44 protein-coding genes and 1 other RNA gene (1 of these 45 running past the window's edge) are annotated in these 57,671 nt (G+C 59.0%); 18 read left to right on the forward strand and 27 right to left on the reverse strand.

Going from position 1 to position 57,671, the window contains the following annotated elements:
* From V5E99_RS23120 to V5E99_RS23135, 4 genes are all read left to right on the forward strand, one after another.
* The coding region (locus V5E99_RS23120) for an abortive infection family protein (protein ID WP_499804564.1) at positions 1-858 on the forward strand (858 nt) is incomplete at its 5' end.
* 78 nt (positions 859-936) lie between these two features.
* Complete coding sequence (locus V5E99_RS23125; RefSeq protein ID WP_499804565.1) at positions 937-1,314, forward strand: hypothetical protein; 378 nt, start codon at positions 937-939, stop codon at positions 1,312-1,314.
* Between the two features lie 53 nt (positions 1,315-1,367).
* Positions 1,368-1,727 carry a hypothetical protein gene (locus tag V5E99_RS23130; protein ID WP_499804566.1) on the forward strand — a complete coding sequence of 120 codons (360 nt, stop codon included), beginning with the start codon at positions 1,368-1,370 and terminating at the stop codon, positions 1,725-1,727.
* Between the two features lie 145 nt (positions 1,728-1,872).
* Positions 1,873-2,799: an FRG domain-containing protein gene (locus V5E99_RS23135; RefSeq protein ID WP_499804567.1), complete on the forward strand. Its 927-nt coding sequence runs from the start codon at positions 1,873-1,875 to the stop codon at positions 2,797-2,799.
* Positions 2,800-2,876: 77 nt separating this feature from the next.
* Here the strand turns inward: V5E99_RS23135 and V5E99_RS23140 are convergent, their stop codons facing one another.
* The 7 genes from V5E99_RS23140 to V5E99_RS23170 form a co-directional block, all read right to left on the reverse strand.
* A complete protein-coding gene (locus V5E99_RS23140; RefSeq protein WP_499804568.1) occupies positions 2,877-3,110 on the reverse strand; it encodes a carbon storage regulator in 234 nt (77 codons plus the stop codon).
* 989 nt (positions 3,111-4,099) lie between these two features.
* Positions 4,100-4,196: signal recognition particle sRNA small type (ffs, locus tag V5E99_RS23145), an RNA gene on the reverse strand.
* Positions 4,197-4,397: 201 nt separating this feature from the next.
* Positions 4,398-5,561: a zinc-binding metallopeptidase family protein gene (locus V5E99_RS23150; protein WP_499804569.1), complete on the reverse strand. Its 1,164-nt coding sequence runs from the start codon at positions 5,559-5,561 to the stop codon at positions 4,398-4,400.
* A 150-nt stretch (positions 5,562-5,711) separates the two neighbouring features.
* The gene (gene ligA, locus V5E99_RS23155; RefSeq protein ID WP_499804570.1) at positions 5,712-8,069 is read right to left on the reverse strand and encodes an NAD-dependent DNA ligase LigA; all 2,358 of its coding nucleotides are present in this window, start codon (positions 8,067-8,069) and stop codon (positions 5,712-5,714) included.
* 151 nt (positions 8,070-8,220) lie between these two features.
* Positions 8,221-9,075, reverse strand: coding sequence for a cell division protein ZipA (zipA, locus tag V5E99_RS23160; protein WP_499804571.1), 855 nt, complete (start codon positions 9,073-9,075; stop codon positions 8,221-8,223).
* A gap of 258 nt (positions 9,076-9,333) precedes the next feature.
* Positions 9,334-12,822 (reverse strand): chromosome segregation protein SMC, encoded by a 3,489-nt coding sequence (gene smc / locus V5E99_RS23165; RefSeq protein WP_499804572.1) that lies wholly within the window; start codon positions 12,820-12,822, stop codon positions 9,334-9,336.
* A 2-nt stretch (positions 12,823-12,824) separates the two neighbouring features.
* Entirely contained in the window at positions 12,825-13,484 is a 660-nt protein-coding gene (locus tag V5E99_RS23170; RefSeq protein WP_499804573.1) for a GntR family transcriptional regulator, read from the reverse strand.
* Positions 13,485-13,750: 266 nt separating this feature from the next.
* Between V5E99_RS23170 and xdhA the strand changes: the two genes are divergently transcribed.
* The 4 genes from xdhA (at position 13,751) to guaD (ending at position 19,889) form a co-directional block, all read left to right on the forward strand.
* Complete coding sequence (gene xdhA / locus V5E99_RS23175; RefSeq protein ID WP_499804574.1) at positions 13,751-15,205, forward strand: xanthine dehydrogenase small subunit; 1,455 nt, start codon at positions 13,751-13,753, stop codon at positions 15,203-15,205.
* On the forward strand, positions 15,198-17,597 hold the full coding sequence (gene xdhB / locus V5E99_RS23180; RefSeq protein WP_499804575.1) for a xanthine dehydrogenase molybdopterin binding subunit: 2,400 nt from the start codon (positions 15,198-15,200) through the stop codon (positions 17,595-17,597). Before xdhA ends, xdhB begins: the two co-directional genes overlap by 8 nt.
* 136 nt (positions 17,598-17,733) lie before the next feature.
* The gene (xdhC, locus tag V5E99_RS23185) at positions 17,734-18,576 is read left to right on the forward strand and encodes a xanthine dehydrogenase accessory protein XdhC (protein WP_499804576.1); all 843 of its coding nucleotides are present in this window, start codon (positions 17,734-17,736) and stop codon (positions 18,574-18,576) included.
* 8 nt (positions 18,577-18,584) lie between these two features.
* On the forward strand, positions 18,585-19,889 hold the full coding sequence (guaD, locus tag V5E99_RS23190) for a guanine deaminase (protein ID WP_499804577.1): 1,305 nt from the start codon (positions 18,585-18,587) through the stop codon (positions 19,887-19,889).
* A 197-nt stretch (positions 19,890-20,086) separates the two neighbouring features.
* Here the strand turns inward: guaD and V5E99_RS23195 are convergent, their stop codons facing one another.
* Complete coding sequence (locus V5E99_RS23195; RefSeq protein WP_054054029.1) at positions 20,087-20,851, reverse strand: GntR family transcriptional regulator; 765 nt, start codon at positions 20,849-20,851, stop codon at positions 20,087-20,089.
* Positions 20,852-21,197: 346 nt separating this feature from the next.
* Between V5E99_RS23195 and V5E99_RS23200 the strand changes: the two genes are divergently transcribed.
* Positions 21,198-22,388: a benzoate/H(+) symporter BenE family transporter gene (locus V5E99_RS23200; RefSeq protein ID WP_499804578.1), complete on the forward strand. Its 1,191-nt coding sequence runs from the start codon at positions 21,198-21,200 to the stop codon at positions 22,386-22,388.
* Positions 22,389-22,544: 156 nt separating this feature from the next.
* Here V5E99_RS23200 and V5E99_RS23205 read toward each other — a convergent pair whose 3' ends face one another.
* Positions 22,545-22,889, reverse strand: coding sequence for a YggL family protein (locus V5E99_RS23205; RefSeq protein WP_007896965.1), 345 nt, complete (start codon positions 22,887-22,889; stop codon positions 22,545-22,547).
* 234 nt (positions 22,890-23,123) lie between these two features.
* Here V5E99_RS23205 and dacB point away from each other — a divergent pair, with 234 nt between their 5' ends.
* Positions 23,124-24,584, forward strand: a complete 1,461-nt coding sequence (gene dacB / locus V5E99_RS23210; RefSeq protein WP_499804579.1) for a D-alanyl-D-alanine carboxypeptidase/D-alanyl-D-alanine endopeptidase — start codon at positions 23,124-23,126, stop codon at positions 24,582-24,584.
* 123 nt (positions 24,585-24,707) lie between these two features.
* Here the strand turns inward: dacB and V5E99_RS23215 are convergent, their stop codons facing one another.
* Positions 24,708-27,119: a sensor domain-containing diguanylate cyclase gene (locus tag V5E99_RS23215; RefSeq protein ID WP_499804580.1), complete on the reverse strand. Its 2,412-nt coding sequence runs from the start codon at positions 27,117-27,119 to the stop codon at positions 24,708-24,710.
* Positions 27,120-27,261: 142 nt separating this feature from the next.
* Positions 27,262-29,532, reverse strand: a complete 2,271-nt coding sequence (gene rlmKL, locus V5E99_RS23220) for a bifunctional 23S rRNA (guanine(2069)-N(7))-methyltransferase RlmK/23S rRNA (guanine(2445)-N(2))-methyltransferase RlmL (RefSeq protein WP_499804581.1) — start codon at positions 29,530-29,532, stop codon at positions 27,262-27,264.
* 532 nt (positions 29,533-30,064) lie between these two features.
* Between rlmKL and rmf the strand changes: the two genes are divergently transcribed.
* A complete protein-coding gene (gene rmf / locus V5E99_RS23225) occupies positions 30,065-30,280 on the forward strand; it encodes a ribosome modulation factor (RefSeq protein ID WP_003223300.1) in 216 nt (71 codons plus the stop codon).
* 266 nt (positions 30,281-30,546) lie between these two features.
* Here rmf and V5E99_RS23230 read toward each other — a convergent pair whose 3' ends face one another.
* On the reverse strand, positions 30,547-31,566 hold the full coding sequence (locus tag V5E99_RS23230; RefSeq protein WP_499804582.1) for a quinone-dependent dihydroorotate dehydrogenase: 1,020 nt from the start codon (positions 31,564-31,566) through the stop codon (positions 30,547-30,549).
* A gap of 230 nt (positions 31,567-31,796) precedes the next feature.
* Between V5E99_RS23230 and V5E99_RS23235 the strand changes: the two genes are divergently transcribed.
* The 5 genes from V5E99_RS23235 (at position 31,797) to cobA (ending at position 37,644) form a co-directional block, all read left to right on the forward strand.
* Positions 31,797-33,008 (forward strand): CmpA/NrtA family ABC transporter substrate-binding protein, encoded by a 1,212-nt coding sequence (locus V5E99_RS23235; RefSeq protein WP_499804583.1) that lies wholly within the window; start codon positions 31,797-31,799, stop codon positions 33,006-33,008.
* A gap of 15 nt (positions 33,009-33,023) precedes the next feature.
* A complete protein-coding gene (locus tag V5E99_RS23240) occupies positions 33,024-33,599 on the forward strand; it encodes an ANTAR domain-containing response regulator (RefSeq protein WP_042558507.1) in 576 nt (191 codons plus the stop codon).
* Between the two features lie 338 nt (positions 33,600-33,937).
* Positions 33,938-35,149, forward strand: a complete 1,212-nt coding sequence (locus V5E99_RS23245) for a nitrate/nitrite transporter (protein WP_499804584.1) — start codon at positions 33,938-33,940, stop codon at positions 35,147-35,149.
* A gap of 7 nt (positions 35,150-35,156) precedes the next feature.
* Positions 35,157-36,827 carry a bifunctional protein-serine/threonine kinase/phosphatase gene (locus tag V5E99_RS23250; RefSeq protein WP_499804585.1) on the forward strand — a complete coding sequence of 557 codons (1,671 nt, stop codon included), beginning with the start codon at positions 35,157-35,159 and terminating at the stop codon, positions 36,825-36,827.
* Positions 36,828-36,870: 43 nt separating this feature from the next.
* Positions 36,871-37,644: a uroporphyrinogen-III C-methyltransferase gene (gene cobA / locus V5E99_RS23255; protein ID WP_499804586.1), complete on the forward strand. Its 774-nt coding sequence runs from the start codon at positions 36,871-36,873 to the stop codon at positions 37,642-37,644.
* Positions 37,645-37,739: 95 nt separating this feature from the next.
* Here the strand turns inward: cobA and V5E99_RS23260 are convergent, their stop codons facing one another.
* The 8 genes from V5E99_RS23260 to ppsA form a co-directional block, all read right to left on the reverse strand.
* On the reverse strand, positions 37,740-38,789 hold the full coding sequence (locus V5E99_RS23260; protein ID WP_499804587.1) for an OmpA family protein: 1,050 nt from the start codon (positions 38,787-38,789) through the stop codon (positions 37,740-37,742).
* A gap of 107 nt (positions 38,790-38,896) precedes the next feature.
* Positions 38,897-39,487, reverse strand: a complete 591-nt coding sequence (sigX, locus tag V5E99_RS23265) for an RNA polymerase sigma factor SigX (RefSeq protein WP_163909195.1) — start codon at positions 39,485-39,487, stop codon at positions 38,897-38,899.
* An 87-nt stretch (positions 39,488-39,574) separates the two neighbouring features.
* Complete coding sequence (locus V5E99_RS23270; protein WP_054054005.1) at positions 39,575-40,399, reverse strand: mechanosensitive ion channel family protein; 825 nt, start codon at positions 40,397-40,399, stop codon at positions 39,575-39,577.
* A gap of 2 nt (positions 40,400-40,401) precedes the next feature.
* A complete protein-coding gene (locus tag V5E99_RS23275; RefSeq protein ID WP_008146303.1) occupies positions 40,402-40,650 on the reverse strand; it encodes a hypothetical protein in 249 nt (82 codons plus the stop codon).
* Between the two features lie 64 nt (positions 40,651-40,714).
* On the reverse strand, positions 40,715-41,710 hold the full coding sequence (gene cmaX / locus V5E99_RS23280; RefSeq protein WP_499804588.1) for a divalent cation transporter CmaX: 996 nt from the start codon (positions 41,708-41,710) through the stop codon (positions 40,715-40,717).
* Between the two features lie 23 nt (positions 41,711-41,733).
* Positions 41,734-42,225: a ribonuclease E activity regulator RraA gene (gene rraA / locus V5E99_RS23285; RefSeq protein ID WP_499804589.1), complete on the reverse strand. Its 492-nt coding sequence runs from the start codon at positions 42,223-42,225 to the stop codon at positions 41,734-41,736.
* A 121-nt stretch (positions 42,226-42,346) separates the two neighbouring features.
* Positions 42,347-43,336, reverse strand: a complete 990-nt coding sequence (locus V5E99_RS23290) for an alpha/beta fold hydrolase (RefSeq protein WP_499804590.1) — start codon at positions 43,334-43,336, stop codon at positions 42,347-42,349.
* Between the two features lie 164 nt (positions 43,337-43,500).
* On the reverse strand, positions 43,501-45,876 hold the full coding sequence (ppsA, locus tag V5E99_RS23295; RefSeq protein ID WP_499804591.1) for a phosphoenolpyruvate synthase: 2,376 nt from the start codon (positions 45,874-45,876) through the stop codon (positions 43,501-43,503).
* 174 nt (positions 45,877-46,050) lie between these two features.
* Between ppsA and ppsR the strand changes: the two genes are divergently transcribed.
* Positions 46,051-46,869: a posphoenolpyruvate synthetase regulatory kinase/phosphorylase PpsR gene (ppsR, locus tag V5E99_RS23300; RefSeq protein ID WP_290025270.1), complete on the forward strand. Its 819-nt coding sequence runs from the start codon at positions 46,051-46,053 to the stop codon at positions 46,867-46,869.
* Between the two features lie 119 nt (positions 46,870-46,988).
* Here the strand turns inward: ppsR and V5E99_RS23305 are convergent, their stop codons facing one another.
* Positions 46,989-48,398, reverse strand: a complete 1,410-nt coding sequence (locus V5E99_RS23305; protein ID WP_499804592.1) for an aminotransferase-like domain-containing protein — start codon at positions 48,396-48,398, stop codon at positions 46,989-46,991.
* 94 nt (positions 48,399-48,492) lie between these two features.
* Between V5E99_RS23305 and V5E99_RS23310 the strand changes: the two genes are divergently transcribed.
* Positions 48,493-49,425: a DMT family transporter gene (locus V5E99_RS23310; RefSeq protein WP_499804593.1), complete on the forward strand. Its 933-nt coding sequence runs from the start codon at positions 48,493-48,495 to the stop codon at positions 49,423-49,425.
* Positions 49,426-49,525: 100 nt separating this feature from the next.
* Here the strand turns inward: V5E99_RS23310 and prpD are convergent, their stop codons facing one another.
* The 6 genes from prpD to V5E99_RS23340 all read right to left on the reverse strand — a co-directional run.
* On the reverse strand, positions 49,526-51,010 hold the full coding sequence (gene prpD / locus V5E99_RS23315) for a 2-methylcitrate dehydratase (RefSeq protein WP_499804594.1): 1,485 nt from the start codon (positions 51,008-51,010) through the stop codon (positions 49,526-49,528).
* A gap of 175 nt (positions 51,011-51,185) precedes the next feature.
* Entirely contained in the window at positions 51,186-52,376 is a 1,191-nt protein-coding gene (gene prpF, locus V5E99_RS23320) for a 2-methylaconitate cis-trans isomerase PrpF (RefSeq protein WP_499804595.1), read from the reverse strand.
* Positions 52,377-52,429: 53 nt separating this feature from the next.
* Positions 52,430-55,021 carry a Fe/S-dependent 2-methylisocitrate dehydratase AcnD gene (gene acnD / locus V5E99_RS23325; RefSeq protein WP_499804596.1) on the reverse strand — a complete coding sequence of 864 codons (2,592 nt, stop codon included), beginning with the start codon at positions 55,019-55,021 and terminating at the stop codon, positions 52,430-52,432.
* Between the two features lie 192 nt (positions 55,022-55,213).
* Positions 55,214-56,341 (reverse strand): bifunctional 2-methylcitrate synthase/citrate synthase, encoded by a 1,128-nt coding sequence (gene prpC / locus V5E99_RS23330; RefSeq protein ID WP_499804597.1) that lies wholly within the window; start codon positions 56,339-56,341, stop codon positions 55,214-55,216.
* Between the two features lie 174 nt (positions 56,342-56,515).
* Positions 56,516-57,406 (reverse strand): methylisocitrate lyase, encoded by an 891-nt coding sequence (gene prpB, locus V5E99_RS23335; protein ID WP_499804598.1) that lies wholly within the window; start codon positions 57,404-57,406, stop codon positions 56,516-56,518.
* Positions 57,403-57,671, reverse strand: the final stretch of a protein-coding gene (locus V5E99_RS23340; protein ID WP_499804599.1) for a GntR family transcriptional regulator. 454 nt of this gene lie beyond the right edge of the window; the window shows 269 of its 723 coding nt (coding positions 455-723); the start codon falls outside the window, past its right edge; it ends in the stop codon at positions 57,403-57,405. The genes prpB and V5E99_RS23340 overlap by 4 nt, the downstream gene beginning before the upstream one ends.

Genomic DNA, 57,671 nt, shown 5'->3' on the forward strand with positions numbered 1-57,671 from the left:
TTAGCCGCAATACATCAGAGAATTAACAAGAATATGGAATTGCCAATATCTGACTTGATCATAGTTTCAATATCCAAGCTCATTGATGATGCTCAAGTTGAATCAAGAGAACCAACCCACTATGACCTTGAAGTACAAATCGGCAAGGCTGGGCTAACATCGGCTGACCCGAAAGCCCAAGGCCAGACTGTAGGCAAAGCTAAAAGAATTCGTGCAGTGCTTAATTGGGCAATAGAAAATAATCCACAAGGTGGGAGTAAGCTAATTGCCTTAATTCTGTCGCAGGTCAAGGCTGTTGGTGGTTTTCGAGAAACATCCCCAAATTTTGTTGGCAAAGAGCAGATATTAAATGCAATAAGCGCCTTTGATTCTGAGAGTTACTCCTTATCTGAGCACGGTGATATTCGCCCAAAAATACTAGACAACCTTAATGGTCGCCACCTAACAGAAGCCCTTCAAACTTATGCTCAGAGAGCCAAGCGAGGCTCTGAAGATGCAGCCCTACTTTCTGGCACAGGCAAAGACCTACTTGAAGCGACAGCAAAGCATATAATTCATACAAAATTTGGATATCATCCAACAAATGCAAACTTTCCAGTGCTTATGGGGCAGGCATATGCAGCATTGCAAATGGCGACTCCTGAAACCCCTAGAGAGGCGAATGAGGCTGCCATAAAAGAATACGAGCGAGCAGCATTTAATATGGCCACCTCAATAAACAAAGTAAGAAACAAAGAAGGCACAGGGCACGGCAGATTATGTATCTCAGCATTGAGCCAAGAAGAATCTCACAGCATCATTGAATCCGTTGGTGTTATCGCTGAATTCCTCTTGAACCGCCTCAAGGTCAGCAGCTAACAAATTATTCAAGAGGCGACGCTGCACAGCGGCGCACCCTTAATTTCAACACTAGATTAAAAGAGGAGCGGAGCAGCATTGACCAGTTACTTGCCACAATGGATCACAGATTTAGCCTCAATTCTTACAATATTTGGCTTTATAATTACTTTACTTCTTCTTCAAGAGGCAAAGGAAATCCGTAAGTCTTTTATTAGAAAAGCAAGAATTCCTGAAATCGTTACCGACCTAGAAAGAATTTCTAAAGAGCTAATAAGGAACTTGCAAAGCAGCCAAGATGGCGTTAGGGCAGCTCATGAAAATATTCATAGAGCTATTGGATTACTTGAAAGCATAGAATCTAAGCTATCCGAAACTGACAAAATAAAAATTAAGACTTTTATCACAAATACAAGACAGGCAATTAGCGAAAGCATTGATGAAGATGGTTATTGGGATATATATTCAATATCTTAGCGCAATAACTACTTACCTACAGCAATTAGCCAAAGATGTGCGGTGGAACTAACATGAATATTACAAATGAAAAAGAGCAGCTGATCACCCAACTTATACGAGAAACTTTAGCAAGGTCTGTTACCTGGAGCGCTCAGCAGCCTCCATACTCGCTAAGAACGGCAACTGAAAACTTCATACCCCTTTATCTTCAATGCCAATATAAAAATCGCACTATCGGCATCTATGAACTTAGGCAAAAGTATTTTACCGATGAAGAATCATATTTTTGGACAGACTCATTAGGTATTTGTATTGTTCAAGATGATAATTATGTTATCTGGCAAATAGAAGAATATTCACCTTCACTAAAAGAATTATTCCAACTAGCAAGGCATCAAGCTGCTGGAATACGTGACCTTCTTGGTCTGTAATCTAACGAGGTATTGCAATTCGCGCCTGTTGCGCTGGACAGCTGGTAAGTCGTGAATTTACGGACTGCTTTTGCACAGCAAAATCTCCAAGGTGCGAATTACATACTATCGTCAAGCTTAGCGTTAAATTCTTCAAGGAATGTCGATGAACACACATGAAATTGTAGACATCCAATCTCTACTTGATCTTATAAATGAAATTAAAACACATGCACAGGACAAGGAGTTATTCTTTAGAGGCCAACAAAAACATTTTGAAAAAATTACACCGTCTATTGATCGCGACAATTACATCCAAAACGAAGACACACTTTTTAGAGAATACATAACAAAAAATCCAAATGAATTTAGCTCTGAAAAGTCAACCTTTGACAAACTAGTAAAGATGCAACACTACAACTTACCAACTAGATTGCTAGACATAACATCCAACCCACTCATAGCTTTATTTTTTGCAACTGAAGAGAATGCCGAATATGAAGGCGATGACGGCGAACTTATTATTTTCGAAATCCCCAATAGCAAAATAAAGCATTATGACTCTGACACCGTTAGTGTAATTTCAAATATAGCAAAACGACCATGTAACGGACTGGATTTATCTAAACTTGATTATGATGCAGAGATAGCGAGCGGCATTAAACAGTTTAACAACGAAACAGACATAAAATATCTGCTTCATGAAATAAAGCATGAAAAACCCCATTTCCAAAATTTAATAAAGAGGAAGCACTTAGAGTCTATCATCTGCGTCAGGCCACTACTAAATAACAGGAGACTAATAAATCAAGATGGTGCCTTTTTACTTTTTGGAATTTGCAAATCCAAGGAGACCCTTGCAACTTACGACGATACAGGATTCAAACCAATTCGTATCAAAGTAAAAAATAAACCATCCATCCGCGAATCATTAACGTTGCTTGGCATAACTTACGACAAGGTTTATCCAGAGCTTGATACGACAGCCAAATATCTAAAATTTAAATATAAAAACAAACCGCAAATATCCACCAAGCCCGAGATCAACAAGGTCAGCACTCCGCCTGATGTTGATGTACGATTTGCATTCTAACGGCGGCTAAAGTCGTTCGCTGCGCTCACTCGACCGACCACGGCTTAACTACACTTCGCCGCCTCTAACGCATAGCGCTAGTCAGCACGCACCGCATGGAACGCATCAGCATCTTCCCACTCTGCCCTGTCGACCCTAATGCAGCTCGGAGCATCAACAGCTAAGCGCACCTGCCCATGCTCAATCTCAGCCAAGGTTACGGTGATACCTTTAGTGAGAGCAGCAACAAGCGCGTCAACATCAACGGTATTTGGATTAATGGATATTTTGAGGCTTTCGTCAGGACGACGTGAAAGAACTAATTTGCCCATGTTCGACTACTCCCTGTCTTGGTTGAGAGCTTGAGTGTAGACGCCAACGCGCGATCACCAATCGAACTCAACATGAGAGCAAAAGAGTTTTCAAACATGCCATATAGGGCTCTAAAAGCGCGCTGTAGAGCTTTTATTCAAAAAGCCTTGCTGGTGGCGACGAGTGGTTGAAAAGCAGCACGCGGCGCATCTACGGGGCTTAGCGGGAGTTACCCACGATTAACCCACAGCTTTATCCACAGGCAGCCACAAACCGTTGCCTTGCAATCAGCAAAACCACGCCTTATCTTGTGTGCACAGATTGCAAACACTACTAGATGTAGTGGTGTAGCAGAAGGGATGTTCTACGGATCATGACGCTCAGTCGCCAAACGTAACGCCATGACCCGCACTATTCCGAAGCACGCATTCTGATACGCATGAATCTGGAGAAGGCATGCATTTAGCCTAAGTTGTGACGGTCACGTCAACGACTTGCTGCTGAGTGGTGTCGCTTCCTGACGATTGCACCACTTGCAACACGTATAGGAATTTCACCATGCAGCGTCGTAATAATCGCCGTTCACCAGCACCCCGCACCAAGAGCGTTTATGTCCATCGTTACAGCCGTTTCAGGTTCGGACACTGGGAAAACGTGTGCCAGCACTATCGCAGCCTCCCACGACAACTGCTTTTAGACTTCTGATTCATCGCTGACAGAGCGGCCAGCCCTCAATAGCTGGCCGCTCCAGATGAACGACACCCCGACTCCACCCCAACTCTATGCACCGGCAGCCCCTCAAAGAGATTGCTAGTGTCACGCATAGAGCCTCACAGACCGCATGGACAAACAGCCACGCACAGCCTAGCTCGCATCTTGGACAGGAATTATCGGGCACGATGATGTACGCTCACGAATGGAACACATAGGTGTTCTACACAGGTGTCACACATTGAGTTTTTTGGTGAAGAAAAGTCTTTTAGAACAAAGACTTAGGAGATGGAGGCAACCCCACCAGCCACACCCCGGCACACAATGTTCCCGCTGTGGCTGCTGCCTTCCGGCTCTGACCAGGTTCACGGGTAATCGTTGCGGGGGGACCGATGGAGTCACCATAACGACATTCACCTGACGGCGAACGGCGCCATTGTACCTATCTGAGACGAAGTTACAACCGTTCGCGCGGATTAAAAAATATGAGCGGCGTCAAGGACATGCGGCGACCCAAAAAGATCGCAGCCTTCGGCAGCTCCTACGTGAATAGGCGTACACCTGTAGGAGCTGCCGAAGGCTGCGATCTTTTGACCCTATTGCGCCAACACCTCATCCGCCCTGCCGCCCTCCTGCTGGATCACCAGATGGATAAAGTGCAGCTTGGCAATCACCGCCGACGGCAGCACGAACGGATAGAAATCCGGCTGCCCCATGCTCCGCGACAACTCATTGAGCATGCCCGCCAGCTCGATCCACGCATTGACGAACGACAGGAACGCCGCGCCGCCAGGATGCTGGGGGTCGTAGAGCGTGCTGAGCGGGAATGGCTGGTAATCGAAGTCCATTTCCCGGGCGCTCATGCCAAAGCCCAGGGCGGTGTCCACGGCGTCCATCATGTGCAGGTAGTGAGCCCAGGTTTCGGCCCAGTCTTCCCACGGATGCATCGTCGCGTAGGCACTGACGAACTGTTGTTGCCAGTCCAGCGGCGCACCGTCCTGGTAGTGCCGCTCCAGGGACTCGGCATAGCTCGCACGCTCGTCGCCGAACAGGCCACGAACCGGCTCAAGCCACTGACTGTTGGCGATCAGTCGATCCCAGTAGTAGTGGCCAACTTCGTGACGAAAGTGCCCGAGCAATGTGCGATAAGGCTCGTGCATCTGCACCCGGACCTGTTCGCGATGGGCGTCGTCCGCTTCCTTGATATCGAGGGTAATCAGACCGTTGGCGTGACCGGTGGTGGGCGGCTTGCCTTCGAGGTCGACACCGACAAAATCGAAAGCCAGGCCGGTTTCTTCGTCCACTGTCTTAGGGATGACCTGCAAACCGAGGCTGACCAGTTGCGCGATCAGACGCCGCTTGGCCGTCTCGACCTTGCGCCAGCGCTCAGGGTTTTCCGGTATCGATAGATCCGGGATGGTGTGATTCAGGCTGCAGGCGATGCACAGCGCATCGTGGTCGTTGGCGGGAAGCAGCCAGTTGCACGCGGCCGGGGAATCGAGATTGGCACAACGGCGGAACACACCAGCCTCGGGATCGGCGTCGAGCAGCCAGGTGTCCGCTTGCGCGCCGGGTTGCAGCGAAGACAAACGGCTCTGTTCCGGCTGATAGCCCAACGCCGCCGAGCAGGCCAGGCACTGGCTGTTGCGAAAGAACAACGATTGCCCGCAGCGACACTGCCAGACCTTGCTGTTGCGCGAGCTCTCGCCGATGAAAGGCGCGGCGATGCGGGAACTGAGCTGTTCGAAGAAGCGGTACATGGCGGACTCTCCCTGAGGGGTGCCAAGACTAGATCATTTGCGCCTCAGGATCGTTCCCGCATTTTTATAAAATCAAAAGATCGCAGCCTCGTTTCACTCGGCAGCTCCTACGGGGTTGTACGGCTGCCGAAGGCTGCGATCTTGGCGATCTTAAACGTCGATGCCGTACTTCTTCAGGAACACCACAAACGCCTCTTCATCCAGCACCTTCAAACCCAGCTCGCTGGCCTTGGCCAGTTTCGAGCCTGCCCCCGGCCCCGCGACCACGCAATGGGTCTTGGCCGACACCGAACCCGCCACCTTGGCGCCAAGGCTCTCAAGTTTATCCTTGGCCACATCGCGGCTCATCAGCTCCAGCGAACCGGTCAGCACCCAGGTCTGCCCGGCCAGCGGCAAGCCTTCGACGACTTTCTTCTCGCTCTGCCAGTGCATGCCGAAATCACGCAACTGCTTTTCCGCCGCTTCAGCAATCCGGCGATTTTCTTCGACGGCGAAAAACTCGCGAACCGAATTCGCCTGCTTCTCCGGCAATGCCTGACGCATGTCCAGCCAGTCGGCGTCGAACACGCCTTGCAGCGAGCCGAACTTGTCCGCGAGTTTCTGCGCCCCGCCCGGCCCTACCGACGGGATGTGCAACTTGTCGAGGAAGCCGCCGAGGGTGGTGCTGGCGGAAAACTCCGCGCCCAATTCGCCCTGATCCTGGATCTGTAAACCGTGCTTGAGCAACTGGGCAATCACTTGCTGGCTGTGCCCATCGCCAAAGAAGCTGTGGATCTCGTAAGCCACTTCCAGGCCGACATCCGGCAAGTACGTCAACACTTGCGGCAGCGCCTGCTGAACCCGCTCCAGCGAACCCAGGGAGCGCGCCAGCACCTTGGCCGTCTCTTCGCCGACGTCGGGAATCCCGAGGGCGTAGATAAAGCGAGCCAGGCTCGGTTTTTTGCTGTCGTCGATGGCGCTGAGCAGTTTTTTGCTCGACAGCTCGGCAAAACCTTCCAGGTCGACAATGTCTTCGAACTTCAGGGCGTAGAGATCGGCCGGCGAACTCACCAAGCCTTCATCCACCAATTGCTCGACGCTCTTGTCGCCCAGGCCTTCGATGTCCATGGCGCGGCGGGAGACGAAGTGAATGATCGCCTGCTTCAACTGCGCGCCACAGGCCAGGCGACCGACGCAGCGATACACCGCGCCCTCGCTGACGGTCTCGCGACCTTTGCTGCGCTTGACCAGTTGCGTGCGCTCCACGTGGGAACCGCACACCGGGCACTGCTCGGGAATCTGCACCGGCCGCGCATTTTCCGGACGACGCTCAAGGACCACTTGCACCACTTGCGGGATCACATCACCGGCGCGGCGAATGATCACCGTGTCGCCAATCATCAAGCCCAGGCGCGCGACTTCATCCATGTTGTGCAACGTGGCGTTGGCCACGGTCACGCCGGCCACCTTGACCGGCTTCAAGCGCGCCACCGGCGTCACCGCGCCGGTGCGGCCGACCTGGAACTCCACGTCGAGCAACTCGGTGAGTTCTTCCATCGCCGGGAATTTATGGGCAATCGCCCAACGCGGTTCACGGGCGCGAAAACCCAGTTCACGCTGCGAGGCAATGCTATTGACCTTGAACACCACACCGTCGATTTCATAGGCCAGCGCGTTGCGGCGCTCGCCGATGTCGCGGTAGTAATCCAGGCATTCATCGATGCCGTGAGCCAGTTTCAATTCATGACTGATCGGCATGCCCCAGGCCTGCAACTGCTTGAGATTGCCGATGTGCGTGTCGGCGATGTCCGCCGAAATCTGGCCGATGCCGTAGCAGCAGAATTCCAGTGGGCGGTTGGCGGTGATCTTCGAATCCAGTTGGCGCAAGCTGCCGGCCGCCGCGTTACGCGGGTTGGCGAAGGTCTTGCCGCCGACTTCCAGTTGCGTGGCGTTGAGCCGCTCGAAACCGGCCTTGGACATAAACACTTCGCCGCGTACTTCCAGGGTCGCCGGCCAGCCAGTGCCGTGCAGCTTGAGCGGGATGTTGCGCACGGTGCGCACGTTGACGCTGATGTCTTCGCCGGTGGTGCCATCGCCGCGCGTGGCGCCGCGCACCAGCACGCCGTCCTGATACAACAGGCTGACCGCCAGGCCATCGAGTTTCGGTTCACAGCTGTATTCCACCGCCGCGCCGCCACCGAACAGATCACCGGCCGGCAAGTCGAGGCCTTCGGTCACCCGGCGATCGAACTCACGCATGTCGGTTTCTTCGAAGGCGTTGCCGAGGCTGAGCATCGGCACTTCGTGACGCACTTGGGTGAACGCCGACAGCGCCGCACTGCCGACACGCTGGGTCGGCGAGTCGCTGGTGATCAGTTCGGGATTGGCGGCTTCGAGAGCCTTGAGCTCGTGGAACAACCGATCGTATTCGGCGTCAGGAATACTCGGCTCATCCATCACGTGATAGCGATAGTTGTGCTGATCCAGCTCAGCGCGCAGCTCTAGAATGCGGGTTTTGGCGGCGGTCATGGGTGTTCTCTCATAAAGCAAAAGAGCAGCCGAGGCTGCTCAATCTCATCAAGATCAAGAGATCGCAGCCTCGTTTCACTCGACAGCTCCTACCGTCATTCGTGATGCCTGTAGGAGCTGTCGAGTGAAACGAGGCTGCGATCTTTTGACTTTAGCGTTTCTGGGTCAAGGCGCGACGCTCAAACTCAACGATGCGCTGACGGTAGTGCTCAATCGTCTGGGCGGTCAGCACGCTGCGCTGGTCGTCTTTCAGTTCGCCATTCAGTTCTTGAGACAGCTTGCGTGCCGCAGCCACCATCACATCGAAGGCTTGCTTTGGATGACGCGGACCTGGCAGGCCGAGGAAGAAGCTCACCGCCGGGGTGCTGAAGTGGTCGATATCGTCCAGATCAAAGATGCCCGGCTTGACCGCATTGGCCATGGAGAACAGCACTTCACCGTTACCCGCCATGCTTTCGTGACGGTGGAAAATATCCATTTCGCCAAAACGCAGACCGCTTTCCAGGATGTTTTGCAACAGCGCCGGGCCCTTGAAGCCGGCAGCGTCGCGGCAGATCACACTGATCACCAGCACTTCTTCGGCTTGCGGCTGCTCTTTGTCGCTGACCGCAGGCGAGGCCTTGGTGTCATCCGGGAAATCGTCGTCACGGCTACTGAAGCTCGGGCCGCCGTCCAGGTCCAGGCTGAGGTTCATGTCGCCCTGGGATGGCTCGCCATGGCTACGCTTGCCGCGTTTGGAACCCGACTCACGGGGCTCCCGGGCCGGCATGCTCACCGACGGCAGATCGTGCTCGTCCAGTTGCGGCTCTTTATGGGTATCCAGCACCCGTGGCGGGCCCAACAGCTCGGCGCTGGTGTCCTCGTCCGGCAGGTTGGACAAACTTCGATCAAGACGGAATTTCAGTTTTCCCTTGCCGCCGCGCATGCGGCGCCAGCCATCGAAAAGAATACCGGCAATGACAATAATGCCGATGACGATCAGCCACTCGCGCAGACCGATTTCCATGTAATCCCGTGCCTCTATAAAAAATGCTGAAAAATAAGGGGTTTACAACGTGCAAACCGCTTTAAAACGTGGCGCCAACTCTATGTTCTGACAGGCGTTTTGCCCACGTATACGAAAAATTGACATTAAACTAGCACGACCAAAGGTAACTTTACACCGTCTGTCACAATGGCTTGAGCGAATATGTCGATTGGCCAGCAAGTAAAGGCAAAGTAAATAAGCCTACAACACTCAAATACTTACCCTACAAACGCCGATTCAGGCCTCCACCATCGCCATCGCCTCCTCGACATCCACGGCCACCAAGCGTGAGCAACCCGGTTCGTGCATCGTCACCCCCATCAGTTGATCGGCCATTTCCATGGCGATCTTGTTGTGGGTGATGTAGATGAACTGCACCGTCTGCGACATCTCTTTAACCAATCGTGCGTAGCGTCCAACGTTAGCGTCATCCAGTGGCGCGTCAACTTCATCGAGCATGCAGAACGGCGCCGGGTTCAACTTGAAGATGGCAAATACCAGGGCCAATGCGGTCAGGGCTTTTTCGCCACCGGAGAGCAAATGGATGGTGCTGTTCTTCTTCCCTGGCGGCTGCGCCATGATCGTTACCCCTGTATCGAGTAGATCTTCGCCCGTCAGTTCCAAATACGCGCGCCCGCCACCGAAAACTTTTGGGAAAAGTGCCTGAATACCGGCATTGATCTGATCAAAGGTATCTTTGAAGCGGTTTCTTGTTTCTTTGTCGATCTTGCGAATCACGTTTTCCAGGGTATCCAGCGCTTCGACCAAATCGTCGTTCTGCGCATCCAGATAACGTTTACGCTCGGATTGTTGCGTGTATTCGTCGATGGCCGCCAAGTTGATCGCACCGAGCCGCGCAATACGCGCGGCAATGCGCTCAAGTTCTTCCTCGGCCTCTTTCTCGTTGGCCTCGGCCACCAGGGTTGCGATCACGCCGTGGAGGTCGTAGCCGTCTTCCAGCAACTGATCTTCGAGGGTCTTGCGGTGCACGGTCAGGGCTTGCCATTCCATGCGTTGATGTTCAAGTTGACCACGGATCAATTGCGATTGCTGCTCGGCCTGGTTGCGGCGCTTCTCGGCGTCACGCAGTTCGCGGTCGGCATCTTCCATGGCCATTTGCGCAGTCTTGAGTTCTTCGTCGACGGTCATGCGCTTGTCGAGCAACTCTTCGAGTTTGAGGCGCAGTTCTTCCAGCGGCGCCTCGCCCTCCTCCAGATTCAAACTCAACTGCTCGCGCTTTTCGGTCAGGCGCTCGGACTGCATTTCCAGCCGTTCCAGCGCCTGACGGGTCGAGTCGTGCTGCGCCTTGAGCGAACCCAGACGTACCGCCAGTTGATGCGCATGATCCTTATGCTGCCGCGCCTCCTGACGCACCCGATCGAGGCGTTCGCGCAAGCTGTCGCGCTGGGCCAGCAGCAACTCACGCTGCTCGGTGTCCAGCGCCATGGCGTCGAGGGCTTCCTGCAATTGCAGGCGCGCTTCGCCGATGTTTTCGTGTTCCAGTGCGCGCTGTTCGCCGAGCTCGATGAGTTCTTCGTCGAGACGGGTGCGACGCAACGTCAGTTGTTCAGCCTTGGCTTTCCCGGCCGACAACTGCGCTTTCAATTCGCCTTGCTGACGGGCTTCGTCCTGCAGTAAACGACGCAGATGTTCGCGACCGTTTTCCTGTTGACGCTGTTGCGCCCGGAGGGTTTGAAGCTGGGTTTCAAGGGTTTCGACCAACGCTTCGCGCTCTTCGCGCTCAAGGCCCAGTTGCTGGATTTCCTGGCCACGGGCGAGCACGCCGCTTTCCGCTTCACTGGCCCGGCGCACGCGCAAAAAGTGCCGACCCACCCAGTAACCGTCGCGGCTGATCAGGCTTTCACCGGCTGCCAATTGGCCGCGCGACGCCAACGCCTGCTCAAGACTCTCCACCGGTTTGACCTGGCCCAGCCACGGCGACAGATCGATCTGCGCCTCAACCTTGTCGAGCAAACTTCCCGCCACCCGCACGCCGTCGCTGGCCGGGCTGAGCAAGCGCAAATCGCCCTGGGTAAACCCGGCCAGATCGAAATCGCCGAAGTCATCCACCAGCACCGCTTGCAGGTCGGCGCCGAGCACGGTTTCCACCGCCAGCTCCCAACCGGCCTCAACCTTCAGGCCTTCGGCCAGGCGCGGACGCTGCGCGAGGTTTTGTTCACGCAACCATTCGGCGGTGCCGGTGCCCGGATCGAGCGCGGCTTGCTGCAAGGCTTCAAGGGAGGCGAGACGCCCGTTGAGGCGCTGCAAATCACCCTGGGCCTGTTGCTGCGCCGTCAGCGCGTGCTGCAATTCCTGACGCAATTGTTCAAGCTTTTCGACCTGAGCTTGTTCACTGGTCTGCAAATCCTCAAGCGTCGCTTCGGATTCAGCGAGCTGCTCGCTGAGGTCCATGATCGCCGCGTCTTCCGGGTCCGCCGAAAGCAACGCACGCTCTTCGCCCAAACGCTTTTGCCGATCAGCCAAGCGCTCCATGCTGGTTTCCAGCTGCTGGATTCGCGACTGCTGCACTTCCGATTGACGACGGGGCTCGGCGGCCGTGAGGTTGAAGGTGTCCCACTGCTCCTGCCAGCCGTGCATGGTGGTTTCGGATTCTTCCAGCGCGGCGGCGGCCTCTTCGGCGGCGGCGCTGGTGACTTCCTGTTCCGGGGTAAGCATGTCCAGCTCTTCGCCAAGGGTCAGCAGCAACGTGCGGTCATGGCCCAAATGCGATTCGGTTTCCAGACGCGCGCGTTCGGCTTCTTTCAGATCGTCCTGCAACTGACGCAAACGCTGCTGGCCGTGCTGGATGCTTTGCTCGACCCGGGCGATGTCGCCGCCGACCGAATAGAAGCGCCCCTGCACCAGATTGAAGCGCTCGGACAGGTCGTGATGACCGTCACGCAGGCGTTCGATGGCGGCATCGGCGTTGCGCTGCTCGGCGACCAGGGCTTCGAACGTGATTTCCTGGGTGCCGATGATTGCTTCACGCTGACCGACCTGCTCGTTCAACGCCTGCCAGCGCAGGGCCGACAATTGGGCCTTGAGCTGACGCTCCTCGCCCTTGTATTCCTGATACTTCTTGGCGGACTCGGCCTGGCGGTGCAAGCGCTCAAGTTGACGCTCCAGCTCTTCGCGCAAGTCGGTCAGGCGCGCCAGGTTTTCATGGGTGCGGCGGATGCGGTTTTCAGTCTCGCGGCGGCGTTCCTTGTACTTGGAGATGCCGGCCGCTTCTTCAATAAAGTTACGCAGGTCTTCAGGCTTGGACTCGATCAGCTTGGAGATCATCCCCTGCTCGATAATCGAGTAGCTGCGCGGGCCCAGGCCAGTGCCGAGGAAAATATCGGTAATGTCGCGACGACGGCATTTGGTGCCGTTGAGGTAGTAAGAAGTCTGGCTGTCGCGGGTCACTTTGCGGCGAATGGAGATTTCCGCATAGGCGGCGTACTCGCCCAGCAGGGTGCCGTCGGAATTGTCGAACACCAGTTCGATGCTCGCCTGGCTCACCGGTTTGCGACTGGTGGAGCCGTTGAAGATGACGTCGGTCATCGACTCGCCGCGCAGGTTCTTGGCCGAGCTCTCGCCCATCACCCAACGCACGGCGTCGATGATGTTCGACTTGCCGCAACCATTGGGCCCGACCACTGCCGCCATGTTACTGGGGAAGTTCACGGTGGTCGGGTCGACGAAGGATTTGAACCCCGCCAGCTTGATGCACTTGAGCCGCACGCTTAAGCGTCCGTCAGGGCGGAAACCACCAGATCGCAACTGCGCTGGGCGTACGCCGTCAGCACTTCGCGAATCTGCGGAAAGTCACGGGCGATCACTGCCGCGAGCAGGCGCTCGAACAGTTCCAGAAACTCGCTCATTTCGGCCTTGCGCTGTTCCAGGGCGAGGAAATACGCACGGCTCATGGCCGGCTGCAGATTCTCGACGGTTTCCTGCAAGTACGGGTTGTTGGCGAACGGGTACGCGGCGCGCATCACACTGAAACTGTCGTCGACGAACGTGCGGATGTCCTGGCGCTCGTAGCTGGCGGCCAGGCGCTGCTGGATCTGCACGAACGGCGCGAGGTCGGCCTGGACTTGCCAGCCAGTGGCCACGGCGTTGCCGAGCAAGATGTACAACTCGCTCATCAGCGTGCACAGGCTCTGGATCTTGTGCGCGGTGAGTTCGGTCACGTGGGCGCCACGTCGCGGCAGGATCGCGATCAGGTGGCGGCGCTCAAGAATCAGCAAAGCCTCACGGACCGAACCGCGACTGACATTGAGGGCCAGCGTGACCTTCTGTTCCTGGATGCGCTCTCCCGGCTTCATTTCGCCGCGAATGATACGTTCGGCGAGGTGGTGAGCAATTTGCTCGGCGAGGCTGTCCGGCGCCTTGAACGTCATGGTTGTCCTTCAAACTCTTCGATCTGCACAAGCGGCGCAGTGTAGCGCAATTGGTACGTCATGGCGGAGTGCCCACCCGGCGGTTTTTGGCACGAATTAAGCAAAAAGCAGACTATCTCGTCAGGGTTAATACTGATGGAACGCGCTGTTGATCGACAAAATGTGATTTCCTGACCTTTAAGTCAGAAAACCATTGACCGAAAAGTCAGACCTGATAAATTCGGTTGCAATCGGTTAACAACAATAATGAGTCTGCGAGGCCTTCCGTGATCCAGTTTTTACTTAACCAGGAACTCCGTAGCGAGCACGCCCTGGACCCGAACCTGACCGTGCTCAATTACTTGCGCGACCATGTGGGCAAACCCGGCACCAAAGAAGGCTGCGCCAGCGGTGACTGCGGCGCGTGCACCGTGGTGGTCGGCGAGTTGCAAACGGATGACGACGGCCGCGAACACATTCGCTATCGCAGCCTCAACTCGTGCCTGACGTTCGTGTCGTCGCTGCACGGCAAACAATTGATCAGCGTCGAAGACTTGAAGCACAAAGGCGAATTGCACAGCGTGCAAAAAGCCATGGTCGAGTGCCACGGTTCGCAGTGCGGCTTCTGTACGCCGGGCTTCGTGATGTCGCTGTTCGCGCTGCAAAAGAACAGCGACGCACCCGACTCCCATAAAGCCCACGAAGCCCTGGCCGGCAACCTCTGCCGTTGCACCGGCTATCGGCCGATCCTGCAAGCCGCCGAACAATCCTGCTGCGCCAAGCAACCGGACCAGTTCGACGCCCGCGAGGCCGACACCATCGCCCGCCTGAAAGCCATCGCCCCCACCGACATCGGCGAACTCAACAGTGGCGACAAACGCTGCCTGGTGCCGCTGACCGTCGCTGATCTGGCCGACCTCTACGACGCGTATCCACAGGCTCGCCTGCTGGCCGGCGGTACGGACCTGGCACTGGAAGTCACGCAATTCCACCGCACCCTGCCGGTGATGATCTACGTCGGCAACGTCGCCGAGATGAAGCGCATCGAAACCTTCGACGACCGCATCGAAATCGGCGCGGCCACCGCACTGTCCGATTGCTACGAAGCGCTGAACGCCGAGTACCCGGACTTCGGCGAACTGCTGCACCGTTTCGCGTCGCTGCAAATCCGCAACCAGGGCACCCTGGGCGGCAACATCGGCAACGCCTCGCCGATTGGTGATTCGCCACCGCTGCTGATCGCGCTCGGTGCACAGGTTGTGTTGTGCAAGGGTGAAACCCGACGCACCCTGAACCTGGACGATTACTTCATCGATTACAAAGTGACGGCGCGTCAGGAAAGCGAGTTCATCGAAAAGATCATCGTGCCCCGTGCCAGCGCCGAACAATTGTTCCGTGCGTACAAGGTTTCCAAGCGCCTGGACGACGACATCTCCGCCGTCTGCGCCGCGTTCAATCTGCGCGTGGAAAACGGTGTCATTACCGACGCCCGCATCGCGTTCGGCGGCATGGCTGCGATCCCGAAACGCGCCGCCCATTGCGAAACCGTGCTGATCGGCGCGCCGTTCAACAGCGCGTTGGTCGAACGCGCCTGCGCCGCCCTGGCCGAAGATTTCACGCCGCTCTCGGACTTCCGCGCCAGCAAGGAATATCGCCTGCTCAGCGCACAAAACCTGCTGCGCAAATACTTCATCGAACTGCAAACGCCGCACATCGAGACTCGGGTGACCGCTTATGTCTAATCATCACGCTGTAGAGAAGACCCAAGCCGAACTGGCTGAATTGTTCGCCAAGGACCTGACCACCGGTGTCGGCCGCAGCGTCAAGCACGACAGCGCCGCCAAGCACGTGTCCGGTGAAGCGCAGTACATCGACGATCGGCTGGAATTCCCCAATCAGTTGCACGTGTATGCACGGCTGTCGGACCGCGCCCACGCGAAGATCATCAGCATCGACACCCAGCCGTGCTACGCCTTCGAAGGCGTGCGCATCGCCATCACCCACGAAGACGTGCCGGGCCTGAAAGACATCGGCCCCCTGCTGCCGGGCGATCCGTTGTTGGCTATCGATGACGTGCAATTCGTCGGGCAGCCGGTGCTCGCCGTGGCGGCGAAAGATCTGGAAACCGCACGCAAGGCCGCGATGGCGGCGATCATCGAATACGAAGATCTGGAACCGGTTCTGGACGTCGTCGAGGCCTTAAGAAAGCGCCACTTCGTACTCGACAGCCACACTCACCAGCGCGGCGATTCGGCCGGGGCTCTGGCGACAGCCGAACATCGCATTCAAGGCACGCTGCACATCGGCGGCCAGGAACACTTCTACCTGGAAACCCAGATCTCTTCGGTGATGCCGACCGAAGACGGTGGGATGATCGTCTACTGCTCCACGCAGAACCCGACCGAAGTGCAGAAACTGGTGGCCGAAGTTCTCGATGTATCGATGAACAAAATCGTCGTCGACATGCGCCGCATGGGCGGTGGTTTCGGTGGCAAGGAAACCCAGGCCGCGAGCCCGGCGTGCCTGTGTGCCGTGATCGCGCACCTCACCGGCCAGCCGACCAAAATGCGCCTGCCACGGGTCGAAGACATGCTGATGACCGGCAAGCGTCACCCGTTCTACGTCGAGTACGACGTGGGCTTTGACAGCACCGGTCGCCTGCACGGCATCGCCCTGGAACTGGCCGGCAACTGCGGTTGCTCGCCGGACCTGTCGGCGTCGATTGTCGACCGCGCCATGTTCCACGCCGACAACTCGTACTACCTGGGCGACGCGACCATCAACGGTCACCGCTGCAAGACCAACACCGCGTCGAATACCGCTTACCGTGGCTTCGGCGGCCCCCAAGGCATGGTCGCCATCGAAGAAGTGATGGACGCCATCGCCCGGCATCTGGCCCTCGATCCGCTGGCAGTGCGTAAGGCCAACTACTACGGCAAGACCGAACGCAACGTCACCCATTACTACCAGACCGTCGAGCACAACATGCTCGAAGAGATGACCGCCGAACTGGAAGAAAGCAGCCAGTACTACGAGCGCCGCGAAGCGATCCGTCGCTACAACGCCAACAGCCCGATCCTGAAAAAAGGCCTGGCGCTGACCCCGGTGAAATTCGGCATTTCCTTCACCGCAAGTTTCCTCAACCAGGCCGGTGCGCTGGTGCACGTCTACACCGACGGCAGCATCCACCTGAACCACGGCGGCACCGAAATGGGCCAGGGCCTGAACACCAAAGTCGCGCAGGTCGTGGCCGAAGTGTTCCAGGTGGAAATGGACCGCGTGCAGATCACCGCGACCAACACCGACAAGGTGCCCAACACCTCGCCAACCGCCGCGTCCAGTGGCGCCGACCTCAACGGTAAAGCCGCGCAGAACGCCGCTGAAATCATCAAGCAACGCCTGGTGGAATTCGCCGCGAGGCACTACAAGGTCAGCGAAGAAGACGTGGAGTTCCACAATGGCCACGTGCGGGTTCGCGATCACATCCTGACCTTTGAAGCGCTGATCCAGCAGGCGTACTTCGCTCAGGTTTCGCTGTCGAGCACCGGGTTCTACAAGACCCCGAAAATCTTCTACGACCGCAGCCAGGCCCGGGGGCGTCCGTTCTACTACTACGCCTTTGGCGCGGCGTGCTGCGAGGTGATCGTCGACACCTTGACCGGCGAATACAAAATGCTCCGTACCGACATTCTTCACGACGTCGGCGCCTCGCTGAACCCGGCCATCGACATCGGTCAGGTCGAGGGCGGTTTCATCCAGGGCATGGGCTGGCTGACCATGGAAGAACTGGTGTGGAACAACAAAGGCAAACTGATGACCAACGGCCCGGCGAGCTACAAGATCCCGGCCGTGGCGGACATGCCGCTGGACCTGCGGGTGAAGCTGGTGGAAAACCGCAAGAACCCGGAAGACACGGTGTTCCATTCCAAGGCTGTGGGCGAGCCGCCGTTCATGCTCGGTATCGCCTCGTGGTGTGCGATCAAGGATGCGGTGGCGAGTCTGGGCGACTACAAGCATCAACCGAACATCGATGCGCCGGCGACCCCGGAGCGGGTGTTGTGGGGTTGCGAGCAGATGCGGCAGTTGAAGGTGGCGAAGGCTGTCGAGGCTGAGCCGGAGTTGGCTTCGCTTTAAGGACCGAGGCGTGGCCTTCGCGGGCAAGCCTCGCTCCTACGGGTTTACGGTGATCTTGCGAACGTCACCCTTCCCGTAGGAGCGAGGCTTGCCCGCGAAGAGGCCCGAACAGACAACACAGATGTCGAGGTGAAACATGTACAACTGGATCGACGCCCTCGCCGACCTGCAATCCCAGGGTGAACCCTGCGTGTTGGTGACCATCATCGAAGAGCTCGGCTCGACGCCGCGCAATGCCGGTTCGAAGATGGTCATCAGCGCCACCCAGACCTTCGACACCATCGGTGGCGGGCACCTGGAATACAAGGCCATGCAGATCGGCCGCGAGATGCTCGCGAGCGGCAAGCAGGACACCCACCTGGAGCGCTTCAGCCTCGGCGCCAGCCTGGGCCAATGCTGCGGCGGCGTGACCGTGTTGCTGTTCGAACCCATGGGCCAGGTCCAGGCGCAGATCGCCGTGTTCGGTGCCGGCCATGTCGGCCGGGCGCTGGTGCCGCTGCTCGCGAGCCTGCCCTGCCGGGTGCGCTGGATCGACTCGCGGGACGCGGAGTTCCCGGAACAGATTCCCCACGGCGTGCGTAAAATCGTCGCCGAAGAGCCTGTGGATGAAATCGATGACCTGCCCGTCGGCAGCTACTGCATCGTCATGACCCACAATCATCAGCTCGACCTCGAACTCACCGCCGCAATCCTCAAGCGCAACGACTTTACCTACTTCGGCCTGATCGGTTCGAAGACCAAACGGGTCAAATTCGAACATCGCCTGCGTGATCGTGGTTTCGACAACGCCGTGCTGCAACGTATGCGATGCCCGATGGGCCTTGGCGAAGTCAAAGGCAAATTGCCTGTGGAAATCGCCATCTCCATCGCCGGCGAAATCATCGCCACCTATAACGCGAATTTCGGCCAGCACACCGCCAGCGCCGAACCGATTGCCAAACTGCTGCCCGCGTCACGCCGCAGCCAAGCCAACAATTGAGAACCAACATGCCTTTGACTCGCAAAGCCTACCGCGCCGCCATCCTGCACAGCATCGCCGACCCCGCTGAAGTGGGGATCGAAGCCTCCTACGAGTATTTCGAGGACGGCTTGCTGGTGGTCGAAAACGGCAAGATCAGCGCCATCGGTCACGCCACCGAGCTACTGGCGACGCTGCCGGCAGACATTGAGATCACCCATTACCAGGATGCGCTGATCACTCCGGGCCTGATCGACACCCACATCCACCTGCCGCAAACCGGCATGGTCGGCGCGCATGGCGAGCAACTGCTGGACTGGCTCAACACCTACACCTTCCCGTGCGAAAGCCAGTTCGCCGACAAGGCTCACGCCGATGAAGTGGCGGATATTTTCATCAAGGAACTGCTGCGCAACGGCACCACCACCGCGCTGGTGTTCGGCAGCGTGCACCCGCAATCGGTGAACTCGTTCTTCGAAGCGGCGCAGCAACTGGATCTGCGGATGATCGCCGGCAAGGTGATGATGGACCGCAACGCGCCGGACTACCTGACCGACACCGCCGAATCCAGCTACGTCGAGAGCAAGGCACTGATCGAGCGCTGGCACGGCAAGGGTCGTTTGCACTACGCGGTCACCCCGCGCTTCGCCCCCACCAGCACCCCGGAACAATTGACCCTCGCCGGCCAGTTGCTCGGCGAATACCCAGACCTGTACATGCAGACCCACATCAGCGAAAACCTGAAGGAAGTCGAGTGGGTCAAGGAGCTGTTCCCTGAGCGCAAGGGCTACCTGGACGTTTACGATCACTATCAGTTGCTGGGCGAGCGCTCGGTGTTCGCCCACGGCGTACACCTGTGCGACGACGAGTGCGCGCGACTGGCGGAAACCGGCTCGGCGATTGCTTTCTGCCCGACCTCGAACTTCTTCCTTGGTAGCGGTTTGTTCAACCTGCCGATGGCCGAGAAGCACAAATTGAATGTCGGCCTCGGGACTGACGTGGGTGGCGGCACCAGTTTCTCGCTGCTGCAAACGTTGAACGAAGCGTACAAAGTGATGCAGTTGCAGGGTGCGCGGCTGAGCCCGTTCAAATCCCTGTACCTGGCGACCCTCGGCGGCGCACGGGCGCTGCGGCTGGAAGACAAGATCGGGACCTTGCATGCCGGCACTGACGCGGATTTCCTGGTGCTGGATTACAACGCCACTCCGTTGCTCGGCTATCGCTTGAAGCAGGCCAATAACATTGCCGAGACGTTGTTTGTGTTGATGACGCTAGGGGATGACCGGACGGTGTTGCAGACGTATGCGGCGGGGAATCTGGTGCATCAGCGTTAAGGTTTTCCGGGCATAAAAAAAAATCCCCCGCAATCGATGGTTGCGGGGGATTTTTTATTGCTTGTCGGTGAGATCAAAAGATCGCAGCCTCGTTTTACTCGACGGCTCCTACACCGCTCCCGCATGTAATTGCGGTGCACCTGTAGGAGCTGTCGAGTAAAACGAGGCTGCGATCTTTTCCCGACAACACTCAACAATCAAAGTTTGGCGGTCGAACGCCCCGGCTTCTTGGTCTGCAACAAATGCGAGAACACCGCATGCAAATCATCCGACGCGCTTTCTTCGTCGAGGTTGAGTTTGCTGTCGATGTGGTCCATGTGATGCATCATCAGGTCCACCGCCAACTCACCGTTGCGCGCTTCGATCGCGTCGATCAACTGGGTGTGTTCATCGTAGGAACAGTGCGAGCGGTTGCCGCTTTCGTACTGGGCGATGATCAACGACGTCTGCGACACCAGACTGCGCTGGAAGCTGATCAGCGGTGCGTTCTTCGCCGCCTCGGCCAGCTTCAGGTGGAATTCGCCCGACAACCGGATACCGGCGCCGCGATCGCCACGGGAGAAGCTGTCGCGTTCGTCGTTGACCATCTGGCGCAACTCGGCAATCTGTTCGGCAGTGGCGTGCTGCACCGCCAGCTCCGTGATCGCCCGCTCGACCAGACGACGGGCGAGGAATACCTGACGGGCCTCTTCGACGCTCGGGCTGGCGACGACCGCGCCACGGTTCGGCCGCAGCAACACCACGCCTTCATGGGCCAGGCGCGACAGCGCGCGGCGAATGATGGTGCGGCTGACCCCGAAAATTTCCCCCAGCGCTTCTTCGCTCAACTTGGTGCCGGGCGCCAGGCGCTGTTCGAGGATGGCCTCGAAGATATGCGCGTAGACAATATCGTCCTGGGTACCGCTGCGGCCGGCTTTGCCTGCTCGCGGTTGTTTCTTGAGGGGCTGCAACTGTTCGTTCATGGGCACTCGAGTCGGGAGAACTGCGGCGAATAGACCGTGACTGTAATACGGCACAGTGGGTCGCTGGCAAGTATCGCGTAAAAAACACCGCGATTGTACACAATGGATGGTGGCAACACGACTGTATGGCTGTTTGCGGCCTCGGCTGTATTGCAACGGTCCGTTACCTTTGAGTTTAGGCTTGAACCCGGAATCCGCCGCCCGCCCGCGATCCCCGTAGGAGCTGCCGAAGGCTGCGATCTTTTGACCTTGATTTTTTAAGATCAAAAGATCGCAGCCTTCGGCAGCTCCTACGGGGTTTAGCGGTGGTGCGGACATCTTCATACGTATAAGGAACACCGCTGTCATGAACGACGCCCTCCATACACCGCTGCGCCCCTTGGCCGACACATCGCCTTCGGCCATCGTCGCCGGGTTCATCGCCATGATGACCGGCTACACCAGTTCCCTGGTCCTGATGTTCCAGGCCGGGCAAGCGGCAGGCCTGACCAGCGGGCAGATTTCCTCGTGGATCTGGGCTATTTCGATTGGCATGGCGATCTGCTCCATCGGCCTGTCCCTGCGTTATCGCACGCCGATCACCATCGCCTGGTCGACCCCCGGCGCGGCGTTGCTGATCACCAGCCTCGGCGGTGTGACCTACGGCGAGGCCATCGGCGCCTACATTACCTGTGCGGTGCTGGTGACGATTTGCGGTTTGACCGGCAGCTTCGAACGGCTGGTGAAGAAGATTCCGGCCTCGTTGGCGGCGGCGTTGCTGGCGGGGATTCTGTTCAAGATCGGCAGCGAGATTTTCGTCGCCGCCCAACATCGCACAGCCCTCGTGCTGGCGATGTTCTTCACCTATCTGGTGGTCAAACGCCTGACGCCGCGTTATGCGGTGCTCGCGGCGCTGCTGGTCGGCACGGCGCTGTCGGGGTTGATGGGGTTGCTGGATTTCAGCGCATTCCACCTGGAAGTGGCGACGCCGGTCTGGACCACGCCGCACTTCTCACTCGCTGCGACTATCAGCATCGGCATTCCGTTGTTTGTGGTGGCGATGACTTCGCAGAACATGCCCGGCATCGCCGTACTGCGCGCCGACGGCTACAACGTCCCGGCCTCGCCACTGATCACCACCACCGGCATCGCCTCGTTGCTGCTGGCACCGTTCGGCTCCCACGGCATCAACCTGGCAGCCATCAGCGCGGCGATTTGCACCGGGCCCCATGCCCATGAAGATCACAACAAGCGCTACACCGCGGCGGTCTGGTGCGGGATTTTCTACGGGATTGCCGGGGTGTTCGGCGCAACGCTGGCGGCATTGTTTGCCGCGCTGCCGAAAGAGTTGGTGTTGTCGATTGCGGCGCTGGCGTTGTTCGGCTCGATCATCAATGGCTTGAGCATTGCCATGAGCGAAGTGAAGGAGCGGGAAGCGGCGTTGGTGACGTTTATGGTGACGGCGTCGGGGTTGACGCTGTTTTCCATCGGGTCGGCGTTTTGGGGGATTGTGGCGGGGGTTCTGACGTTGTTGATTTTGAGTTGGCGTAAGGCCTGAAAGATCGCAGCCTCGTTTTACTCGACAGCTCCTACACAGCTCCTGCATTGGACTGCGTTCTCCTGTAGGAGCTGTCGAGTGAAACGAGGCTGCGATCTCTTGATCTTCCGGGCATAAAAAAACGGCGACCCGTGGGTCGCCGTTTCTTTTATGACATCAAGCTACCGGATTGATCGGCTTTTCCGGGTACCAGACGTCGATCAGCGGGCTGACGGTTGCTTCGGTCAGTTCGCTGCGGCCTTTGAGCCAGGCTTCAACTGCTGCGCGCTGCTCTTCGGACACCGAGCCACGCTTCTGCAGGCAAACCAGACCGAAGTCGTCGCCGCCAACATAGCCCAGACCGTTAGCTTCCATGGCTTCTTTCAGGAACGCGTCGAGGAAAGCATCAATGGCTTCATCAGCCAAATCTTCTTTGAAATCCAGGTTCAGTTCGAAACCCAGCTCTTGAAATTCATCGACGCACAGTTTTTTGCGCAGACGCTGGGAACGGTTAGTCGCCATTGGAACAATCCTCATAAGTAATAACGGGCGGCACTTTAGCAGTTTAAGGCGCCAATTGCCCGTTCCACGGTGGTGGCCGGCCTACCGTCGGTAAAAAAATAGCGGATTAGAGGGCCGGGGCACGGCACAAGCCGCTACACCTTGGGGCATAATGCCGACACTTTCATGACCACTGAGGGATTTTATCTTCATGCCCTCGCCTTTTTTCCCCTCGACTGCAGGGTTCTATTTCACATGATCAAATCTTTGCGCCCACTGCTCCTCGCCAGTTTTCTTTTGCCCCTGGCCCTTCCTGTTTCCGCCGCTCAGATCAACACCGCGCTGACACCCAACGTTGAAAAGGCCCTCAAGGCCAGTAAATTGCAGGACAGCGCCCTGTCCCTGGTGATGATCCCGCTGAACGGCCCCGGCACCGCGACCATTTTCAACGCCGACGTCTCGGTCAACCCGGCCTCGACCATGAAACTGGTCACCACGTACGCAGCCCTGGAAATGCTCGGCCCCAATCACCAGTGGAAAACCGAGTTCTACACCGACGGCACCCTGAGCGGCGGCATCCTCAACGGCAACCTCTACCTCAAGGGTGGCGGCGATCCAAAGCTGAACATGGAAAAACTCTGGCTGCTGATGCGCGACCTGCGGGCCAACGGCGTGACCCAAGTCACCGGCGATCTGGTGCTGGACCGCAGCTTCTTCGTACAACCGCAACTGCCGGAATTCAATGATGACGGCAACGACGAGAACAAACCGTTCCTGGTCAAACCCGACTCGCTGATGGTCAACCTCAAGGCCCTGCGTTTTGTCGCACGTAACGACAACGGCAAGGTCCTGGTGTCGGTGGAGCCGCCGATTGAGACGATTCGCATCGACAACCAGGTCAAAGCGATCAACTCCAAGCAATGCACCGGTGGCGTTCGCTACAACCCGGTGACCCAGGCCGATGGCAGTGTGACCGTGACGGTTGGCGGCCAATTGGGCGATGGCTGCAGTTCGCAGACCTACCTGTCACTGCTCGACCACGCGACCTACACCGCCGGCGCCGTGCGGGCGATCTGGAAGGAACTGGGCGGCAGCATTCAGGGCAAGGATCGTCTGGCGGCCACGCCGAAAGACGCCAAGGTACTGGCTCGGGCCTTCTCGCCGGACCTGGCGGAAATCATTCGCGACATCAACAAATACAGCAACAACACCATGGCCCAGCAGCTATTCCTGAGCCTGGGCCAGAAGTTTCGCAATGATGCCGACGGCGACGACGCCAAGGCTGCCCAACGCGTGGTGCGTCAGTGGCTGGCCCAGAAAGGCATCACCGCGCCGCACCTGGTGATGGAGAACGGCTCCGGCCTGTCCCGCGCCGAACGGGTGAGCGCCCGTGAAATGGCCGGCATGCTGCAAGCAGCGTGGAGAAGCCCGTACTCGGCGGAATTCATCAGCTCGCTGCCGATTGCCGGCACCGACGGCACCATGCGCAAACGCCTGAAGACCACCGCGATGCGCGGTGAAGCCCACGTCAAGACCGGCACCCTGAACACCGTGCGCGCGATTGCCGGCTTCAGCCGCGATGTGAATGGCAATACCTGGGCGGTGGTGGCGATCCTCAACGACAAGGCCCCGTTTGGCGCCTCGTCGGTACTGGATCAAGTACTGCTGGACCTGTATCGCCAGCCGAAAGTGCCGGCCACGGCTTCGGTGTTGTAAACACGCTTTAAGATCAGGAGATCGCAGCCTCGTTTCACTCGACAGCTCCTACATGGGATTGCGGTCCCCTGTAGGAGCTGTCGAGTAAAACGAGGCTGCGATCTTTCAAGGCGACAATCTTTTCTACAGAGGCTGCGCCTCAACCCGATCCCGCCCCCCCTGCTTCGCCGCATACACCCCCGAATCCGCCCGCAGCAACAGCGCATCCGCGCCTTCGCCGACCTGCCAACTGGCAATCCCGAAACTGGCGGTCACCGTGCCGACGCCGTCGATCGGTGAACTGCGCAACGCTTGCCACAACTGCAAGGCCAGCACATGGGCGTGTTCGCCGCTGATGTCCGGGCACAGCACCATGAATTCCTCGCCGCCCAAACGGCAGAACACATCGGTGCGGCGCAGGCGATGGCCGATGCGCTCGCACACGGCTTGCAGTACCCGGTCGCCCACGGCGTGGCCGTGCTGGTCGTTGATGCGTTTGAAATGATCGATGTCGAGCATGATCACCGACAACTCGCCGCCCCCGCGCTCGACCCGGGCCATTTCGGTGGTCAGGCGCTCCTGGAAGTAGCGACGGTTGTGAATGCCGGTCAAGGAGTCGGTCACCGACAGCGCGCGCAGTTCTTCCTCGACCCGTTTCAGGTCGGAGATGTCGGAGATATAACCGTGCCAGAGCACACCGCCGCCCGGCAGTTCTTCAGGGGTCGCCTCGCCACGCACCCAGCGCAGGCCGCGCAAGGGCAGTTGCACGCGGTACTCTTCGCGCCAAGGGCTGAGGGTGTCCGCCGAGGCGCGGATCGAGGCGCGGATCGAGGCGCGCACGCGAGTCGAGTCTTGTGGATGAATCCGGGTGAAAATCGCTTCGGCGTTGAGCAGCAACACGTCCGGTTCCAGTTCGTAGATTTCGCGGATGCCGTCACTGGCATAAATCACGCTGAAGCGGCCGTCGAATTCCATCTTGAACTGGTAGATGCCGCCGGGCACGTGGGCGCTGAGTTTCTTCAGCAGCAAGTCCCGCGCCGCCAGGGCTTCGTGCACGCGCTTGCGTTCGGTGATGTCGATGCAAATCGCCAGGTGCCCGACCCACAGGCCCTGCTCGTCCAGCACCGGGGTCGCCAGCATGTTCACCGCAAGGTGACTGCCATCCTGGCGCACCAGGGTCCACTCCCGGGCTTCGTGACCACCCTCCTCGCCGCCCTCGACCAGCATCGCCTGGCAGGTCGGGATCAACTTGCCATAGCGGGCGCTCAACTCGGCCGAGCGGGCGACCAGTTCCCGGGGAAAGTGCAGGCTCTCCAGGGTCATGTGCCCCACCACTTCAAACGCGCTGTAACCGAGCATCTGCTCGGCGCCCGCATTGAAGGTGCTGATGACCCCGCGCAAGTCGGTGGCGATGATCGCTACTTGGGTCGCGGCATTCAGCACGCCGCGCAACTGGCCATGGGTACCGCGCAGCTCCTGTTCGCGAGCGCGCAGTTCCTCGGTGCGTTGCTCAACCATTTTCAGCGCGCGCTGACGCTGGCTGACCAGCACGTAGAGCAAGGCGCTGAGCAACAGGCTGAGCAAGCCGCCGAGCACCACCAGGCTGCTCACCGAAGAATGGTTGGCTTGCAGGAAGGCCTCGCTGGGCTGGATGTCCACTTGGTAGTCGTGGTCGGCCAGGCGCAGCAACCGACTGGTGGCCAGCTCACTGACGGCCGGCGAATTCGCCGACTCATACAACACTTCGTGCTGATCGTTTGTGGATAAGTCGAGGATGCGCACCGTCAGATAGTCATGCCCCGCCTCCGGCAAACCATCGGCCAGCAACTGGTGCATGCTGATCACGGCCATGACGTAACCATACGGCTTGATCGCGGCCGGTTCAGGGCTTTCACGCCGAATGACCGGTGCCACCAGCAGCACACCCCGGGCATAGGCCGGCTCGACGCTCACCAGGTGCATCGGCTGAGAAACCGCCATGCCACCGCGCGCGTCCGCCCGTTCCAGCGTGGCTCGCCGCAGCGGTTGGGCGAGCAAGTCATATCCCAGCGGCGAACCGAGTCGACTTTGCGTCTGGCTGTAAAGCACCACCACGTATTCACTGCGCTCGGCCGCCAGTTGCAGTGCGCCGTCAGCATTGAGTTCCCGGATGGAAAAGTCGCTCAAGCCTTCGGCACGCACTTGGCGCTCAAACGCCGGGCGTTCCTCACGGCTCACCCGCTGGGCGAACGAGTACGCCTGGGTGCGGTGCAGCAAAGGTTGGGTGTAACCGTCAAATTCGGCGCGGGACACCGATTCGGAATTGGCAAAGAACCGGCGCAGGCCATCGAGGCGCTGCTCCTGATCTTCGAAACGCTCTTCGATACGGCTGTAACGTTCACTGGCCAGCAGTTGGAAGCGTTGCCGTAATTGATGGTGAAACAGGTTCAGCGTGGCCCAGGCCAGCAACCCGGTGAGAATCCCGCCAGCGAGCAATACCAGTATCGCGACCAACCAGGCCGAGACGTCTTCGCTGATAAAACCCAGGATCTTGGGGCGCACGGCGTGCAACGACATAAACGCAACTCAAAACGCCAGGTGCCGGAAAAGCCCTTTGGCCATGCTTGAGTTATAGCTATTAGCCACTAATTTGACCAGCGCTGAAAGAATCCACGAGCCTTTAAAAATCAAGGCTCTGTGGATCCAATCAGGCCGAGTGTCAGCGGGCCGTGATTTTCCAGGCGCGGTGGATCTTGCCGTTGCGGGCAAAGTCCGGATCGATGGTCTTGTCAGTGATCTCCTCGACCGCATAACGGGTGGTGAGGTTCTCCTCCAGCACGAACTTGCGGAAGTTGTTGGAGAAGTACAACACGCCGCCCGGGGCCAGGCGCGCCATGGCCAGGTCGATCAACTGCACCTGATCACGCTGCACGTCGAAAATCCCTTCCATGCGCTTGGAATTGGAGAAGGTCGGCGGATCGATAAAGATCAGGTCGAACTCATCGCGGCAGGCATCCAGCCACACCATCACATCGCCCTGCTCCAGGCGGTTCTTGTCGGAGAAACCGTTCAGCGACAGGTTGCGGCGCGCCCAGTCGAGGTAGGTTTTCGACAGATCAACGCTGGTGGTGGTGCGCGCACCGCCCTTGGCCGCGTGGACACTGGCCGTCGCGGTGTAGCAATACAGGTTGAGGAAACGCTTGCCCTCGGCCTCTTTCTGGATGCGCATGCGCATTGGGCGGTGGTCGAGGAACAGACCGGTGTCGAGGTAGTCGGTCAGGTTGACCAGCAACTTGACGCCGCCTTCATTCACCTCGACGAACTTGCCCTGAGCAGCCTGACGCTCGTACTGCTTGGTGCCGCTCTGACGCTCGCGACGCTTGACCACCACGCGGCTCTTGTCGATGTTCAAGGCCTGCGGAATGGCGGCCAAGGCATCGAACATGCGGGCCGAGGCTTTTTCCGGGTCGATGGTTTTCGGCGCGGCGTATTCCTGGACGTGGACCCAATCCTGGTACAGGTCGATGGCCATCGAGTATTCCGGCATGTCGGCGTCATACACGCGATAGCAGTCGATGCCTTCACGCTTGACCCACTTGCCCAGGGCCTTGAGGTTTTTCTGCAAACGGTTGGCAAACATCTGCCCGCCTTCGCTCAAGCGCGGTTGCTCGATCACCACCGGTGCCGGTTTGATCGGATTGCCGTTCTTGTTGTACTTCTCATACTTGCCCGGTGCCACGTCGTTGTCGGCGACTTCGACTTCAGCCTGCTCGCGCTCGACCTGGCGCTGTTCCGGGGTGCGGCGTTCGCCGGTGACGAACTGATCCGGGGTGACCTTGATCAGCAGCAACTTGCACGGCAATGCGCCGTTCCAGAACGAATACTGTTTGTGGCTGCGGATGCCCATGCGCTTGCCCAGGTCCGGGGCGCCGGTGAACACCGCCGCTTCCCAGTTCAGGCAGGCCTGACGCAGGCGTTCGCCAAGGTTCTGGTAGAGGTAGAGCAGGCTCGCCTCGTCGCCCAGACGCTCGCCGTACGGCGGGTTGCAGATGACCAGGCCTTTCTGGTTCTGGTCCGGGCGCGGTTCGAAAGTGCCGACTTCGCCTTGGTAGATCTTGATCCACTCGCTCAGACCGGCACGTTCGACGTTATTGCGGCCCGGTTGAATCAGGCGCGGATCGGCTTCGTAACCGCGAATCCACAGCGGTGGCTTGGCCAGGCCAGCGGCGCAACGTTCGGTGGCTTCTTCGTGGAGTTTTTTCCACAGGGCCGGGACGTGGCCCAGCCAAGCGGTGAAGCCCCACTGCTCGCGACGCAGGTTCGGTGCCATATCGGCGGCGATCATGGCGGCTTCTACCAGGAACGTACCGACACCGCACATCGGGTCAGCCAGCGCGCCGCCTTCGGCCGCAATGCGTGGCCAGCCGGAACGGATCAGGATGGCGGCCGCGAGGTTTTCCTTCAGCGGTGCCGCGCCCTGCTGCAAGCGATAGCCGCGCTGGTGCAGGCTGTGGCCGGACAGGTCGAGGGAGAGGATCGCTTCGCCACGGTCCAGGCGCAGGTGAATGCGCAGGTCCGGGTTGAGTTTGTCGATCGACGGACGGTCGCCCTGCGGAGTGCGCAGTTTGTCGACGATGGCGTCTTTGACTTTCAAGGCGCCGAAGTGGGTGTTGTCGATGCCCGAACCGTGACCGCTGAACTCGACGGCCAGGGTGCCGTCGTTGAGCATGTGGTCTTGCCACTCGATGTCGAGCACGCCGTGGTACAGGTCTTCGGCGTCTTTCATCGGGAAACGCTTGAGCACCAGCAGCACCCGGTTCGCCAGACGCGACCACAGGCACAGGCGATAAGCGGTTTCCATGGTGGCCATGCCGCGCACGGCCGAGGTGTGTTCACGCGCTTCTTCAAGGCCAAGCCCGACGGCTTCCTCGATAAGCAGGCCTTCAAGGCCTTTAGGGCAAGTGAGGAAGATTTCGAATTGATCGGACATTGGAATTTCAGAGCCTTTGGCTAAGTGAACCGACAACGCATTGCCGGCCCGGTTTTCAATCAAGCGCTTTTCTAAAAGAGCGCCCGCGTGGCACGAAAGTGTGCCGTCCCACCCTGACTGCTCGGGTTAAAAGAGCTTAGATGTCAGGGCAGATAAAAAAGTTGATGCAACAAAATGTCATAAAGCGACCCTTCGTCGAATAGTACCCGAGTGCAACGGTGGGCCATTCTCACTAAAGGATTAACCCCATCATTTAGCTCGGGGCCGATCATACCGGGGCTTTGAGCAACAAACACGTTACAAACGCCTTGTTACTTATGGCCATAGCATCTTTATGGTTACGTCCTTATGACAAAACGATCATTCCCTCGATGTGACGCATTGGTTAGAACTCAACACAGGTTGACGCCGCAACGACGTCAACACCTTGGCTCGCGACGCCGGCAGCGAGCCGCCAACGGCAGAATTTTTCTGCCAGACCTCGATTGAGGTCGACGCGATAAATACAGTCAACAAGTGAGGGCAACACCCTATGAGAAGACTTAAGCGTGATCCGTTGGAAAGAGCATTTTTGCGCGGATATCAATATGGCGTTGGTGGCAAATCCCGTGAGCTTTGCCCATTTACTCTACCGTCGGTACGCCAAGCCTGGATCAATGGCTGGCGAGAAGGACGTGGCGACAACTGGGACGGTATGACCGGCACTGCGGGAATCCATAGACTCAACGAACTTCACGCCGTTGGCTAACAAAGGGCCTGACACTGCAACACAATCATTTGAATACGTAACACCTTAACCACGCACGTCCCATCCGGACGGCGGGCTCCGGCCCAGGGGCACCTTCGAGGTGCCCTTTTTTATGCCTGTAAAGCTTCAATGACTACCCAGCCGGAACACACACCCTGTAGGAGCTGCCGAAGGCTGCGATCTTTTGATCTTGATCTTGTGTTCACCCAAGGATTGCCGAGAAGCAAGATCAAAAGATCGCAGCCTTCGGCAGCTCCTACGGGGGGTTAGCGCAAGGCTGCTATGGCGTCGACGGATTCGCGGATGAGCGCCGGGCCTTTATAGATGAAGCCCGAATAGAGTTGCACCAGGCTCGCGCCGGCAGCGATTTTCTCAGCCGCGTGCTTGCCTTCGGTGATGCCGCCCACGGCGATGATCGGCAAACGACCGGCCAATTCTGCCGCCAGGACCTTAACCGTGTGGGTGCTCTTGTCGCGAACCGGCGCGCCGGACAAACCGCCCGCCTCGTCGCCATGCTCCATGCCTTCGACGCCGACACGGCTCAGGGTGGTGTTGGTAGCGATCACCGCGTCCATCCCGGTTTCGATCAGCGCCTGGGCGACCTGCGCGGTTTCTTCGTCGGTCATGTCCGGGGCGATCTTGATCGCCAGCGGTACATGCTTGCCGTGACGCAACGCCAGCTCGGCGCGACGCTGCGCCAGGTCGGCGAGCAATTGCTTGAGCGAATCACCGAACTGCAAGCTGCGCAGGCCCGGAGTGTTCGGCGAGCTGACGTTCACCGTCACGTAGCTGGCGTGGGCGTAGACCTTGTCCAGGCAAATCAGGTAATCGTCCACCGCCCGTTCAACCGGTGTATCGAAGTTCTTGCCGATGTTGATACCCAGCACGCCCTTGAACTTGGCCGCTGCAACGCGAGCCAGCAAGTGATCAACACCGAGGTTGTTGAACCCCATGCGGTTGATGATCGCCTCGGCTTCCGGCAAGCGGAAAATCCGTGGTTTCGGGTTACCCGGTTGCGGACGCGGGGTGATGGTGCCGATTTCAACGAAACCGAAACCCAACTGGGCGAAACCGTCGATGGCCGCGCCGTTCTTGTCCAGACCTGCCGCCAAACCCACCGGGTTCGGGAACTCCAGGCCCATGACCTTCACCGGCATTTTCGCCGGGGCCTTGCACAGCAAGCCGTTGAGGCCCAAACGCCCGCCCGCGCCGATCAGGTCCAGGGACAGATCGTGGGAGGTTTCCGGGGAAAGTTTGAACAACAGCTGACGGGCCAGGGTGTACATGGGCGGGTTTGACTCGAATGACGGCGAAATGAGGCGGCGATTATAGCCGGGCAACGGCGCTGCTTGCGAGGCGCACTCGCAAATCAATGCTCGATGGCATATGCCTTGCACCGGCTCAGGCATCAGTACTCATGCCAACGACGGGATGAGTCGACGGACAATGGCGTCGTCACCCGGTTCTGCTCACGCAGGGACCTGGGACGACGCTTTTTTTTGGAAGGTGTAATCCGATGAATGAAACCACAGTCGGCCCGTTGGCCTGGGTCAACGGCAGCGATGCCCCGGAAAAGTCCTCGATCGACGTAGGCTTTATGGCCCTCAGCGACTGCGCCTCGGTGGTGGTCGCCGCCACTCAGGGCTTCGCCCAACCCTATGGCTTGACCCTGAACCTCAAGCGCCAGTCATCCTGGGCCAGCCTGCGGGACAAACTGGTCAGCGGCGAACTCGACGCCGCCCACAGCCTCTACGGTCTGATTTATGCGGTGCACTTGGGCATTGGCGGTGTCGCGCCCACCGAGATGGCGGTGCTGATGGGCCTGAACCAGAACGGCCAGAGCATCAACCTGTCCCACGGCTTGCAGGCGCTGGGCGTGACCAGTCCTGAAGCACTGGATCGGCACGTGCACCAAACTCGCCCAAAACTGACCTTCGCCCAGACCTTTCCGACCGGCACCCACGCGATGTGGCTGTATTACTGGCTGGCGAGTCAGGGCATCCATCCGCTGCAAGACGTCAACAGTGTGGTGGTGCCGCCGCCGCAAATGGTCGCGCACCTGCAAGCCGGGCGCATCGACGGGTTCTGCGTCGGCGAGCCGTGGTCCGCCAGCGCAGTCAAACAGAACCTCGGCTTTACCTTGGCAACCACCCAGACCATCTGGCCCGATCACCCGGAAAAAGTCCTCGGCTGCACCCGCGCCTTTGTCGAGCAATACCCCAACACCGCCCGGGCGCTGGTAATGGCAATCCTCGAAGCCAGCCGCTTTATTGAAGAAAACCCGGAAAACCGCCGCAGCACCGCACAGCTATTAAGCGCCCCCGAGTACCTCGACGCGCCGCTGGACTGCATCGAACCGCGCTTGCTGGGGGATTATGACGACGGCCTGGGCAATCGCTGGCAAGACCCGCACGCGTTGCGCTTCCATGGCGGCGGCGAGGTCAATTTGCCGTATCTGTCCGACGGTATGTGGTTCATGACCCAGTTCCGCCGCTGGGGCTTACTGCGCGAAGACCCGGATTACCTCGGCGTGGCCCGTCAGGTCCAACAACTAGACTTATATCGTGATGCCGCGACGGCGCTGGGCATCTCAGCCTGGGGCCAGGAAATGCGTAGCAGTCAGTTGATCGACGGCAAAATCTGGGACGGCTCGGACCCGGCCGGCTATGCCCGCAGCTTCAAACTGCATGCCATGAGCGACAGCTCGCCCCTGCTCGCCAGCCGCTGACAGGAGACCACGACTATGTTGCGTATCCTGCTGATCAACGACACCGCGAAGAAAGTCGGACGCTTGAAAGCCGCGCTGACCGAGGCCGGGTTCGAGGTGATTGACGAGTCCGGCCTGACCATCGACCTGCCTGCACGCGTCGAAACGGTGCGCCCGGACGTGATTTTGATCGATACCGAGTCACCGAGCCGCGATGTGATGGAGCAAGTGGTGTTGGTTTCTCGTGATCAGCCCCGGCCGATCGTGATGTTTACCGATGAGCACGACCCCGGCGTGATGCGCCAGGCGATCAAATCCGGGGTCAGTGCCTACATCGTCGAAGGCATTCACGCACAACGCTTGCAGCCAATTCTGGACGTAGCCATGGCCCGCTTCGAAAGCGACCAGGCTTTACGCGCGCAACTGCATGCCCGGGATCAGCAACTGGCCGAGCGCAAGCGCATCGAGCTGGCCAAGGGGCTGCTGATGAAGATGAAGGACTGCAACGAGGAAGAGGCCTACACCCTGATGCGCCGCCAAGCCATGAGCCGCCAGCAGAAGCTGATCCAGGTGGCAGAGCAGATTATTGCCATGAGTGAATTGCTTGGCTGAAGGACGCCATCGCGGGCAAGCCTCGCTCCTACAAGGTTTGTGTCGATCACAACATTCGAATTGCACAAAATCCTGTAGGAGCGAGGCTTGCCCGCGAATGGCCTCGACACGGTTTCACCGGTTGGCACAGATCTGGCTAAGTAATCGATACAGGTAACCAACGGCGGTTGCCCCACCTACGACAAAGACGTCGCTCACCTCATTCGCCCATGGCGGATTCGGTGGCGGCGTTTTTTTGTTTTTGGCCCCAGAGACCGGGGCCGGTGGTGCGGCCGTAGCGGCGCCCCACCTGCAAGCTCATGACTCCTTCTCGAGACTCCCTACAGCTGAGGTGCGCGATGAAATCAAGCTTTTGGAAATCCGGCCATACCCCGACATTGTTCGCGGCCTTCCTCTATTTCGACCTGAGTTTCATGGTCTGGTACCTGCTCGGGCCATTGGCGGTGCAAATCGCCGCCGACCTGCACCTGACCACTCAACAACGCGGCATGGTGGTGGCTACGCCGATTTTGGCCGGTGCCGTGCTGCGCTTCCTGATGGGCATGCTGGCTGATCGCCTGTCGCCAAAAACCGCCGGGCTGATCGGCCAGGTGATCGTCATCAGTGCATTGTTTGGCGCCTGGAAACTTGGCATCCACAGTTACGAACAGGCGCTGGTGCTGGGGCTGTTCCTCGGCATGGCCGGTGCGTCCTTCGCCGTGGCCCTGCCGCTGGCGTCGCAATGGTATCCACCGCAGCATCAGGGCAAGGCCATGGGCATTGCCGGTGCCGGCAACTCGGGCACGGTGCTTGCGGCACTGATCGCTCCGGTACTGGCCGCCGCGTTCGGCTGGAGCAACGTGTTCGGCTTCGCGCTGATCCCGTTGATCCTGACCCTGATCGTCTTCGCCTGGCTGGCCAAAAACGCGCCGGAACGGCCGAAAGCCAAATCCGTGGCTGACTACTTCAAAGCCTTGGGCGACCGCGACAGTTGGTGGTTCATGTTTTTCTACAGCGTGACCTTCGGCGGCTTCATCGGCCTGGCGAGCGCCCTGCCCGGCTACTTCAACGACCAATATGGCCTGAGCCCGGTCACTGCGGGCTACTACACCGCCGCTTGTGTGTTCGGCGGCAGCCTGATGCGGCCGTTGGGCGGCGCCCTGGCGGATCGCTTTGGCGGCATTCGCACGTTGCTGGGGATGTACACCGTGGCAGCGATTTGCATCGCGGCCGTGGGTTTTAACCTGCCGAATTCCTACGCGGCGCTGGCACTTTTCGTCTGCACCATGCTCGGTTTGGGGGCGGGTAACGGTGCGGTTTTCCAACTGGTTCCGCAGCGTTTTCGTCGCGAAATCGGTGTGATGACCGGCTTGATCGGCATGGCCGGCGGCATCGGTGGTTTCGCCCTCGCGGCAGGCATGGGCGCAATCAAGCAAAGCACCGGCAGCTATCAACTGGCCTTGTGGTTGTTCGCCAGCCTCGGCGTACTCGCCTGGTTCGGCCTGCACGGGGTAAAACGTCGCTGGAGAACCACCTGGGGTTCGGCTGCCGTGACAGCGGCTCGGGTCTGAGGCATCGATGAGCCTGCAACTGAGTTTCGCCGAAGCCAGCGCCACCGGGCCCCGCGAAGAGAACCAGGACGCCCTGCGCCTGGTCACCCCCGCCCCGGCGCTGGCGGCGAGCAAGGGTTACCTGTTCGCCATCGCCGACGGCGTCAGCCAGTGCGCCGATGGTGGCCTTGCCGCCCGTTCGACCTTGCAGGCGCTGGCGCTGGATTACTACGCCACCCCGGAAACCTGGGCCGTGGCCGAGGCGCTGGAGCGCCTGTTGTCAGCACAGAATCGATGGTTGCAGGCCAATGGCGGCGGGCAACCGCTGCTCACCACGGTCAGTGCCTTGGTCATGCGCGGCAGGCGGTTTACCCTGGCCCATGTCGGCGATTGTCGGGTGTATCGCTGGCACGCCGATCAGTTGCAACGGGTCAGCGAGGATCACGTCTGGGATCAACAAGGCATGCAACATGTGCTCAAGCGAGCGCTGGGGCTCGATCAGCATCTGGTGCTGGATTTTCTTGATGGCGAACTGCGGCTCAACGAGAGTTTTGTGCTGCTCAGCGACGGCGTCTGGGCGGTGTTGGGCGATACCGCGATTGCGGCCATTCTGCGCGATCAACCGGATATAGAGAGTGCCGCGCAAACCCTGGTCAACGCGGCGCACCTGGCCGGCAGTCAGGACAACGCCAGCGCCTTGCTGGTGCGGGTCGATGCCCTCGGTGAAACCAGCATCGGCGATGCGTTGATTCACCTGCAGCAATGGCCACTGCCGCCCGCGTTGAAACCGGGACAATCCTTCGAAGGCTGGCAGGTCGAGGGAATCCTCGGCCAGAGCCAGCAATCGCTGCTCTATCGGGTGCGGGACGCGCAACAACAACCCTGGCTGCTGAAAACGCTGCCCGGCCATTTGCACGACGATCACTTGGCCGGTCAGGCGTTGCTCTCGGAGGAATGGTTTCTCAAACGGGTGGCGGGTCGGCATTTTCCTGAAGTCCATGCCGCCAGTCAGCGTCAGCATTTGTACTACGTGATGCGCGAATATTCGGGGCAGACCCTGGCTGAACTCTACGCTCAGACCGGGCCGCTACCCCTGGCGCAATGGCAGGAGCTGGCCGAACGCCTGCTGCGGGCGGTGGGCATGTTACATCGACGGCAGATCCTGCACCGCGACATCAAACCGGAGAACCTGCTGCTGGGTGACGACGGTGAGTTGCGACTGCTGGACTTCGGTCTCGCCTACTGCCCCGGCCTGTCCGAAGACCAGCCCTGCGCCCTGCCCGGCACGCCGAGCTACATCGCGCCGGAAGCCTTTAAGGGTGACGCGCCGACCCCGCAACAGGATTTGTATGCGGTCGGTGTGACGCTGTTTTTCCTGCTGACCGGGGAGTATCCCTACGGCGAAATCGAAGCCTTCCAGCGCCCGCGATTTGGTCTGCCGGTCAGCGCCAGTCGCTACCGGCCGGACCTGCCGGAGTGGTTGGCGCAGAGCCTGGCGCGAGCGGTCGCGGTCGATCCGCAACAGCGCTTTGAAACGGCGGAAGAATGGTTGTTGTTGCTGGAACAGGGTGAGCGCCACAGTTTGAGCGTGCGCCCCCGGCCCTTGCTGGAACGTGAGCCGCTGAAGGTTTGGCGGACGTTGGCGCTAGGGTCGCTGGTGGTGAATCTGCTGCTGTTGTTTCTGGTTTTTCATGGTTGAGCGTTATCGCCGCCGATCACCGTCATCTCGCGAGGAATATTCGATGAACGCAAAAGTCTGGTTGGTGGGTGCGGGTCCTGGTGACCCTGAATTACTGACCCTCAAGGCCGTTCGGGCATTGAGGGACGCGGATGTGGTGCTGATCGATGATCTGGTCAACGAGGCGGTGCTTGAGCATTGCCCGACGGCTCGGATCATTCCGGTGGGCAAACGCGGCGGTTGTCGCTCCACGCCGCAAGCCTTCATTCATCGGCTGATGCTGCGCTACGCCCGCCACGGCAAATGCGTGGTGCGGCTCAAGGGCGGTGATCCGTGCATTTTCGGGCGTGGTGGCGAAGAGGCGCAGTGGCTGCGCGAACGTGGCGTAGATGTTGAACTGGTCAATGGCATCACCGCTGGCCTCGCGGGCGCGACGCAATGCGATATCCCGCTGACCCTGCGCGGCGTGGCACGCGGTGTGACATTAGTGACCGCCCACACGCAGGACGGCAGCAGCTTGAACTGGCAGGCCTTGGCTCAGGGTGGCACGACGCTGGTGATCTACATGGGGGTGGCGAAGCTCAGCGAAATTCGTGTGCAACTGCTGGCTGGCGGTATGGCGGCAGATACGCCGGTGGCGATGATCGAAAACGCATCCCTGCCCCACCAACGGGAATGTAGGAGCGATCTGACAGCTATGGAGGACGATGCCTACAGCTTCGAACTAAAGAGTCCCGCTATTCTGGTCATCGGCGCTGTGGCGGCTTTTGGGGAGAGCAAAAGATCGCAGCCTGCGGCAGCTCCCATAGAAGCGCGATGCATCAGTGCGGCCCCGTAGGAGCTGCCACAGGCTGCGATCTTTACGGAGCGCCGCTCAAATCGCAGACAAAGAAAAGCCCGGCCTAAGCCGGGCTTTTCAGAGCTGCAAACTAATTACTTAGCTTGGGCTTCAACCTTCGCTTCTACGCGACGGTTTACAGCGCGACCAGCTTCAGTTTTGTTGTCAGCAACTGGGCGGGATTCGCCGTAGCCAACAGACTGAACGCGGGATGGCGAAACACCGTACTGGTTGGTCAGAACTTGTTTAACGGCGCTTGCACGACGCTCAGACAGTTTCTGGTTGTAAGCGTCAGGACCGACGGAGTCAGTGTGACCTTCAACAGTAGTGGTGGTGGATGGGTACTGCTTCATGAAGTCAGCGAGGTTCTTGATGTCAGCGTAGCTGTTAGGCTTAACGACCGACTTGTTGAAGTCGAACTTAACGTCCAGCTCAACACGAACAACTTCAGCAACTGCTGGGCAGCCATCAGCGTCAACAGTTACGTTGGCTGGGGTGTCCGGGCACTTGTCAACGTTGTCGCAAACGCCATCGTTGTCGCTGTCGGAGCAGACTTCAGCTGGAGCAGGAACTGGAGCAGCAGCAGGCTTGTTGCCGCCACCGAAGTTCACGCCCAGACCAACGGAAGGAGCGTAGTCCCAACGGCCGTTGTCCAGTTTGTAGTCAGCTTCAACGCCAGCACGGGCGAAGAAGTTTTCGGCGAAGTAGTACTTAACGCCAGCGCCAGCAGTCAGGAAAGTCGACTGGTCGCGACCGGTGTGGCCGTCAGCGGCTACGTTGGTCAGGCTGCCGTGCTTAACGCCGCCTTCAACGTATGGGCGCAGAGCGTCACCAGCGTTGTTGAAGTGGTACTGAGCGGTCAGACCAAAGTTGTCGCCTTTGATTTTCTGGCTGCCAGTGCCGTCGTTCGAACGGGTGTATTTGTTGGTGTCGTATTTCAGGTTCAACGACACGTCGTCGGTCAAGAAGTAACCGATGGAGGCGCCTGGGTTGAAGCCGTCTTCGACGTGATTAACGCTGTCGTTGTACTGCTTCTTGTAGTTGAGCTCGCCTTCAACTGCGCCTTGGCCTTGTGCCAGAACGCCGAACGAAGTAGCGGCAATAAGAGAACCAATGGCCAAGCCCAAGGTGTTTTTCAGTTTCATCCGTTAAATCCCCATCTGGTGATTGTAAAGCAGTCCCTCAAACCGGGGGACAACTCGGCGGCAAGTCTATCAGAACTTGCCTACACGTAAGAGATATTTGCGCTGAACTAAGTTTCAGCAACGCCTGCAAATTTCTCACGTAATTTATCTAGAGCGCGTTTGTACCGCATTTTTGTAGCACTCAAACCCATGTGCATGATGTCTGCGATCTCCTGAAACTCCAGCTCTGCGACAAATCGTAGCACCAGAATTTCCCGGTCAATCGGGTTCACATACACCAGCCAGCGATCGAGTCCACCCTTGTCCTCGGGTTTCGGCGTCTTTTCTTCAGACGCTTCCTCGAGGGGGTCCAGACTCAAAGCGTCCATCAAGCGACGCTTTCGCCGTTCCTTCCGATACTGCGTGATGCATTCGTTGTACGTGATGCTATATAGCCATGTTTTGAACTTCGATTTACCCTCGAAATTCTTCAAGCCATACAACACCTTCAACATCACTTCCTGACAGACATCGTCTGCGTCGCGATCGTTCCCAAGATATCGTGCACAAACGTTAAATAATGTTCGTTGGTAACGCCGCATCAATTCTTCATAGGCGCGCGTTACGTGAAACAGCTCGGTATGCGAGCGCGCGACCAACTCCTCATCAGAGAGCTCGCGGGGGTCGTAGCGCGTGGAGAGCGATTGAGCTTTATTCAAAACAAGTCGGGCCGACAGTCAGGTCAATGTCCGCCGCAGCCCTTACAGGGCATTTTGCGGCGGCATACATTAGCAGGGTTTGCCGGGTTAGCGGCTACTCACGTGCTGCTCCAGGAGGATCCGATTGGAGAGAGAGACTAGCTCACCCTCATCGGTCAGCAATGTGGTTTTAACCGTGCCGATCTCTTCGATCTGGCCTTCGACCTCGCCAACACGCACTTGTTGCCCAACCTGATACAACTCACGCACATAGATTCCCGCAAGAATCTGACCGGCAATTTCCCGGCTCCCCAAGCCCATGGCCAACGCAACCGCCAGACCAACGGTAATCAAAACGATCACGATCACATGGTTGAGCAGGTCGGTTTTGACCTCCAACTGACTGATCGCAACCGACAAACTGATGATAATCACCAGGCCCTGGGCAATTCGCCCCAGCCCCGAAGCGTAATCCAGCCCTACGCCCTCTGCCGCACCGCGCACCAGCCCATTGGCCAGTTGCGCCAGCAAAACGCCTACCAGCAGCACCAGCGCGGCACCAAATACTTTCGGCAAATACAACGCAAGCATATCCAGCGTAGCTGAAACTCGCTCAAGCCCAAGGGATTCTGCTGCCGACACGAGGAAAATCAGCAAAACGAACCAATAGACAATCTTGCCGATCAAGGTCGAAATCGGCACCTGAAGGCCGGCCCGGGACAGCAATTTGGTCAGGCCGGTACCGCCCATCAGGCGATCGAGGCCCAGTTTGGCGAGCAATTTGGACAACAAGGTGTCCAGCAGCTTGGCTACGACAAAACCCAACAGTAGGACAACCAAGGCACCGAACAGGTTCGGAATGAAATTCGCCACCTTGGTCCACAACGCAGTCATTGCCGTGACGAGGCTCTGAGTCCAGAGATCAAGTTCCATATTCAATCAGCCTTATCAGCAGTGCGAACGGTAGGTTTACGGTGACGGGAAACCGGCGCAACGTGAGCCGATCCATTGTTCAAGGCAATCATCAGCGCGGGCAACCAGCGGCCCAGCAGGCTGAACAGATCGCCGGCGCCGACCTGACGGTTGGCGGTTTTCAGTACACGGCCAAGGCACGCATCGTCGTCCCGAGTGGACGGAGATGCCTTGAGCATGTCACGCAAAGACTGTTCAAACGGATCGTGCATACGCACCTCTCGTGATGTCAGTGAAAGACGCGATCAAATTTGCCCGGGTCACATGGCTCATCTGTCACACCCAGCGCAAACGTCGGAATAACCACCACTGACCGAGCGCCACCGAGACCATCATCAGGCACGCAATCAGGAAACCATACGGGCTGGCAGAGAACGGAATGCCGCCGACATTGATACCCAAAAGCCCGGTCAGAAAACTCATCGGCAAAAAGATCCCGGTGATGATCCCGAAGCGGTACATCGTGCGGTTCATGCGCACGCTCAAACGCCGGTCTTCTGCCTCCAGGACCAGCCCCACCCGCTCCCGGGTCAATTCCAGCTCCTCGAGATAGCGGGTCAGGCTGTTGTTCAATTCGTTCCAGTAATCGCCATCGTCATCGACAAACCACGGCAGTTTTATCCGCGTCAGTTGCCCGAAAATATCCCGCTGCGGCGCCAGGAAACGTTTCAGCCCGGCCGCCCTGCGACGGATCTGCAAAATGGCGCCATGCTCGGGTGTGTACCGTTCGTCGGCATCCAGTTTTTCTTCTTCCTCATCGACCACTTCCGAGAGGCAAGTGACCAGATCCTGCACCTTGTTGGTGAGGTACTGAGCCATATAAAGGATGAGCTCGGAGGCGGTTTTCGGCCCCTTGCCTTCCGCCAACTGCACCAACAACTCGTCGGTGGCACGCAACGGACGCAAACGCAGAGAAATCACTCGCTGGGCCGACGCGAAGATGCGCACCGAGACCATGTCTTCCGGCTCCGCGCCGGGATTCATATTTATCCCGCGTAAAAATAACAGCAGTTCGCTGTCCGAAAGCTGTAGAAGACGCGGACGGGTGTTCTCTTCGAGCAAAAGATCACAGCTGAATTCACTCAGACCACTGGATTTACGCAGCCAGGTCTGGGTTTGCGGGTGACTGCGATCCCAGTGCAGCCACAGGCTTTCATGGGCCTGTAGCTGCAAGTCATCGAGTTCAGTCCGGGCTATCGAACGCGCACTGCCTTTACCATCCAGCACCAGGGCATGCACCAGCCCCCACTGCGCGTTTTCTTCCTCGAACATCCTCACCCCTTGGTTGAAGCGCTTTATTCAGGCATTTTCAGCGGGCTTGGCGAGATGATCACGCCGTTGTTATCCGCATAGATGTAGTGACCGGGGTGGAACGTCACGCCGGCGAAAGTCACTGGAACGTTCAGGTCGCCGAGCCCGCGCCGGTCGGACTTCCTCGGGTGGCTGGCGAGGGCCTGCACGCCCAGATCGGTCTGCGCAAGGATATCGACGTCGCGAATGCAACCGTAGATCACCAGCCCCGCCCAACCGTTCTTCGAGGCCTTCTCGGCCAGCATGTCACCCAGCAAGGCATGACGCAGGGAACCGCCACCGTCGACCACCAGCACCTTGCCGTCACCCTGGAGTTCGACCTGCTCCTTGACCCGCGAGTTGTCCTCGAAACACTTGATGGTCACGATCTCGCCACCGAAGGAATCGCGGCCGCCGAAATTGCTGAACATCGGTTCCAGCACTTGCACCAGCTCCGGGTAGGCATCGCACAGGTCAGGCGTAACGTAATGGTTCATCGAGAAACTCCTGTAAAGAGGAAGACAATCGAGGATGTCGCAAAGTGACCGGAAAAGCTCAATGCGTCATATCTTAGCCGCATGCCGACCGGAGCGAAATGCCCTTGTTAGAGCATCGCGCTCAGACGGCCGTGGCCAAATCCGGCTTTTCGCCCAGCAACGGCGTTTGCTGATCGGCCAACCAGCGAGCCACCAATGGCCAGACTTCGACCTGAGCGGCTTTGCTGATCAACATTTCAACGTGACCGAAATTGTCGGCAAAGCCCTGCTCGCGCCCCAGATTGATGAACTGCTTGTGCTCACTGCCGATCTGATCGAACAGTTTTTGGCAGGCCCATGCCGGGTCTTGATGATCCCCGACAGCGCTCACCGCCAATACCGGCAGCTCAACTTCGGCCAAACCGGCCCACCAGTCCTTGTCCGCGTCGCCAAAGCGCCCGAACAGGCCATACCAGCGCATGCTTTCCAGGGCCAGGCCAATCGGCTCGTCCTCCGGGCCGCGCTTGAGCCGTGAACCGGACAACTGGGCAAAACGCTTGAGAATAAAGCGCCCGCTCCACTCCACCGGGGGAATCTTCAGCGGCCAGTAGGTGCGGCTGACCTGCGTCCCGAAAAACGCCGCCGAGGCCACGACCGGCTCGCCGATGTACTGACCACCCAGCGCGGCGGCCAGGGTAATGCCCCCCAGCGAGTGACCGATCCAGTGCGGGACCTGGCCACTTTGCTCGCGCACAAACGCGCCGATGGCCGGCAGATCGTAACGGGCGTAGTCGGCGACGCGGTTCTTGCGGTAGTTCTGGTTGCGCTGGGACAAACCGTGACCGCGCATTTCCGGAATCCAGACATCGAACCCCAGACGCGTCAGGTAGGCACCCAGGCCCAGGCCTTTGGGGGAAAACCAGAACCGTCGATTGGAAAAGCTACCGTGAAGCAAAATGACCGGCACGCCGCGCGCGCCCGAGCCATCGGCCATGCCCAGGCGTGTTACTGCCAGCTCGACGGTGCCGTCAGGGCTGTTGCCGGGTTTCAATCGATACACATCTTCGCTCAGATCGCCGCGCCGTTCGGCGCTGATCAGGGCGACAGGAAATAGGTTGCTGCTGCTTTGCATAATGCTCTTGCACAAAAAAGGGCGGCATCCGGAGGCGCTCGCCCTACTTCAATCTCAAAAAACGGCTACCCCCTGTAGGAGCACAGCTTGCTGGCGACGGCAATTTTGAAGACGCCATCGCGGGCAAGCCTTGCTCCTACAGTGAGCGGTCCGTTCACACACCATCAGGCCGAAGCTTGGCCCTCAGCCAGGAAGAACCAGGTTTCCAGTACGGAATCGGGGTTCAGCGAAACGCTTTCGATGCCCTGCTCCATCAGCCATTTGGCCAGGTCCGGGTGGTCCGAAGGCCCCTGACCGCAGATACCGATGTACTTGCCCGCCTTGTTGCATGCCTGGATCGCGTTGGCCAACAGTTTCTTGACCGCCGGATTACGCTCATCGAACAAGTGCGCAATGATCCCGGAGTCACGGTCCAGACCCAGGGTCAGTTGGGTCAGGTCGTTGGAACCGATGGAGAAGCCATCGAAGAACTCAAGGAACTCTTCAGCGAGGATCGCGTTGGACGGCAGTTCGCACATCATGATGATGCGCAGACCGTTCTCGCCACGGGCCAGGCCATTTTCGGCCAGCAGGTCGATCACCTGGCTCGCTTCGCCGAGGGTACGGACGAACGGCACCATGATTTCAACGTTGGTCAGGCCCATCTCGTTACGCACACGCTTGAGCGCGCGGCATTCGAGTTCAAAGCAGTCACGGAACGCTTCGCTGATGTAACGCGACGCGCCACGGAAGCCCAGCATCGGGTTTTCTTCTTCCGGCTCGTAGAGCTTGCCACCGATCAGGTTCGCGTATTCGTTGGACTTGAAGTCCGACAAACGCACGATGACCTTTTTCGGGGTGAACGCAGCGGCCAGGGTGCTGATGCCTTCGACCAGTTTGTCGACATAGAAGCCAACCGGATCGTCGTAACCGGCGATGCGCTTGTCGACGCTGTCCTTGATCTCTTGCGGCAGACCGTCGTAGTTCAGCAGTGCTTTAGGGTGCACGCCGATCATGCGGTTGATGATGAATTCCAGACGGGCCAGGCCTACACCGGCGTTCGGCAGTTGCGCGAAGTCGAAGGCACGGTCCGGGTTGCCGACGTTCATCATGATCTTGAACGGCAGATCAGGCATGGCATCCACGGAGTTTTTCTTGATGTCGAAGCCCAGTTCGCCTTCGAAGATGTAACCGGTGTCGCCTTCAGCGCAGGAAACCGTCACGCCCTGGCCGTCTTTCAACAGCTGGGTGGCGTTGCCGCAACCGACCACGGCCGGGATGCCCAGTTCGCGGGCGATGATCGCCGCGTGGCAGGTACGGCCGCCACGGTTGGTGACGATGGCGCTGGCGCGCTTCATGACCGGCTCCCAGTCCGGGTCGGTCATGTCGGAAACCAGAACGTCGCCTGGCTGGACTTTGTCCATTTCGGACACGTCCTTGATGATACGGACCTTGCCGGCGCCGATGCGCTGGCCGATGGCGCGACCTTCAACCAGCACGGTGCCGGTTTCTTTCAACAGGTAACGCTCCATGACGTTGGCCTGGGTGCGGCTTTTCACGGTTTCAGGACGGGCCTGAACGATGTAGAGCTTGCCGTCGTCGCCGTCCTTGGCCCATTCGATGTCCATCGGGCACTTGTAGTGCTTTTCGATGATCATCGCTTGCTTGGCCAGTTCGCTGACTTCAGCGTCGGTCAGGCAGAAACGTGCACGGTCAGCCTTGTCCACGTCGATGGTCTTGACCGACTTGCCGGCCGTGGCCACTTCGCCGTAGATCATCTTGATGGCTTTGCTGCCCAGGTTACGGCGCAGGATCGCCGGGCGACCGGCCTCAAGCGTTTGTTTGTGGACGTAGAATTCGTCCGGGTTCACCGCGCCTTGTACGACGGTTTCGCCCAGGCCGTAGGCGCCGGTGATGAACACCACGTCACGGAAACCCGATTCGGTATCCAGGGTGAACATCACGCCGGCAGTGCCGGTTTCGGAGCGGACCATGCGCTGCACGCCGGCCGACAGGGCGACCAGCTTGTGGTCGAAGCCCTGGTGGACGCGATAGGAAATGGCGCGGTCGTTGAAGAGGGAGGCGAACACCTCTTTGGCGGCGCGAATGACGTTTTCGACGCCACGGATGTTCAGGAAGGTTTCCTGCTGACCGGCGAAGGAGGCGTCCGGCAGGTCTTCAGCGGTAGCGGAAGAGCGCACGGCCACGGCCATGTCAGGGTTGCCGGCCGACAGCGTGGCGAACGCGGTGCGGATCTCGGCGTTGAGCTTCTCGGGGAATTCGGCTTCCATGATCCATTTGCGGATCTGGGCGCCGGTCTTGGCCAGGGCGTTGACATCATCGACGTCCAGGGCGTCGAGGGCGGCGTGGATCTGATCGTTCAGGCCGCTCAGTTCCAGAAAATCACGATAAGCCTGAGCTGTCGTGGCGAAGCCACCGGGCACCGATACACCGGCACCTGCAAGGTTACTGATCATCTCGCCCAGGGATGCGTTCTTGCCCCCTACGTGCTCTACATCATGGACGCCGAGCTTATCGAGGGAAACTACGTACTCTACCAAGGTGATCTCTCCACTAACTGTGTTGGAAAAGCTCAGAAGCCGGCGGCTCGGGGGAGCGTTTGCCGACTGTATGGCCTGGACCTGGAAAATAAGTGAGAATGCGGGCCACTGGCGGCCAGCAAATCGCGCCTATCATATCCAGAAATCTTCACTAGCTTAAGGCCCAAGGTGCAAATGAAACGATCTGCTTTCTTTATCTCCGATGGCACGGGTATTACCGCCGAGACCCTCGGTCAGAGCCTTCTGGCGCAGTTCGAAAACATTACCTTCAGCAAATTCACGCGACCGTACATCGACAACGTCGATAAAGCGCGGGCCATGGTACAACAAATCAACAAGGCCGCCGAAACCGACGGCTTTCGGCCGATCATCTTCGACACCATCGTCAATCAGGACATTCGTGAGATTCTCGCGACGTCCAATGGTTTCATGATCGATATTTTCTCGACCTTCCTGGCACCGCTTGAACAGGAACTGACCGAGCATTCTTCCTACACCGTCGGCAAGTCCCACTCCATCGGCACCAACTCCAATTACATGGAGCGGATCGAGGCGGTGAACTTTGCCCTCGACAACGACGACGGTGCCCGCACGCATTATTACGACAAGGCCGACCTGATCCTAGTAGGCGTGTCGCGGTGTGGTAAGACGCCGACGTGCCTGTACATGGCGATGCAATTCGGCATCCGCGCCGCCAACTACCCGCTGACCGAGGACGACATGGAGCGCCTGACCCTGCCAGCCGCCCTGCGCGCCCACCAGCACAAGCTGTTCGGCCTGACCATCGACCCCGATCGCCTCACCGCGATCCGCAACGAACGCAAGCCCAACAGCCGCTATTCGAGCTATGCCCAGTGCGAGTTCGAAGTGCGCGAAGTGGAGAACCTGTTCCGCCGCGAGAACATTCCGCACATCAATTCCACGCATTTTTCCGTGGAAGAGATTTCGGCGAAGATTCTGGTGGAGAAAGGGGTGGAGCGGCGGTTCAAGTAGTTCTTTAGCGTTTGCGAGGACGCCTTCGCGGGCAAGCCTCGCTCCTACGGGTTTGGGGTCGTTCGCGGCATGCGGGATCGACATACCCCTGTAGGAGCGAGCTTGCTCGCGATGAACGATCACACGGTGTCAGCTAATGCCGACGCCAACGCCCCAAACCCGTCCAGCAACAACCGATCATTCCCCGCCGGATTACACACACTCGCCCGAACAAACTGCGGTACAGCCCCATGCCCCACGGCAAACGCCTCAGCCGTCGCCACCAGATAATTATTCTGCTTGAGCTCCGCCGCAATCTGCGACGCCCGCCACGGCTCGGGTACTTCGATCCAGAAGTGTGGGCTATTGGGATGGGTCTTGTAACTGACCTCTTTTAACACTTCGATGACCAACTGTTTGCGCCGGCTGATTTCGGTTATCTGCTGCCCCAACAACTGCTCGGCAACCCCGTTTTCGATCCAGGCAGTCGCCACTTCCATCGACAGCGGACTGGCCATCCAGCAAGTCCCCCGCACTGCGGCACTCAAGCGTCCGATCAACGGTTGCGGCGCATGCAGATAACCCACCCGTAATCCGGCCGAAACCGCTTTGCTCAAGCTACCAATCAACACCGAACGCTCCGGGGCAAAGTAACTCAGCGGTAACGGACGCTGCTGCGCCAGCACCGCGTGGGCCTCATCTTCGATGATCAGCAAATTGTGCCGACGGCAGACCTCGGCGATTGCTTCACGCCGTGGGACCGACATGACTGCCGCCGTAGGATTCTGGATCGTCGGCGTGCAGTACAACGCCGACACTCGATGATTCAGGCAAATGTCCGACAGCGCCTCGGGCAAAAGTCCTTCGTCGTCCATCCCGAGCCCTATCAGCTTTATCCCCAGCATGCGGGCGACGCTGATCAATCCGGGGTAGGTCAGATGCTCGGTCACCAACGTATCGCCAGGCTTGAGCAGCGCCATCAACACGCAGAGCAAACCGTGCTGGCCGCCATTCACACAAACGATCTGTTCGGCATCCGGGACAAACGCCTTGTGCCGTAACCAGTGGGCACCCGCCGCCCTATAGCGGGCCAGTCCGGCATCGGCGGTGTAGCCGCTGACCTGTTGCAGGGCCTGCGGATCATTGACCAACGCTTGCAGGCTGGCGCCCAACAAGACGGATTCCTGCCCCGGAATCGGTTGATTGCGACTCATATCAAAGTAAATCCGGGGCTCATCGCTGACATTGCGAAAGCCGCCGTCCCGCGAACGTTCCATCCCGTGCTGACGCACATAAGTGCCATCTCCTACACGGGCCACCACCAACCCGATCCGCTCCAGCTCGCCATAGGCGCGGCTGATGGTGCCAATGGTCACGCCCAGGCTGTCGGCCAACAAACGATGGGGCGGCAGTTTGCTGCCTGGCTCGATCAAGCCTTCGCCGATGCTTTTTTCCAGGGCCTCGGCCAAGCGCTTGTACTTGACGCCGCGCCCTAGCGCCAAGCCTTCGCGCAGGATTGACACCGTGGCAATACTTACTTTGACAGTCATTTACATCCCGAATAGCGTGCTGAAAACAGGTTCAATCAGGGATAGACCTATTCAGTAGTCAGGTCAATTCCGATGACAGAAAAGGAGCTCGATCATGTCCATCGCCCTCAGCGCGCCTTCCAGCATTCGAAAACCGTGGTTGGCCGGGCTGATCACCAGCACGTTGTTTCTGATTGTCTGCCTGAGTTGGGGCACCACGTGGCTGGGGATCAAGATTGCCGTGGAAAGCGTGCCCCCCCTGACCGCTGCCGGCCTGCGCTTTCTGATCGCCTTTCCGCTGTTTCTGAGCTTTGCCCTGCTGCGTCGCGAGCCGCTGCTGTTTCCACGGCAGAGCCGCTGGTTTTTCGTGTTCGTCACGCTGTCGTATTTCAGCCTGCCGTACTACTTGCTCAACTACGGCGAGATGCACGTTTCGTCTGGTCTGACGGCGCTGCTGTTCAGTTGCATGCCGGTGTTCATCCTGATTTTTTCCGCGATATTTCTGCGGGAAAAAATCTACCCCTCGCAAGTGCTCGGCATCGCCATCGGCTTTGGCAGTTTGTTCATGATCATCCGCAGTCAGGGGCTGCACCTGGACCACGCCGAGTTCTTCGGCGTGCTGGCGATTCTGGCCGCAGCGGTGATGCATGCGCTGTGTTACGTGATCACCAAGAAACAAGGCAGTGCCATCAGCGTGATCACCTACAACACCCTGCCCATCGGGCTGGCCGGGTTGATGCTGTTTGTGGCGGGACTGGGTTTTGAAGCGCCGGTGTTCGATGCCATCACCATGCGCTCATGGGGTGCCCTGCTCTACCTGGGGCTGGTGGCATCTGTGGGTGGGTTTATCGTTTATTTTTTGCTGCTGAAACGACTCAGCCCGATCATTTTGTCGTTTGTGTTCATTATTTTTCCGGTGTTCGCGGTGGTGATTGGCGCGTGGTACGAGGGGCAGAGTGTTTCGCAGGAGTTGATGGTGTATTCGGCGGTACTGCTGACGGGGTTTGCCATTACCAAATTGCCCGTCGAGAAATGGCTTAAACGCTGAACACATCCCCCCGTAGGAGCTGCCGAAGGCTGCGATCTTTTGATCTTAAAAATCAAAATCAAAAGATCGCAGCCTTCGGCAGCTCCTACGGGGAATGGCGTCAGATCACGAACAAGTCGACGAAGCGGTTCACCGGTGTGGCCTCCAGCGCAGCCTGATCCTTACACAACGCAAAAATCTCGGCGCTACGCTGGCCGGTGAAGCGCGTTGCCAGGTTGGCCTTGAACTTATCCTCCAGCAATGGAATGCCATCGGCACGGCGACGGCGATGGCCAATCGGGTACTCGACCACCACGTTCTCGGTGCTGGAGCCGTCCTTGAAAAACACCTGGATCGCGTTGGCGATGGAGCGCTTATCCGCTTCCAGGTATTCCCGGGTGAAACGCGGGTCTTCGACGATGTGCATTTTTTCGCGCAACACATCGATGATAGGGTGCGCGGCATGGAAATCGTCTTCGTATTGCTCGGCCACCAGATTGCCGAACGCCAGCGGCACAGCGGTCATGTACTGAATGCAGTGGTCGCGGTCGGCGGCATTGGCCAGCGGACCGACCTTGGAAATGATGCGGATCGCCGACTCGTGGGTGGTGATGACGATCCTGTCGATTTCATGCAGGCGATTGCGCACTTGCGGGTGCAGCGTGACGGCCGCTTCGCACGCGGTTTGCGCATGAAACTCGGCGGGAAAACTGATCTTGAACAGCACGTTTTCCATCACGTAACTGCCGTACTGACGGGAGAAGCTGAACACGCGTTTGTCTTCGGGTTTAAGCGCCAAGTCGTTATTGGTGTGGCTGAACAGCACGTCATAAAAGCCCCACTGCTTGGCCGTCAGCACGCCGGGAATGCCCATCTCGCCACGCAGCGCGATGTCCGCCAGCCGCACGCCACGGCTGGACGCATCACCCGCCGCCCAGGATTTGCGCGAACCGGCGTTCGGTGCATGACGATAAGTGCGCAGCGCTTGACCATCAGCAAACGCATGGGACAACGCCGACAGCAACTGCTCGCGGTTGGCGCCCATGAGTTTGGCGGTGACGGCGGTGGAGGCGACTTTCACCAGCAACACGTGATCAAGGCCTACACGGTTGAAGGAGTTTTCCAGTGCGATGACGCCCTGAATCTCGTGGGCCATGATCATCGCTTCGAGCACGGCGCGAATCGTCAGCGGCGCGTCACCATTGGCCAGGCGCTTCTGCGAAAGGTGATCGGCCACCGCGAGAATCCCGCCGAGGTTATCGGACGGATGACCCCATTCGGCAGCGAGCCAGGTGTCGTTGTAGTCGAGCCAGCGGACGATGCAGCCGATGTCCCACGCGGCTTTTACCGGGTCGAGACGGTAGCTGGTGCCAGGCACGCGGGCGCCGAACGGGACGATGGTACCCTCGACGATCGGGCCCAGGTGTTTGGTGCATTCGGGAAAGCGCAGGGCCAGCAGGCCGCAGCCGAGGGTGTCCATCAGGCAGTTGCGGGCGGTGTCGAGGGCTTCTTGGGATTCGATCTTGAAGGTGAGGACGTAATCGGCAATGTCCTGCAGGACCGTGTCGTAGTCGGGGCGGTTGTTCAGGTCAACGTTGGCGCTCATGTTCGATTCACTCTTGAAGTGGTTCGTTAATGGGACCTCGGTTCAGGACTAATCATTCTTATTCTTGAAATGCGATCCCCGTAGGAGCTGCCGAAGGCTGCGATCTTTTGATCTTGATCTTATAAAGCAAAATCAAAAGATCGCAGCCTTCGGCAGCTCCTACGGGGGGTGTTCGTTAGAAGGAATCACCCGGAACGCGGACGAAGCCTTCCATCAATACCCGCGCACTGCGGCTCATGATGGCTTTTTTCACGGTCCATTCACCGTTCACCTGACTCGCTTCGGCACCCACACGCAAGGTGCCGGACGGGTGCCCAAAACGCACGGCGTTGCGTTCAATCCCGCCCGCCGCCAGGTTCACCAGCGTCCCGGAAATCGCCGCCGCCGTGCCAATCGCCACTGCCGCCGTACCCATCATCGCGTGGTGCAATTTTCCCATGGACAACGCCCGCACCAGCAGGTCGACATCACCCGCCGCAATCGCTTTGCCGCTGGATGATACGTAGGCCGCAGGCTTGGCCACGAACGCCACTTTCGGCGTGTGCTGACGCTTGGCCGCTTCGTCCAGGTCCTTGATCAGGCCCATGCGCAACGCACCGTAGGCACGGATGGTTTCGAACATCGCCAGGGCTTTCGGGTCGCTGTTGATCGCGCCTTGCAACTCGGTGCCGGTGTAACCGATGTCTTCGGCGTTGATAAAAATCGTCGGAATGCCGGCATTGATCATGGTCGCCTTGAAGGTCCCGACGCCGGGCACTTCCAGATCATCCACCAGGTTGCCGGTGGGGAACATCGAACCACCGCCGCCCTCTTCTTCCGCCGCCGGGTCCATGAATTCGACTTGCACTTCGGCCGCCGGAAAGGTCACGCCGTCGAGTTCGAAATCACCGGTTTCCTGCACTTCACCGTTGGTGATCGGCACGTGGGCGATGATGGTCTTGCCGATGTTGGCCTGCCAGACGCGAACCACCGCCACACCGTTATGCGGAATGCGGCTGGCGTCCACCAACCCGTTGCTGATGGCGAACGAGCCGACCGCTGCCGAAAGGTTGCCGCAGTTACCGCTCCAGTCCACGAACGGCTTGTCGATGGAGACCTGGCCGAACAGGTAATCGACATCGTGATCAGCCTTGATGCTTTTCGACAGGATCACGGTTTTGCTGGTGCTGGACGTCGCGCCGCCCATGCCGTCGATTTGCTTGTCGTAGGGGTCGGGGCTGCCAATGACGCGCAGCAACAACGCATCGCGGGACGGGCCGGGAATCTGTGCCGCTTCGGGCAGGTCTTGCAGGCTGAAGAACACGCCTTTACTGGTGCCGCCGCGCATGTAGGTGGCGGGGATTTTGATTTGAGGTGCGTGAGACATGTCATTCCTCTATTGGCCGACAGGGGAGTTGAATCCCCTGTGGCTCTGCATTTTTAAACGGCGACGGCCGATTCAAGGAAGTCCTGAGCGAAACGTTGCAACACGCCACCGGCCTCGTAAATCGACACTTCTTCGGCGGTGTCGAGACGGCAGGTCACGGGCACTTCGACGCGCTCGCCGTTGAGGCGATTGATCACCAGCGTCAGTTGCGCACGCGGGGTGCGGTCGCCGATCACGTCGTAGGTTTCGCTGCCGTCGATGGCCAACGTATGGCGATCGGTGCCCGGCAAAAACTCCAGCGGCAACACGCCCATGCCCACCAGGTTGGTGCGGTGGATGCGCTCGAAACCTTCGGCGGCAATCGCTTCCACACCGGCCAGACGCACGCCCTTCGCCGCCCAGTCCCGGGACGAGCCCTGGCCGTAGTCGGCGCCGGCAATGATGATCAGCGGCTGCTTGCGCTCCATGTAGGTTTCGATGGCTTCCCACATGCGCATGACCTGGCCTTCCGGCTCGACGCGAGCCAGCGAACCCTGCTTGACCTTGCCGTTTTCCCGGACCATTTCGTTGAACAGTTTCGGGTTGGCGAAAGTTGCACGCTGCGCGGTGAGATGGTCGCCCCTGTGAGTTGCGTAGGAGTTGAAGTCCTCTTCCGGCAAGCCCATTTTCGCCAGGTATTCGCCGGCGGCGCTGTCGAGCATGATCGCGTTCGACGGCGACAGGTGATCGGTGGTGATGTTGTCCGGTAGCACCGCCAGCGGGCGCATGCCCTTGAGCGGACGGGCGCCGGCCAGCGCGCCTTCCCAGTACGGCGGGCGGCGGATGTAGGTGCTCATCTCGCGCCAGTCGTACAGCGGCGTGACTTTCGGGCCGGTGTCTTCGTGGATGGCGAACATCGGGATGTAGACCTGACGGAACTGCTCCGGCTTCACCGAGGCTTTCACCACGGCGTCGATTTCTTCGTCGCTCGGCCAGATGTCTTTCAGGCGGATTTCCTGGCCATCGACCACGCCCAGCACGTCTTTTTCGATGTCGAAACGGATGGTCCCGGCGATGGCGTAAGCGACCACCAGCGGTGGCGATGCGAGGAACGCTTGCTTGGCGTACGGGTGAATCCGCCCGTCAAAGTTGCGGTTGCCGGACAGCACGGCGGTGGCGTACAGATCTCGGTCGATGATCTCTTGCTGGATCACCGGGTCGAGTGCGCCGGACATGCCGTTGCAAGTCGTGCAAGCGAACGCGACGATGCCGAAACCGAGTTGCTCCAACTCATTGGTCAGGCCCGCTTCGTCGAGGTACAGCGCCACGGTTTTCGAACCCGGCGCCAGGGACGACTTGACCCACGGTTTGCGGGTCAGCCCAAGCTTGTTGGCATTGCGCGCCAGCAGGCCGGCGGCGATGACGTTGCGCGGGTTGCTGGTGTTGGTGCAACTGGTGATGGCGGCGATGATCACCGCACCGTCCGGCATCTGGCCCGGCACGTCGTCCCACTGACCGGAGATGCCTTGGGCAGCCAGATCTGACGTCGCGACCCGAGCGTGCGGGTTGCTCGGGCCGGCCATGTTGCGCACCACCGAGGACAGGTTGAAGGTCAAGCCGCGCTCGTATTGCGCGTTCTTAAGGCTGTCAGCCCAGAGGCCGGTGGTCTTGGCGTAGTTCTCGACCAACTGCACCTGCTCGTCTTCACGACCGGTGAGTTTCAGGTAGTCGATGGTCTGCTGGTCGATGTAGAACATCGCCGCCGTGGCACCGTATTCCGGGGCCATGTTGGAAATGGTGGCGCGGTCGCCGAGGGTCAGCGCGGAGGCACCTTCACCGAAGAATTCCAGCCAGGCGCCAACGACTTTCTGTTTGCGCAGGAACTCGGTCAGCGCCAGCACCATGTCGGTGGCGGTGATGCCCGATTGCAGTTTGCCGGTCAGCTCTACGCCAACGCTTTCTGGCAGGCGCATCCACGACGCACGGCCGAGCATCACGCTCTCGGCTTCCAGGCCGCCAACGCCGATGGCGATCACGCCCAGGGCATCGACGTGCGGGGTGTGGCTGTCGGTGCCGACGCAGGTGTCCGGGAACGCCACGCCGTCACGCACCTGGATCACCGGGGACATTTTCTCCAGGTTGATCTGGTGCATGATCCCGTTGCCCGGCGGAATCACGTCGACGTTTTTGAAGGCTTTTTTGGTCCAGTTGATGAAGTGAAAACGGTCTTCGTTGCGACGGTCTTCGATGGCGCGGTTCTTCTCGAACGCTTCCGGATCGAAGCCACCGCGCTCGACGGCCAGGGAGTGATCGACGATCAATTGCGTCGGCACCACCGGGTTCACTTGCGCCGGGTCGCCACCTTGCAGGGCAATGGCGTCGCGCAGGCCGGCGAGGTCGACCAAAGCGGTCTGGCCGAGGATGTCATGGCATACAACTCGCGCCGGGAACCACGGGAAGTCGAGGTCGCGCTTGCGTTCGATGAACTGCTTCAGGGAATCGGTGAGCGTGGCCGGGTCGCAGCGGCGCACCAGGTTTTCCGCCAGTACGCGGGAGGTGTACGGCAGGGTGTCGTAGGCGCCAGGTTGAATGGCTTCGACAGCCGCGCGGACGTCGAAATAATCCAGATGGCTGCCGGGCAGCGGTTTGCGGAATTCAGTGTTCATCAGGTCGGGACTCGGTCACGGTAGTTACAAAGGGTGGGGCCAGGCATCGCTCCGATCCCGTGTAGGAGCTGCCGCAGGCTGCGATCTTTTGATCTTCGGCGATTTTTTGAATCGCCAGAGAATCAAGATCAAAAGATCGCAGCCTGCGGCAGCTCCTACAGGGGGCTCGATTTCAGTTCTGGCCCTCCCCGGTCAGCGTTGTTCGATTGGCACGAACTTGCGCTGTTCGACGCCGATGTACTCGGCGCTCGGGCGGATGATGCGGTTGTTGGCACGTTGTTCGAACACATGCGCCGCCCAGCCGGTCAGGCGCGAGCAGACGAAAATCGGCGTGAACAACTTGGTCGGAATGCCCATGAAGTGGTACGTCGACGCATGGTAGAAGTCGGCGTTCGGGAACAGTTTTTTCTGTTCCCACATGGTCTTGTCGATGGCTTCGGACACCGGGAACAGCACGGTGTCGCCCACTTCATCCGCGAGTTTTTTCGACCAGCCCTTGATCACCTCGTTGCGCGGATCGTTGTCCTTATAGATCGCGTGACCGAAGCCCATGATCTTGTCCTTGCGCTCGAGCATGCCGAGGGTGCCTTTGATCGCCTCTTCCGGCGACTTGAAGCGCTCGATCATTTCCATCGCCGCTTCGTTGGCGCCGCCGTGCAGCGGGCCGCGCAGGGAGCCGATGGCCGCTGTGATGCAGGAGAACATGTCCGACAGGGTCGAAGCACAAACCCGGGCGGTGAAGGTCGAGGCGTTGAACTCGTGTTCCGCGTAGAGGATCAGCGATACGTTCATCACTTTGACGTGCAGCTCGCTCGGCTTCTTGTCGTGCAGCAGGTGCAGGAAGTGGCCACCGATGGACGCCTCGTCGGTCACGCAATTGATGCGTTTGCCGTCGTGGCTGAAGCGATACCAGTAGCACATGATCGCCGGGAACGCGGCCAGCAGACGGTCGGTGACGTCATGCTGGGCGCTGAAGTCTTTCTCCGGCTCGATGTTGCCCAGGAACGAGCAACCGGTGCGCATCACGTCCATCGGGTGGGCGTCGGCGGGGATGCGTTCCAGCACTTCTTTCAGCGCTTGCGGCAGGTCGCGCAGCTTGCTCAGTTTGCCGACGTAAGCGGCGAGTTGCGCCTGGGTCGGCAGTTCGCCGTACAGCAACAGGTAGGCGACTTCCTCGAATTGCGCGTCAGCCGCCAGTTCGCGAACGTCGTAGCCACGGTAGGTCAGGCCGGCGCCCGACTGGCCCACGGTGGACAGTGCGGTTTGCCCGGCCACCTGGCCACGGAGCCCGGCACCACTGAGTACTTTTGCTTCGGCCATTGCTGTCTCCAATCTTGAAATTTTTAGGGAATCGGCAAATTGTGATTCATCAGGTTATTCGGGTGATGCCGAAAAGATCGCAGCCTCGTTTCACTCGACAGCTCCTACATTGACCTCGTTCGGCAACAACCTGTAGGAGCTGTCGAGCGGAGCGAGGCTGCGATCTCTTGATCTTCATTTCTTCGCGGCGAACAACGCATCGAGCTTCTGCTCGAAGGTGTGGTAGTCGATGCGATCGTAAAGCTCCATGCGGGTTTGCATGGTGTCGATCACGTTCTGTTGCGTGCCGTCGCGGCGGATGGCGGTGTAGACGTTTTCCGCCGCCTTGTTCATCGCGCGGAACGCCGACAATGGGTATAGCACCAGCGACACGTCGGCCGCGGCGAGTTGCTCGGTGGTGTACAGCGGCGTCGCGCCGAATTCGGTGATGTTGGCCAGGATCGGCGCTTTCACGCGGCTGGCGAACAGCTTGTACATGTCCAGTTCGGTGATGGCTTCCGGGAAGATCATGTCGGCGCCAGCCTCGATGCACGCCGCAGCACGATCCAGGGCCGATTCCAGACCTTCGACGGCCAACGCATCGGTGCGCGCCATGATCACGAAGCTGTCATCGGTGCGGGCATCGACGGCGGCTTTGATGCGGTCGACCATTTCCTGCAGCGAGACGATCTCTTTATTAGGACGGTGACCGCAGCGCTTGGCGCCAACCTGGTCTTCGATGTGAATCGCCGCTGCGCCGAACTTGATCATCGACTTGACGGTACGTGCCACGTTGAACGCCGAGGAACCGAAACCGGTGTCCACGTCCACCAGCAGCGGCAGGTCGCAGACGTCGGTGATGCGGCGCACGTCGGTCAGCACGTCGTCCAGGCCGGTGATGCCCAGGTCTGGCACACCGAGGGAGCCGGCAGCCACCCCGCCACCCGACAGGTAAATCGCCTTGAAACCGGCGCGTTTGGCCAGCAGCGCGTGGTTGGCGTTGATCGCGCCGACCACTTGCAGCGGATGTTCGCTGGCGACCGCATCGCGGAAACGCTGGCCTGGAGTGCTCTTGTTGAAACTCATGACTCACCTCGTTCAGTGGCTGTCTTATTAGCGCCGTCCTGGTAGTGACGGGCGATATTGCGTTTGGAGGCGCCGATGTGGCGGCGCATCAACAACTCGGCCAGTTCACCGTCACGGTCGGCGATGGCGTCGAGAATCCGGTGGTGCTCGGCGAAAGCCTGGCGCGGGCGATTGGGGGTGGTGGAAAACTGGATGCGGTACATGCGCACCAGTTGATAGAGCTCGCCGCACAGCATTTGCGTCAGGGTGCGGTTGCCGCTGCCCT

The organism is Janthinobacterium sp. LPB2021202312-11-4 (assembly GCF_037049705.1).
Classification (GTDB): Bacteria; Pseudomonadota; Gammaproteobacteria; order Pseudomonadales; family Pseudomonadaceae; genus Aquipseudomonas.

Bases quoted from the DNA above. Each gene is read 5' to 3' on its own strand.
- V5E99_RS23130 (WP_499804566.1), top strand. From the start codon at position 1,368: ATGAATATTACAAATGAAAAAGAGCAGCTGATCACCCAACTTATACGA.
- V5E99_RS23135 (WP_499804567.1), top strand. From the start codon at position 1,873: ATGAACACACATGAAATTGTAGACATCCAATCTCTACTTGATCTTATA.
- V5E99_RS23140 (WP_499804568.1), bottom strand. From the start codon at position 3,110: ATGGGCAAATTAGTTCTTTCACGTCGTCCTGACGAAAGCCTCAAAATA.
- V5E99_RS23150 (WP_499804569.1), bottom strand. From the start codon at position 5,561: ATGTACCGCTTCTTCGAACAGCTCAGTTCCCGCATCGCCGCGCCTTTC.
- ligA (WP_499804570.1), bottom strand. From the start codon at position 8,069: ATGACCGCCGCCAAAACCCGCATTCTAGAGCTGCGCGCTGAGCTGGAT.
- zipA (WP_499804571.1), bottom strand. From the start codon at position 9,075: ATGGAAATCGGTCTGCGCGAGTGGCTGATCGTCATCGGCATTATTGTC.
- V5E99_RS23170 (WP_499804573.1), bottom strand. From the start codon at position 13,484: ATGACGTTCAAGGCGCCGGACAGCCTCGCCGAGCAAATTGCTCACCAC.
- xdhB (WP_499804575.1), top strand. From the start codon at position 15,198: ATGTCTAATCATCACGCTGTAGAGAAGACCCAAGCCGAACTGGCTGAA.
- xdhC (WP_499804576.1), top strand. From the start codon at position 17,734: ATGTACAACTGGATCGACGCCCTCGCCGACCTGCAATCCCAGGGTGAA.
- guaD (WP_499804577.1), top strand. From the start codon at position 18,585: ATGCCTTTGACTCGCAAAGCCTACCGCGCCGCCATCCTGCACAGCATC.
- V5E99_RS23195 (WP_054054029.1), bottom strand. From the start codon at position 20,851: ATGAACGAACAGTTGCAGCCCCTCAAGAAACAACCGCGAGCAGGCAAA.
- V5E99_RS23200 (WP_499804578.1), top strand. From the start codon at position 21,198: ATGAACGACGCCCTCCATACACCGCTGCGCCCCTTGGCCGACACATCG.
- V5E99_RS23205 (WP_007896965.1), bottom strand. From the start codon at position 22,889: ATGGCGACTAACCGTTCCCAGCGTCTGCGCAAAAAACTGTGCGTCGAT.
- dacB (WP_499804579.1), top strand. From the start codon at position 23,124: ATGATCAAATCTTTGCGCCCACTGCTCCTCGCCAGTTTTCTTTTGCCC.
- V5E99_RS23215 (WP_499804580.1), bottom strand. From the start codon at position 27,119: ATGTCGTTGCACGCCGTGCGCCCCAAGATCCTGGGTTTTATCAGCGAA.
- rlmKL (WP_499804581.1), bottom strand. From the start codon at position 29,532: ATGTCCGATCAATTCGAAATCTTCCTCACTTGCCCTAAAGGCCTTGAA.
- rmf (WP_003223300.1), top strand. From the start codon at position 30,065: ATGAGAAGACTTAAGCGTGATCCGTTGGAAAGAGCATTTTTGCGCGGA.
- V5E99_RS23230 (WP_499804582.1), bottom strand. From the start codon at position 31,566: ATGTACACCCTGGCCCGTCAGCTGTTGTTCAAACTTTCCCCGGAAACC.
- V5E99_RS23235 (WP_499804583.1), top strand. From the start codon at position 31,797: ATGAATGAAACCACAGTCGGCCCGTTGGCCTGGGTCAACGGCAGCGAT.
- V5E99_RS23240 (WP_042558507.1), top strand. From the start codon at position 33,024: ATGTTGCGTATCCTGCTGATCAACGACACCGCGAAGAAAGTCGGACGC.
- V5E99_RS23245 (WP_499804584.1), top strand. From the start codon at position 33,938: ATGAAATCAAGCTTTTGGAAATCCGGCCATACCCCGACATTGTTCGCG.
- V5E99_RS23250 (WP_499804585.1), top strand. From the start codon at position 35,157: ATGAGCCTGCAACTGAGTTTCGCCGAAGCCAGCGCCACCGGGCCCCGC.
- cobA (WP_499804586.1), top strand. From the start codon at position 36,871: ATGAACGCAAAAGTCTGGTTGGTGGGTGCGGGTCCTGGTGACCCTGAA.
- V5E99_RS23260 (WP_499804587.1), bottom strand. From the start codon at position 38,789: ATGAAACTGAAAAACACCTTGGGCTTGGCCATTGGTTCTCTTATTGCC.
- V5E99_RS23270 (WP_054054005.1), bottom strand. From the start codon at position 40,399: ATGGAACTTGATCTCTGGACTCAGAGCCTCGTCACGGCAATGACTGCG.
- V5E99_RS23275 (WP_008146303.1), bottom strand. From the start codon at position 40,650: ATGCACGATCCGTTTGAACAGTCTTTGCGTGACATGCTCAAGGCATCT.
- cmaX (WP_499804588.1), bottom strand. From the start codon at position 41,710: ATGTTCGAGGAAGAAAACGCGCAGTGGGGGCTGGTGCATGCCCTGGTG.
- rraA (WP_499804589.1), bottom strand. From the start codon at position 42,225: ATGAACCATTACGTTACGCCTGACCTGTGCGATGCCTACCCGGAGCTG.
- V5E99_RS23290 (WP_499804590.1), bottom strand. From the start codon at position 43,336: ATGCAAAGCAGCAGCAACCTATTTCCTGTCGCCCTGATCAGCGCCGAA.
- ppsR (WP_290025270.1), top strand. From the start codon at position 46,051: ATGAAACGATCTGCTTTCTTTATCTCCGATGGCACGGGTATTACCGCC.
- V5E99_RS23305 (WP_499804592.1), bottom strand. From the start codon at position 48,398: ATGACTGTCAAAGTAAGTATTGCCACGGTGTCAATCCTGCGCGAAGGC.
- V5E99_RS23310 (WP_499804593.1), top strand. From the start codon at position 48,493: ATGTCCATCGCCCTCAGCGCGCCTTCCAGCATTCGAAAACCGTGGTTG.
- prpD (WP_499804594.1), bottom strand. From the start codon at position 51,010: ATGAGCGCCAACGTTGACCTGAACAACCGCCCCGACTACGACACGGTC.
- prpF (WP_499804595.1), bottom strand. From the start codon at position 52,376: ATGTCTCACGCACCTCAAATCAAAATCCCCGCCACCTACATGCGCGGC.
- acnD (WP_499804596.1), bottom strand. From the start codon at position 55,021: ATGAACACTGAATTCCGCAAACCGCTGCCCGGCAGCCATCTGGATTAT.
- prpC (WP_499804597.1), bottom strand. From the start codon at position 56,341: ATGGCCGAAGCAAAAGTACTCAGTGGTGCCGGGCTCCGTGGCCAGGTG.
- prpB (WP_499804598.1), bottom strand. From the start codon at position 57,406: ATGAGTTTCAACAAGAGCACTCCAGGCCAGCGTTTCCGCGATGCGGTC.